The sequence below is a fragment of the Streptosporangium amethystogenes genome, from assembly GCF_000721075.1.
GTDB lineage: Bacteria > Actinomycetota > Actinomycetes > Streptosporangiales > Streptosporangiaceae > Streptosporangium > Streptosporangium amethystogenes.
Window position 1 is genome coordinate 57,082 of sequence record NZ_JOEQ01000025.1, and the last position, 52,914, is coordinate 109,995.

Here is a 52,914-nt window from a genome sequence, read left to right on the forward strand (position 1 = left end):
CCATCACCGGGTGGTCCGCGACGGCCTCGCGGAAGTCGCTCAGCCACTGGGCGGCCGCGGGTGTCGCGGGACGTTGCTGGGCGCGGTTCTTGGACCTGACCGTGTGCGGCCCGCCCATGGCCCGCGCGTCGTCGAGCAGGGCGGGGTCGACCACCCAGGTGAGGCCCTTGGCCGAGGAGGTGTCCTGGGCGATCTTGAGTAGGTCACCGAGGCGCTTGCCCGGGGCCATGGCCGCGGGCAGTCCCTCGTCCGCGAAGACGCCGTCACCGCTCCGGCGCGGCTGGTCGACGATGGGCAGCACCATGGCGAGCCGGGTACGGACCACCCTGGTCTCCCTGGGCATGTAGGTCACCAGGGTCCGCAGGGTGGCCACCTGCTGGTTGAAGGTGTCGAGCACCTCGATCATGATCGGATAGACGCCGAAGCGGGAGATGCCCAGCAGTTGCGGGGTGAAGGTGAACTCCCACGGCGTCTTCCCCGAGGGCGCGATCGAGGTCTGGATGTAGCGCTGGTCGCGCCAGGCGACCGGCTGGAGGCTCTGCCCCGACTGGTACGCCTCGATGTCGCCGCGCTGGGCGAACGGCTGGGGCGAGTAGCGCATCTGGATGCGCAGCCCGCTCATGGTCTCGGTGCCCGAGTTGACCAGTGATCCGGAGACCTTGACCTCGGTGGTCGGTTCACGGGGGACGTCGGGGCCGATGGCCTCCATCATGATCTGGAGACTCAGCCGGCTCGCCGCGGTCGTCTGCGCGCTCGCCGTACCGGAAACGACCACGGCCGCGGGTAGGAGCAGCGTGGTGGCGAGCAGGGCGAGCAGCGTGACCTTGCGGATCACGTGCCGGCCAGGGGTCGAGTACGGCGCACGCCCGTAATGGTATGGCCTAACCGGCGAGGGGAAAGGTCGCCGCCTCCCGCCGGGAACCCTGGCGAGTCAGATCGACGGCCCTGCCGGAAACCAGGCTGAACAGGTGGTCCGCACGGATCAGGAGTGCCGTGTGACGCTCCCCGGTGGGCACGTAGACGGGTGTGGCGATGTCGGTGAGCCGCTCGTCCACCAGCACGGTCAAGGTGGCGGGCAGCAGCAGCGGGCAGACCAGACCCGAGGCGTAGTCGGTGGCGGAGTTGACGGTGAAGGCCGAGGCCGGCCGGACCCGCCGCGCCCCCAGGATGCCGCCGATCAGGCCGGGGCGCGGAGGAGAGCCGACGGAGGTGACGATCGCCACGGGCTCGCGGGCGATTCGCGTCGTGACCTCGTAGACCGTGACCGCCAGGCAGATGGCGGGGCTCGCGGAAAGCACCTCGGGCAGTTCGTCCGAGCATGTCATCGCGCGCGGAAGGCGTACGATCTCATGATGGACCTGGTGTGCGAGGAGCCAGCGGTGGATCGCGAGCGCATCCTTCATGTGTGTGCTCCTTGCCTCGACGCACGGCCCCCGAGGTTCTCCTGACTGACCGTAACCTGGTGATCGCTTCAGGTGTATCCCCACAGGGGAACATGTTCCGTAACCGAAGGACCTACCCGGCTTGTCCCTTTCAAATCTGACCCAGAGCCAGAGCCACGGCATGAGCGAGCTGTTCCGGAAGATCGCCCCTGTGGCGCACGAGCTTGGCGAGCTGTTCACCGCCAAGGGTTACCAGATAGCCCTTGTCGGCGGCTCCGTACGCGATGTCTTCCTGGGCAGGATCGGCAACGATCTCGACCTGACCACGGACGCGAGGCCCGAGACGGTCCTGGAGCTCGTCCGCGACTGGGCCGACTCCGTCTGGACGATCGGCATCGACTTCGGCACCGTCGGCGTCCGCAAGGGCGGGTGGCTGCTGGAGATCACCACCTACCGCAGCGAGTCGTACGATCCCAAGTCGCGCAAGCCCGACGTCGCCTACGGCGAGACGCTGGAGGGCGACCTGGCCCGGCGTGACTTCGCGATCAACGCGATGGCGCTGCGCCTGCCGTCCCGCGAGTTCGTCGACCCGTACGGCGGCCTCGACGACCTGCGCGCCAGGCTGCTGCGCACTCCCGGCCCCCCCGAGCGCTCCTTCGGCGACGATCCGCTGCGGATGCTGCGCGCGGCCAGGTTCGCCAGCCAGCTCGGTTTCGCCGTCGATGAGGCGGCGCTCGCCGCGATGGACGCGATGGCCGACCGGATCGACATCGTCTCCGCCGAGCGCATCCGCGACGAGCTGGACAAGCTCATCGGCGGCGATCACCCTCGGGAGGGACTGAAGATCCTCGTCGATTCGGGGCTCGCCGCCCACGTGCTGCCCGAGCTGCCCAGGCTCCGCCTGGAGATCGACGAGCACCACCGGCACAAGGACGTCTACGAGCACTCGCTGATCGTGCTTGAGCAGGCGATCGACCTGGAGGAGAACGGTCCCGACCGGATCCTGCGCTGGGCCGCGATCCTGCACGACGTGGGCAAGCCGAAGACCCGCCGGCACGAGCCCGGCGGCCGGGTCTCCTTCCACCACCACGAGGTGGTCGGCGCACAGCTCGCCAGGAAGCGGATGACGGAGCTGAAGTTCCCCAAGGACGTGGTGGCCGATGTCTCCCGCCTGGTGGAGCTGCACCTGCGCTTTCACGGGTACGGCACGGGCGAGTGGACCGACTCGGCGGTGCGCCGTTACGTCCGTGACGCCGGGCACCTGCTTGAGCGCCTGCACAAGCTGACCCGCGCCGACTGCACCACCCGCAACCGGCGCAAGGCCCAGGCCCTGTCGCGGACCTACGACCAGCTGGAGGAGCGGATCACCAGGCTGGCCGAGGAGGAGGAGCTCGGCAAGATCCGTCCCGAGCTCGACGGCAACGAGATCCAGGAGATACTCGGCGTCCCGCCGGGCCCGGTCGTGGGCCGCGCCTACAAGTTCCTGCTGGACATGCGCCTGGACCAGGGGGTTCTCGGCAAGGAGGCCGCCGCGGACGCCCTTCGCGAGTGGGCACGGGCGAACGAGGTGGCCTCTGAGCGGCACTCCTGACCGGGCCGCGGGCCCCGAGGCCTCCGGCCAGGTCGCCGCACTCGACCGGGATCATGTGTGGCACCCGTACGCGGCCGTGCCCCAGCCGGTGGCGCCGCACGTGGTCTCCCGCGCGGCGGGGGTGCGGCTGACGCTCGCCGACGGACGTGAGCTCGTCGACGGCATGTCGTCGTGGTGGGCGGCCATCCACGGCTACAACCACCCCGAGCTCAACCGGGCGCTGAGGGAGCAACTGGAGGACATGGCGCACGTCATGTTCGGCGGGCTCACCCACGAGCCCGCCGTGCGCCTGGCCCGCAGACTCGCCGAGATGACCGGCCTGCCGAAGGTGTTCCTCGCCGACTCGGGGTCGGTCGCCGTCGAGGTGGCGATCAAAATGGCGTTCCAGCTCACCGGCAGGGGCCGGCTGCTCACGGTCAGAGGCGGCTATCACGGCGACACCTTCGGGGCGATGTCGGTCTGCGACCCGGTCAACGGCATGCACCATTTGTTCTCCGGCGTGCTGCCCGAACACGTGTTCGCCGACCGGCCGCCACGCGAGTACGACGAGGCCTACGCGGCCCGGCTGGCGGATCTCCTCGCCAGGCACGCCCACGAACTGGCCGCGATCATCGTGGAACCGGTGGTCCAGGGTGCGGGCGGCATGCACTTCTACCACCCGGCCTACCTGCGCCTGCTCCGCGAGCTGGCCGACGAGCACGGCGTCCTGCTGATCGCCGACGAGATCGCCACCGGATTCGGCAGGACCGGAGAGCTGTTCGGCTGTGACCACGCCGGGATCAGGCCAGACATCATGTGCCTGGGCAAGGCGCTGACCGGCGGTTATCTGTCGCTGGCCGCGACGCTGTGCACCGAGCGGGTGGCCCGGGGTGTCGGGGTGCTGATGCACGGGCCGACCTTCATGGGAAATCCGCTGGCCGCGGCGGTCGCGAACGCCTCCCTGGATCTCCTGGAGGAGCGCCCGTGGCGCGAGGAGGTCCGCCGGATCGAGACCGGCCTCCTCGCGGGCCTGGCGGGGGCGGCGGAGGCGCCGGGCGTGCGCCAGGTACGGGTCCTCGGCGCGATCGGGGTGATCGAGACCCGCGAGCCCGTCGACGTCCCCGCCGTCCAGGACGTCGTCATGCGGCACGGCGTCTGGCTCCGCCCGTTCGGCCGCCTGCTCTACGCGATGCCGCCCTACTCGATCGGCGACGACGACCTGGAGAGGGTCACGACGGCGATGACGGCAGCGGCTCGATCACTCGGGCAGGCGTGACGGCGCGGTAGGCCACCGCGCCCGCGAGATATCCGGCGGCGATGACCGCCAGCACGAGCGTCGATCTGCCGTCCGCTGGGAGCAGCGCCGCGGCCAGGGCGGCGGCCAGCACGTAGCTGCCGTTGAAGAGCATGTCGTAGATGGAGAAGGCGCGGCCCAGATAAGCGTCCTCGACGTCCCGCTGGACCGCGGTGTCGGCGCAGATCTTGATGCTCTGCCCGGTGATGCCGAGCACGAAACCCGCGGCCGCGAACCCCCATTGCTGGAACGGCGCGCAGAGCGCGAACGTCAGCACCCCGGCGGTGACCAGCATGGCAGGGACCCACCGCTCGATGTCGAAGCGCTCGGTGGCCCACGGCGTGACCAGGATGGCCAGGGCGTAGCCGACCCCGGAGGTGGCGACCACCAGGGAGACCGCGTCCAGCGCGTCCCCGGCGTTCTCGGCGAAGTAGTAGCGCGACAGCAGTACGAGCATCGCCGTGCACATGCCGTACATGAACCGGTGGGTGGCCATCCCGCCCATCGCGGCCGCGGCGGCCCGGTGGCGCACCAGGTGCCGCGCGCCGTCGGCCAGGCCGCGCAGCACGTGTCGTACCGCCTCGCGGGTCTGCGGCCGGTCGGGGTCGTAGGCGGGGCCGAGCAGCTCTCGGCCCATGGTCCTGGCGATGAGCGCGCTGAGCCCGAAGATGAGACCGGAGGCGACCAGCAGCACCGCCGTCCCCCGGTGGTCGGAGCCGAAGATCGCTCGGAGGAGGTAGCCGGCGCCGATGCCCACGAAGGTGAGCACGGTTCCCGAGGTGGGGGTGACCGCGTTGGCGACCATCAACCGGTCGGTCGGCACGACGTGCGGGAGCGAGGCTCCCAGCGCGGCCAGGAAGAACCGGTTCACCCCGAGCACACCGAGCGCGGCGGCGTAGAAGATCGCGTCAGGGGCGTCCGCGGCGACCAGCGCCGCGGCCGCGAGCAGCAGTATCCCGCGGACCAGCGGCGCGACGACCAGGATCTGCCGCCGTGACCAGCGGTCGATGAACACCCCGACGAAGGGGCCCAGGATCGAGTACGGCAGCAGCAACACGGCCAGGCCGGCGGCGATCTCCACCGCGCTCGTGCTCTTCTCCGGGCTGAAGAACGCGAATCCGGCCACGGCGAACTGGAAGATCCCGTCGGAGAACTGAGAGACGAGGCGGGTCCCGTACAGCCTCCGGAAGTCCCGACCTTCCAGGACCACACGTAGGTCGGATATGAATGACACGTGCTCAGCCTATGGGGGACCGAGCCCGATGGGCATCGGGAACATCCCTGAATCTACGGGTGAGCATTACCGACCTTTACCTACGTATCGTCAAGTGGGGCGCGGTAAACCAACATGATCACGTACCCTCGGTCGAGTGACACCTGATGAACACGTTGTGCTCGTCGACAGTGAGGGGAACGCGATCGGCACGGCGGCCAAGGCCACGGTGCACGGTCCCGACACTCCTCTCCATCTGGCCTTCTCCAGTTACGTGTTCGACGAGCAGGGGCAGATTCTGCTGTCCCGACGCGCCCTGCACAAGATCACTTGGCCGGGGGTGTGGACCAACAGCTGTTGTGGACACCCCCTGCCGGGCGAGCCGCTCTCCGCGGCGGTGACCCGCAGGCTCTCCCACGAGCTGGGCCTCGCGGCCGGCCAGGTCGACCTGCTTCTGCCGCGCTTCTCCTATCGCGCGGTCATGGACAGCGGCATCGTCGAGCGGGAGTTGTGCCCGGTCTACCGGGTGATCGCCGCCTCCGAGGCGGTGCCCAACCCCGACGAGGTCGAGGACGTGCGCTGGATGCCGTGGAAGGAGTTCACCGACGGGGTGCTCGGCGACCGCCTGGCGATCTCCCCGTGGTGCCGCGAGCAGGTCCCCCAGCTGATCGAGCTTGGCGCGGACCCGCTCGCCTGGCGGGCCGCAGACCCCGCCGACCTTCCACCCGCCGCCCGCTGACGCTGGAGCCCACCGGCGATTCTCATACGGGGAGAGCCCCCGACCCGTCCACCCGGGTCGGGGGCTCTCCCCGTATGAGGGCACCGATCGGTCAGCGCTCGACCTCGCCGCTGATGAACTTCTCCACATAGTCGCGTGCCTCGTCGTCGGAGTACTGCTCCGGCGGGGACTTCATGAAGTACGAGGAGGCCGACAGGATCGGCCCCGAGATGCCCCGGTCAAGGGCGATCTTGGCGGCGCGGACCGCGTCGATGATGATGCCGGCCGAGTTGGGGGAGTCCCAGACCTCCAGCTTGTACTCCAGGTTGAGGGGAGTGTCACCGAAGGACCTGCCCTCCAGGCGCACGTACGCCCACTTACGGTCGTCGAGCCACGGCACGTGGTCGGAAGGACCGATGTGCACGTCGGCCTTCCGCATCTCGTGCGGGATCTGCGAGGTGACCGACTGGGTCTTGGAGATCTTCTTGGACTGCAGGCGCTTGCGCTCCAGCATGTTCATGAAGTCCATGTTGCCGCCGAAGTTCAGCTGGTACGTGCGGAGCAACTCGACGCCGCGGTCCTCGAACAGCTTGGCCATCACACGGTGCGTGATCGTCGCCCCGACCTGCGACTTGATGTCGTCACCGATGATCGGGACCCCGGCGTCGACGAACTTCTGGGCCCATGTGGGGTCGGAGGCGATGAACACCGGCAGCGCGTTGACGAACGCGACCTTCGCGTCGAGGGCGCACTGGGCGTAGAAGCGGTCGGCCTCCTCCGAGCCCACCGGCAGGTAGGAGACGAGCACGTCGACCTTGCTGTCCTTGAGGATCTGGACGACGTCGACCGGAGCCTCGTCCGACTCCTCGACCATCTCCCGGTAGTACTCGCCCAGACCGTCGAAGGTGTGGCCGCGCTGCACCGTGACGCCCAGCGGCGGTACGTCGCAGATCTTGATCGTGTTGTTCTCCGAGGCCACGATCGCCTCGGACAGGTCGCGGCCGACCTTCTTGGCATCGACGTCGAACGCCGCGACGAACTCGACGTCGCCGACGTGGTAGTCGCCGAACTTGACGTGCATCAGGCCCGGCACCCGGGCACCGGGGTCGGCGTCCCGGTAATAGTGCACGCCCTGTACGAGCGACGTGGCGCAGTTGCCTACACCGACAATGGCTACGCGCACCGAACCCATGGCACTCGCTCCCCTTTGTTTTTTAGTGGTCAGTTGTCTTCCGGGGTGGCAGGCCGCCCCGTCGTGCCCGCTCCGGGCTCGGGCGCCCGGGACGTTCCCTCCTGCGCGGATCGCCGCTCCTCGTCCGGCGGCGACGCTCGCCGTTCGGTGGCGATCAGCTCATTCAACCAGCGCACTTCGCGTTCGACCGACTCCAGGCCGTGACGCTGGAGCTCAAGGGTGTAGCTGTCCAGTCGCTCGCGGGTGCGGGCCAGTGCCGTGCGCACGCCGTCCAGGCGTTCCTCAAGCCGGCTGCGCCGACCTTCGAGGATGCGCAGGCGCACCTCCGCCTCGGTGTGCCTGAAGAAGGCGAAGTGCACGCCGAAGCTTTCGTCCTCCCAGGCCGAAGGGCCGGCCTGGGTGAGCAGCTCGTGCAGGCGCTCCTTGCCCTCTGCGGTCAGCCTGTAGACGATCTTCGAGCGGCGGCCGGGGAGCGCGATGGGGCTGTCGGCGTTGGCCGCGGCGGCGTCGCCGTCTTCGATGATCAGTCCGTCGGTGAGCAACTGGCGGAGGCACGGATAGAGCGAGCCATAGGAGAAGGCCCGGAACATGCCGAGCAGGGCGTTGAGCCGTTTGCGCAGCTCATAGCCGTGGAGTGGGGTCTCGTGCAACGACCCGAGCACGGCCAGCTCCAGCACCCCGCCACGTCCGCCGGCCACCGGAAACCACCACCTCTCGCGCCGATGTATCGAACCGATACATCTGCAGGATACGTCCATTCAACATAACCCTGCAATCAGCGACTTTCCCAAGAGGTTGGGAGCAAACAACAAAAAGCCGTAGTCTGGCGCCTATGTGGTCACAAAAGGCGGCGGTGGGGCACGGCCCCCGCACGGCGTGGGCCGCTTTTCAATACGGGGAATCCCGCGTCAACGTGGGAGAGGTCTGCCAAGGTTGTTGTCGAAACCAGCTGACGATCTCGTTCGTCCTCGGGAACGGAGATCCACCCGAATGGGCCGGCTACCAGTGAGCCAAGGCGGCGAGATCTCCGGTGATCAGGAGGTAGTCTCGCCCGCCTGCACGCCGTCGTAGACCCCGATGACCGAACGAGGACGCGTGAGTTACAGCCACAGCAATGACCCCGAGCCGAACGGGCGCCAGGAGGGCGCCGACGAGTCGGCTCGTCAGGGGCGGCGCCGTCGCTCAGGCCCAGGAGCCGCTCCCCGTGCAGTTCCCCCTTCACAAAACTCTCAAACCGGCGGCGCGAGCTGGGAACAGCAGCAAGGTCGGCCGCCACAGGGCGCGGGGGCCGACAACCGGACCATGATGATGCCTCAGCCCGGCGGGATGCCCTACGCGGGCGGCGCGCCCCAGCACCCGGGGGCCCAGCCCCGGCGCGACGCGGACGCTCCGGGCGGGATGCCCGCGCGCGAGCCCGAACATCGGGGTGGTGAGCTCCGTCGCCGTGACACCGACCCGACAGGCCGCCGGGCCTCGGCCGCGTTCGAGGACACCCAGGCGATGCTCGCCGCCCAGGCGGGAGCCGGTTCGAGGTCCGGCGAGGGCGGCGCGCGCAGACGCCGCGCCGGGCGTGGCGCGGGCGGTCCCGGAGGCCCGGGGGAGCCAGCGAGACCGGGCGGCCCGGGGGGCCCCGGGGGGTACGGTCCCGGTGACGGCGACGGTGAGGACGAGCCCAAGACCAGGCGGTGGACGCGCTTCCTGCCCAACTGGAAGATCGTGATGGCCAGCTTCGTGGTCCTCAGCGCCGGCGTCTTCGGCATGATCGCGGTGGCCTACGCCAACACGCCGATCCCCGAGACCGCGCAGGCCAGCGTGGACGACCAGGGCAGCGTGGTCTACTACCGCGACAAGAAGACCCCGATCGCGCGCCTCGGCGTCAAGCGCACCCCGGTGAAGATCAGCCAGATTCCCAAGCACGTCCAGGACGCGGTGATCGCCCTGGAGAACAAGAGCTTCCGCACCGACAGCGGCATCGACTTCAGCGGCATGGCCCGCTCGGTGTGGAGCACGGTCAGCGGCGCCCAGCTCCAGGGCGCCTCGACCATCACCCAGCAGATGGCCCGCAACTACTACGACGGCCTCAGCCAGGAGGTCTCGGTACAGCGCAAGATCAAGGAAATCTTCGTCGCCGTCAAGATCAGCAAGACGCTGGAGAAGGACGAGATCCTTGAGCGCTACCTCAACATCATCTACTTCGGCCGCGGCGCGTACGGCATCCAGGCCGCCTCCAAGGCGTTCTTCAACAAGAACGACGTCGGCAAGCTGACCCCGCAGGAGGGCGCCTACCTGGCCGGCCGGATCCAGAACCCCGACGCCTTCGACATCCAGGAGAAGGCCGGCAACTACGCCGCGACCAAGGAGCGCTTCGGCGCCGCACTCAGGAACATGGCCGAGATCGACCCTGCCGCGTACGGCAAGTACGCGGGAAGCTCCTTCGAGGACCTGAAGTTCGCCAAGGTCAAGGTCTCGCAGACCTTCAAGGGGATCAAGGGCTACATGCTCAACATCGTCTTCCGGGAGCTCAAGGGGCGGGGCATCACCCAGGAGGATCTGGAGACCAAGGGGTACAAGGTCTACACCACCTTCGACAAGAAGATGATGGAGGAGGCGCAGAAGGCGGTGAAGGCCCGCACCGCCGGTCTGGAGTCGACCATCCACGCCAGTATCGCCTCGGTGGATCCGAAGAACGGCCGGGTGCTCGCCTTCTACAGCGGCGACGACTTCGTCAACGACTTCAACAACCGCGCCTTCGACTCCACCAAGCAGGCAGCCTCGGCGTTCAAGCCCTATGTGCTCGCGGCCTGGCTGGAGAGCGGCAGGTCGCTGGACAGCTACGTCGACGGCATGGCCACGATCAAGATGCCGGGCACCACCCCGATCAGCAACGCGGGGAACCAGGCGTTCGGGGCAATCGACATGATCAAGGCGATGGCCAGCTCGGTCAACACGGTCTTCGTGCAGATGGGCGAGGCCGTCACGCTTCCCGAGGTGGCGAGGATCGCCAAGGAGGCGGGGGTCGGCGAGACCGCCAAGTACAACCCCTCCTACGGCGGCAAGAACGCGGTCGACTACGCGGTCGACGAGCAGAAGTTCCAGGTCACCATCGGCAGCGCCTCGGTCACCGCGGTCGAGCAGGCCGCCGGCTACTCGATCTTCGCCAACGAGGGCAAGCACGCCGACTGGCACACCGTCGTCAAGGTGACCAAGATCGACGGCTCTCCGGTGCTCGCGGAGCAGGCCACCGTGCGGCAGGTCATCAGCCCCGAGTCCGCGGCCGACGCGACGGTCGCGCTTCAGGCCGTGGTCAAGGGCGGCACCGGCGCCACCGCGAACATCGGCTCGCGGCCGGTGGCCGGCAAGACCGGCACGAACAACGGCTACAAGGACGCCTGGTTCGTCGGCTTCACCCCGCAGATCGTCACCGCGGTCGGCATGTCCAAGGACGTGCCCTACAACAAGGCGGGGACGCGCAAGCTCAAGGTCGACAAGTACGGCCTGCCGAGCCGTAAGATCGATGATTCGAAGATCCTCTGGAAGGAGGAGCCCATGCCCTCCTTCATCGGCGGCGGTGGCACCCCGACCCAGATCTGGCACGACTACATGCAGGCCGTGACCGCCAAGGACGAGGTCCAGCAGTTCCCGCCGAGGGCCAACACCGGCTCGCAGAGCAACCTGGCCACGCCCAAGCCGACGCCCAGCGCGACGCCGACGATGGACGACAATCCGTTCCCCGACAGCGGTGACGGTGGCGGCGACTGGCCCAGCGACGGCGGCGACGGTGAGCCGGACAACCCCGACGGCCGCGAGTGCCCCTGGGACGGCTCCTGCGACGTCGGCGACGACGGCTCGGGCGATGGTCCGCCGAACGGCGAGATCACCGAGAACGGCGCCCCCGGCGCGATCGGGGCGCCCGGCGCGGCGATCATGCCGACACCCGCCGCGAGCGGACGACGCCCCTGATGAAGGATCTCCTGACGTCGCGGCGTCCACTATCGGAGTTCGGCACCCGGGCCATCCCGTACGTGCCCCTGGCCCTGTTCACGGGGCTGGGGGCGATCCTGGCCTGGTTCTGGAAGTGGCCGTGCCGCGTCGGCGGGGCGTGGAACGACGGGACCCTGCAGTTCACGAACTTCTGTTACACCGACATCTATCCCCTGTGGTGGAACGAGAAGCTCAACGAGGGCAAGATCCCTTATTTCGACTACCCGGTCGAGTACCCCGTCGGCATCGGCGGGATCATGGAGTTCTTCCGCCGGATCGTGGCCCCCCTGACCGACCCGGGGACGGCGTTCTACGACCTCACGGTCATCCTCATGGCGATCTGCCTGGTCGTCGGCGTGCTGCTGATGGCCGCGCTGGCCGGTCCGGCCAGGCGCTGGGACGCGCTCTGGTACGCCCTGGCCCCCGGGCTGATCCTCACCGCGTACATCAACTGGGACCTGGCGGCAGGAGCCCTCGCGCTGGGCGCGCTGCTGGCCTGGTCGAAGCGGAAGCAGTGGCTCGCGGGCATCCTGCTCGGCCTGGCGATCGCCACCAAGTTCTATCCGCTGATGTTCCTCGGCCCGCTGTTCCTGCTGACGCTGCGCACCGGTAGATGGGTGCCGTTCCTCAAGACGCTCGGCGGCGTCGTGGGAGCCTGGCTCGTCGTCAATGTGCCGATCATGGTGTTCGCCTTCGACGGCTGGAAGAGGTTCTACGTCTTCAGCCAGGAGCGGGGGGCCGACTGGGGTTCGCTCTGGTACTTCTTCAACCAGAAGCAGTGGCCGATCCTCGGTGACGCCGAACTCGTCGACAAGCTGGGCATCGTCTCCCTCGCCGTGTTCTGCCTGGCGATCGCCGTGCTCACCGTGACGGCCAGGACCCGCCCGCGCCTGATGCAGCTCTGCTTCCTCACCCTGGCCGCGTTCATGCTGACCAACAAGGTGTGGTCGCCGCAGTACGTGCTCTGGCTGATCCCCTTCGCGGTGCTGGCCAGGCCGAACTGGAAGCCGATCGCGCTCTGGCAGCTCGCCGAGTGCTGGTACTTCTTCGCGATCTGGCTCTATCTGGTCGGCATCCAGCCGGGCAACGAGGCGCTGGGCATCGCCGGCGACACCTACTTCACCGCGGTGTGGGCCCGTGCCATCACCATTCTGATCATGATGGCGTTCGTGGTGAGGGACATTCTGCTCCCCGACAAGGACGTGATCCGCCAGGACGGGACCGACGACCAGGCGGGCGGCGTCTTCGACGGCGCCCCCGACCGTTTCCGGCTCGCACTCTTCTAGCGCGGGGGACGGGATGACTCTGGCGGCCGGTCGGGATGATCCGCAAAAATCTCACTTTGTGATTGATCCTGTCGAGCCCCCGCGCGACCCCGCGAAGGAAGGGCTGCTGCTCTGGCTGGCCTCCCGGCTGGGAATCGTCGCCCTGGTCGTCGTCGGCGCCCAGGCGATGATGGAGGGGGACGCGGTCCCGCCGCCGTTCCTGGAGCGCTGGAAGCACTGGGATGCCAGCCTCCTCGCCACCATCGCCGAGCACGGCTACGACGGCGCCCCCGGCAGCGAACCCGACGCCGGGCTGCCCGCCTTCTTCCCCGGGATGCCCCTGGTGCTCCGCGCGGTGCACCTCGTGGTCGGCGACTGGACGGTCGCCGGGCTGCTGATCTCCTTCGTGGCCGGCGCCGTCGCGATGATGGCGCTCGCCAGGCTGGCCGAGTTCGAGGGGCCGCCGGGGACCGGCCGGCACGCGGTGCTGGCGCTGCTGCTCTGGCCGATGGCGGTGTTCCTGTTCGCCGGTTACAGCGAGTCGCTCTTCCTGGCCTTCGCCGTTCCCGCCTGGCTCGCGGCGCGCAGGGGGCGCTGGCCGCTCGCCGCGGCCCTGGCGGCGGGCGCCTCCTGCGTGCGCATCACCGGCCTGTTCCTGGCCCTGGCGTTGATCGTGGAGTTCTTCGCCCGGCGGCGGCCGGTGCGTCAACTCGTACGACAGGCCGGCTGGCTGGTGCTCCCGTTCGTGCCGCTGGTGCTCTACTCCGCCTACCAGCACTCCCGCACCGGCGACTGGCTGGCCTGGAAGAGCGCCCAGGAGGCCGGCTGGGGTCGGCACATGGTGTGGCCCTGGGAGTCACTGGTCACGACCTGGAACTCGGCGATGGGCGAGGGCCGGTTCGCCTGGGCGTTCCGGTTCGAGATCGCGGGGGCGGTCGTCGGGGTCGTGCTCGTACTGGTCCTGCTCTACCTGCGGAGGTGGAGCGAGTTCGTCTATGTGGGGCTCCAGGTGGGTGCCCTGCTCTGCTCCGCCTACTACCTGTCGGTTCCGCGCTCGGCGCTGCTGTGGTGGCCGCTCTTCATCCTGATCGCGAAGGCGAGCGGCGGGCAGGCGCCGTGGCGGCGGTGGATCATCGTCGTCTACGCCCTGGTGGCGGGCCCGCTGATGGCGCTCAACGTGCTGATCTTCGCCGACGGCGCCTGGGTGGGCTGATCTCCCTACCCGTTTCCGGGGAAAAGTAATCCCACCAAGTTATCCACAGGCTGTGGACGGACTCTTCCGCCCGAGGCCCTAGAGCTTCGATCTGAGAAAGGCGATGTCGGCGGCCTGGCCGTCGAAGGGCGTCTCCACCACGATCGGCGCGTTCGCGCTCCGGCATACGCTCAGGATGAGCTCGGGGTCGATCTGGCCCGCTCCGAGGCTCGCGTGCCGGTCGGCGCCGGAGTCGAAGGCGTCCCGAGAATCGTTGCAGTGGATCAGGTCGATCCTGCCGGTGATCGCCATGACCCGCTCGACCACGTCCACCAGGTCCTCGCCGCCCGCGTGGGCGTGGCAGGTGTCGAGGCAGAAGCCCACGTCGAAGCCGTCGAGCGCGTCCCAGAGCCGGGCGATGCGCTCAAGCTTGCGCGCCATCGCGTTGCCGCCGCCCGCGGTGTTCTCGATGAGCACGGGAATCCGGTGCTCCTCCAGGCGCTCGAACACCTTGCGCCAGTTGTCGAAGCCCTTCTGCGGATCCTCTCCGGCCCCCACGTGCCCGCCGTGGACGATCAGTCCCCTGGCGCCGAGCTCGGCCGCCGCGACGAGGTGCGAGCCGAGCAGCTTGCGGCTGGGGATGCGGACCCGGTTGTTCGCGGTCGCCACATTGATCACATAGGGGGCGTGGACGTAGACCTCCACGTCCGAGTCCTTGATCTCCAGGGTCTTCTCGCCGACGACCGGGCCCTTCCAGCCCTGCGGGTCACCGAGGAAGAACTGCACGACCTCGGCGCCGCGCGCCCTGGCGTGTGCCAGCGGGTCGTCCTGGTCGACATGAGCTCCGATAAGCGGCATGTGTCCGAGCCTAGCTGTTTCAACGGCGAGGCCCTGGGCAGTCGCAGGGCGCGCCCTACCACTCACCCCCACGGGCCGAACACAAGGAGTCCACGTGGCTTACTATCGCAGAGGGATCAGTCTTATCGGCCTCATCTACATCCTGGTCGGCCTCTACGTCGCCTGGGTGTACGACTACATCACTCCCGCGCTCCTGAAGGACGTCGCCGAGGCTCTGCTGGCGGTCTTCCTGTGGTTCCTCGTCCTGCTCGGCGTGGACCTGCGCCTGAATGGTTAGCCGTCCCCGCGCCGGTGTGGCCCTCGTCTGATCGGGGGCCTCACGGGAGGAAACCCCCGTGATAGATGCCGAAGGCCACACCGACGAACGAGGCCACGATGCCCACGATGTTCAGCGCGCGCTCCGGCGTCGTCGCGGAGACGTACTGCGAGTAGAGGCCCCCGACGAATCCCAGCACCCCCGCCCAGGACGCGACGACATGCGCGGCGGGGATCAGTCCGGTGGCGAAGGCGAGTAGTCCGCAGCCGATCGTGACGACGCTCAGCACGTTCTCGATCCTGTGACGACGCCCGTCGGTGTTCAACGTGAACCGCACAGGTCTCTTCCGGGCATGTCCATACGCACGAGGCATCTTCACCGCCTCCTCTTTCTCCTGCGACAGGACGTGCCCGGCGAGGCGACGGCCCAACCCTTGACGGACTGGTAGGCTGGCACGGCTACGTCGAATGGGTGTGTTATCGCCCACCCTCCACCCCGAGCGCCGAAATGGGCGCCCGAGGTGAAGTACGTCAGCGTCCTCCTGTCACGGCACGGTGTCGTGACCGCAAGAGTCCAGAGGAGGTTGAAGTCAGCATGCGCCGTTACGAAGTGATGGTCATTCTTGACCCCTCGCTCGATGAGCGTACGGTCGCCCCTTCCCTCGACCAGTTCCTCACGGTCGTCCGCAACGACGGCGGCACTGTGGAGAAGGTCGACGTGTGGGGTCGCCGCAGGCTGTCCTACGACATCGCGAAGAAGCCCGAGGGCATCTACGCCGTCATCGACCTGAGCGCCGAGCCCGCCACGGTCAAGGAGCTCGACCGGCAGATGAACCTCAACGAGGGAATCCTGCGCACCAAGGTTCTCCGCCCGGACGTGCACTAAACCCCCGGCATTTTGTCGGACGGCAGCCGTACTCTGAGCCGATAACCAGCGAAGGCCGCAGGAAGGGCAGCGCTAGCCATGGCAGCAGGCGACACCACGATCACCATCGTCGGCAACCTCGTCGACGACCCGGAGCTGCGCTTCACCCCCACGGGGCAAGCGGTGGCCCGGTTCCGCATCGCATCCACTCCGAGGTTCCTCGACAAGACGACCAACGAGTGGAAGGACGGCGAAGGCCTGTTCCTGACCTGCAACGTGTGGCGGCAGGCGGCGGAGAACGCCGCCGAGAGCCTCCAGCGCGGCATGCGGGTCATCGTTCAGGGGCGGCTACGCCAGAGGTCTTACGAGACCAAGGAAGGCGAGAAGCGCACGGTCTACGAGGTTGAGGTCGACGAGGTCGGCCCCTCCCTGAGAAACGCGACCGCCAAGGTCAACAAGACCGCCCGTCAGGGCGGTGGCGGTGGCTTCGGCGGCGGCGGCCCGGCCAACGACCCGTGGGCCTCCGCGGCGCCCGCCGCACCGCAAGGTGGCGGCTTCGGCGGCGGCGGCAACAACTACGGGGGCGGCGGCCAGCAGCAGGGTGGCGGCGGCTTCGGCGGCGGCGACTTCAGCGACGAACCGCCTTTCTAGGGACGGCGGTCCTTCCGCAATCCCAGTCCATATCCGCAGCGACCATTCCCGCCTGACGGCGGGGCTCTGAAAGGAGCACCACGATGGCCAAGCCGGCACTGCGCAAGCCCAAGAAGAAGGTTTGCCTGTTCTGCCACGACAAGATCTCCTACGTCGACTACAAGGACACGGCGCTGCTTCGGAAGTTCATCTCCGACCGCGGCAAGATCCGTGCCCGCCGGGTGACGGGCAACTGCACCCAGCACCAGCGTGACGTGGCGACCGCTATCAAGAACGCTCGTGAGATGGCGCTCCTGCCGTACATGAGCACCGCGCGCTAAGGAGGTCCGGACAGATGAAGCTCATTCTCACCAGTGAGGTCACCGGCCTCGGCGCTCCCGGCGACATCGTCGAGGTCAAGAGCGGCTACGGCCGCAACTACCTGCTTCCCCGCGGCTTCGCGATCCTCTGGACGCGCGGCGGCGAGAAGCAGATCTCCTCGATCAAGAAGGCCCGTGACGCCCGCGAGATCCGCGACCTCGGCACCGCCAAGGAAGTCGCCGGCCAGCTGCAGGCCCTGAAGGTGGTCCTGAAGACGAAGGCCGGCGAGTCCGGTCGCCTCTTCGGTTCCATCACCACGGGTGACGTCGCCGAGGCCGTCAAGGCCGCCGGTGGCCCCGTGCTCGACCGCCGTCGCATCGAGATCGCCTCCGCGATCAAGAGCCTCGGCTCTCACCGGGTCAGCGTCAAGCTGCACCCGGAGGTCTCCGCGTCCCTCGATGTCGAGGTCGTCGCGGCCTGAGAGGCCCAGTGTGACAAGGGCTCCTCCCCGTTCGCGGGGAGGAGCCCTTGTTCTTTCGCGATTTCACGGCCTGACCGCTCATCGGGGTAGCAGCGGGGCGTGCGGAAGGCTCTTCGTCCGCGAGTAGCGGCTCACATGCCGAGACCGTGTTACTCCAGGTCATCGCTGATACATACAATTCGGGAATTGTTGTTTCCCCCTGGAGGTCTTGTCATGGTCCGTCCCTCGATGCTGCTCGCGCTCGGTGCCCTCGCGGCGACCGCGGTGGCCTGTGCGCCGGCCTCGGAAACGACGACCCAGACGAACTCAGCGGCCCCGAGCACCTCCGGAGCCGCCTCCAGCGCCTGTGCCAAGGAGAGCCTCGCGCTGAAGACCCCCGGCAAGCTCACCATCGGCACCGACAAGCCCGCCTACGAGCCGTGGTTCAACGACGACGACCCGGCCAACGGCAAGGGTTTCGAGAGCGCCGTCGCCTACGCCGTCGCGGGCCAGATGGGCTTCGCCGAAGGTGACGTCACCTGGGCCACCGTGAAGTTCGACTCCGCGTTCGCGCCGGGTGCCAAGCAGTTCGACTTCGACGTCAACCAGGTCTCGGTGACCCCCGACCGGGCCAAGGTCGTCGACTTCAGCAAGGGCTACTACACGGTCAAGCAGGCGGTGGTCGCGCTGGACGGCTCGAAGGTCGCCGCCGCCACGGACCTGGCGAGTCTGAAGGACGCCAAGATCGGCGTGCAGGTCGGCACCACCTCGCTGCAGGCGGTCAAGGACGTCATCCAGCCCTCGGCCGAGCTCAACGTCTACAACGAGCAGATCGACGCCGTCAACGCGTTGAAGAACAAGCAGGTCGACGCGGTGGTGGTGGACCTGCCCACCGCGTTCTACGTGACCGCCGCCCAGGTCGAGAACTCCAAGATCGTTGGTCAGTTCGGCGCCGCCTCCGGTGTTCCCGAGGTCTTCGGCGCGGTGTTCGAAAAGGGCAGCCCGCTGGTGAGCTGCGTCAACGAGGCGATCGACAAGCTGACCGCCTCCGGTGAGCTGGCGAAGATCGAAACCGAGTGGCTCGGTTCCGCCGCGGGTGCGCCGGAGCTGAAGTGATCCCGGAGTTCATGTCACCGCCGTGGGCGCGGAGCGGGTACGGTCCGCGCCGCGGCGCTCGATGAGGAACGACGAGAGCCTACGGCTCTCCGACGACTGGACGAAGAGCGATCGGCAGCTTGAGCGGGAGCGGCTCCGCAGGAGGTCGTCTCTCCGCTCGGGCTCCGTCGCGACGGTCTCGACGATCATCGTGATCGTCCTGCTGTTCTGGCTCTTCACCGCCTCTCCGGGCTGGCCCCGGGTGCGGGAGACGTTCTTCGATCCCGAGCAGTTCGCCAAGGCGCTGCCGGACGTGCTGAGCGGGTTCCTGCTCAACATCAAGATCTTCCTGATCGCCGAGCCGCTGATCCTTCTCGTGGGCCTGCTGGTCGCGCTGGCCCGCAATCTCACGGCGCCGGTCTTCTTCCCGCTGCGCGCCCTGGCGGTGGTCTACACCGACGTCTTCCGCGGCGTGCCCACGATCCTCATCATCTATCTCGTCGGCTTCGGGCTGCCCGCGCTCGGCCTGCAGGGCACCCCGACGGACCTCGCGACGCTGGGCATCATCGCGCTCACGCTCTCGTACGGAGCGTACGTGGCGGAGGTCTTCCGGGCGGGTATCGAGTCGGTGCATCCCAGCCAGCGGGCCGCCGCCCGGTCCCTCGGCCTGAGCCACGGCCAGACCATGCGCCACGTGGTGGTGCCGCAGGCCGTGCGCCGGGTGGTGCCGCCGCTGCTCAACGACTTCGTCTCGCTGCAGAAGGACACCGCGCTCGTCGCCACGATCGGCCCGCTGGAGGCGCTGAGGCAGGCGCAGATCCACGTGGCCGGCAACTTCAACTACACCCCCTACCTGGTGGCGGCGCTGCTGTTCATCCTGCTCACCATTCCGATGGCCCGCTTCACCGACTATCTGGCGGCCCGCTCGCAGCGGCGGCGGAGCCAGTGAGCGGGCAGCGGGCAACCGGCGGAAAGGAGGGGACATGAGCCTGCTGAGCATCGAGGGCCTGTGGAAGAACTACCGGGGCCACAGCGTGCTGCGCGGTATCGACCTGGAGGTCGACCCGCACGAGGTGGTCTGCCTGATCGGTGCCTCCGGGTCGGGAAAGTCCACGCTACTGCGCTGCGTGAACCTGCTGGAGACCGCCGACGACGGCACGATCCGCCTGGACGGAGAGGAGATCACCGACGTCCGCATCGATCTCAACGACGTGCGCAAGCGCATGGGCATCGTGTTCCAGGCCTTCAACCTGTTCCCGCACATGACCGTGCTGGACAACATCACGCTGGCCCCGAGGAAGGCGCACGGCGTGGGCAGGAGGCAGGCCGAGCAACAGGCCCGTGACCTGCTGGACAGGTTCGGCCTGGCGGACCGGGCGGGCGCCTATCCCGATCAGCTCTCCGGCGGCCAGCAACAGCGCGTCGCCATCATCAGGGCCCTGGCCACCCAGCCCCGCCTGATGCTGCTGGACGAGGTCACCTCGGCGCTGGACCCGGCGCTGGTCAAGGAGGTGCTCGGGATCATCCGGGAGCTCAAGGAGGGCGGTATGACCATGGTCCTGACCACACATGAGATGGGTTTCTGCCGCGAGATCGCCGACACCGTCTGTTTCCTCGACGGCGGCGTGCTCCTGGAGCGCGGCACCCCCGAGCAGATCTTCACCGACCCCCGTGAGGCCCGTACCAGGGAGTTCGTGCAGAGCGTGATCGACGCCCGGCGCCTCTGACGTCCTCAGGGCCGGGGAGGCCGGATTTCGCACTCCAGGCGCTCGCGGAGAGCTCAGCGCCGGTGCCTGCCGCGGGATCCGGTGCCGGGACCGCCGGGACCTTCCGGAGGGCCGGGAGGTCCCGCGGAGGAGGTGGGAGCCTCGGGGGTGGACTGCGCCATCCCGGCGAGCACGCTGTTGCGCCTGCCGTACACCAGGTAGACCAGCACGCCGAAGGCCATCCAGATGATGAAGTACAGCCAGGTGATGAGCTGGAGGTTCACCATGAGCCACAGGCAAGCGGCGATCGAGGCGATCGGCACGCCGGGAGAGAGCGGGGTGCGAAAGCCCCTCGGCAGGTCCGGCATCGTCTGCCGCATCCTGATCACTCCGCCGGCCACGGAGATGAACACGAACAGGGCACCGATCACGACCAGCGGTTCGAGGGTGAACACGTCCACGAACTCGGCCAGCAGGATCGCCAGGAATCCGATGACCAGCGTGGCCCTGGTCGGGCTGTGGTAGCTACGGTTGATCTTGGAGAGCGAGCGGGGGATCAACCCGTCGCGTGCCATGGAGAACAGCACGCGGGTCAGGCCGACGAGCAGCACCAGGACGACAGTGGTGAGGCCGAGCACCGCCCCGACGTTGATGACGTGCACCATGAAACCCTCGCCGGCGTTGCGGAAGGCGTCGGCGAGCGGCGCGTCGGCGTCGATCTTGTCGTACGGGGTCATCCCGACCATCACCAGTGCGACCGCGATGTAGATGACCGTGGTGATCACCAGCGCGCGGATGATGCCCTGCGGGATCGAACGCGGGGCGTCCTCGGACTCCTCGGCTGCGGTGGCCACGACGTCGAAGCCGATGTACGCGAAGGTGATGACCGCAGAGGCCGCGAAGATGCCGAACCAGCCGAAGGCGCCCGTCTGGCCGAAGACGATGCCGAGCAGCGGGGAGTGCAGGGTCTCCTCGGCCTTCTCCGCGGGCACCGCGGGCACCGGGATGGCCGCCAGGTTGCGCCGGTCGAAGTGGAGGGCGCCGACCACGATGACCGCGCCGACGGCGAGCAGTTTGGCGATCACGATGATCCACAGGGCACGCAGTCCGACGCGGGCGCCCAGGGCCACCACGGCCGTCAGGATCACCAGGATGAACAGCGTGAAAAGATCGAAACCCGTGTGCCGGCCGACCATCCCCGCGACCACGTCGGGAAGGCGTACCCCGAAGTCGGTGAGCATCTGGGCGGCGTAGAGCGACCACGCGCGGGCCACCGTCGCCGCGGCCAGCAGGAGTTCCATGACCAGAGCCCAGCCCACCACCCAGGCCCAGACCTCGCCGAAGATGACGTAGCTGAAGGTGTAGGCGCTTCCCGAGGCAGGCATGGCGGATGACAGTTCGGCGACGCAGAAGGCCACCAGCAGGCTGGTGATTCCCGCGATCATGAAGGAGAGGATCACGCCGGGCCCGGCCATGGTGGCCGCCTGGCGGCCGGCGAGGCTGAAGATGCCCGAACCGATCATGACGCCGATACCGAGAATGACGAGGTCGGCTCTGCGATAGGCCATGGGCAGGCCGTGGCGCGCACCGGTCCACCGGTCTGTGGCATGGTTCGGAGGCATACGGCGCACGATCGACGGGGGAGGACCTTCGGGCACGACCTGGCCAATCGTGGTGGGCTAAATACCCTTATTGTCGGACTTGCTTCACAGTGCCGCAGGGAAGTTACCTGGGACAAGTGCTATCCGGTCACGTCGTGGACACCACAGTGTCACGCCTGGATCACTCGCCCGGTCAGCTGCCGACCACCAGCCACGCCGTGCCGTACGCGCGCGTCGAAAGGGTGATCAGCCGGGCGGTCATCCACAGCCCGAACGCCAGCCAGAGCGTCACCAGGCCACCGCCCCAGAGGTCCACCAGTAACGCGGCGGGCAGGTAGGCGATCGTCGTCCACACCCCCGCCCAGGCGAGGTAGCGCTGGTCCCCGGCACCGATCAACACGCCGTCCAGTACGAACACCACCCCGGCGATCGGCTGCAGGGCGGCCACCACCCAGAGCAGGCCGAGCAGCTCCGCGGCGACGACCGGGCTCGCGTCGAACAGACCGGGGACGAACGGCCTGGCCACCAGTACGGCGAGGCCGAGCAGCACGCCGGAGCCGACTCCCCAGATCACCATCCTCCAGGTCGCCGCGCGAGTTCCCGCCACGTCGCCGGCACCCAGGGCGCGACCGGTGATCGCCTGTCCGGCGATCGCGATCGCGTCCAGGGCGAACGCCATCAGGATCCAGATCCTGATGGCGATGGTGTATGCCTCGATCTGGTCCGTTCCCATCCGGGTGGCCACCGCGGCGGAGACGGCCAGCACCGTCTGCAGGCACGCCGTACGGATGATCAGGGCGACCCCGGCCGAGCCCGCCGCCCGCACGCCCGCCGGGTCCGGGCGGAACGGCGCACGGTAACGGATGAAGATCAGGACGAGGTAGACGGCGGCGGCGAGCGACTGGGCCAGCACCGTGCCCCAGGCCGAGCCGGCGATCCCCCAGCCCAGTCCCAGGACGAACACGACGTTGAGCACCGCGTTCAACGCGAAGGACCCCACCGACACCAGCAGCGGAGTCGAGGCGTCCTGCATACCGCGCAGCACGCCCGTGCCGGCGAGTACCACCAGCATGGCGGGAACGCCGAGCAGGCTGATCCGCAGGTAGGTCACCGCCTGCCGGGCGAGCTCTCCCTCGGCGCCGATCAGGTGGACCAGCCAGGGGGCCAGGGGCCAGACGATCACGATGATCGCCGATCCCACCCCGGCGGCCAGCCAGAGGCCGTCCACCGCCTGCCGCAGTGCCCGCCCGGTCTCGCCCGCCCCGATCTGCCTGGCCACCGCCGCCGTCGTGCCGTAGGCCAGGAACACGCACATCCCCACCAGGAAACTCAACACCGTGCTCGCCACTCCCAGGGCGCCGAGCGCGGGGGCGGGCAGGCGGCTGACGATGACGGTGTCCGTCAGCAGGAAGAGCGGCTCGGCCACCAGGGCGCCGAATGAGGGCAGTGCCAGCCGTAGGATCTGCCTGTCATGGTCGCGACCGGAGCGGCTGGGGCGACCGGATCGAGGCGTAAGAGTCACAGCTCCATTGTGCCTCTTACCTATCAATGGATCTTCAGCGGGATGAACCGGTCGGCCCATGCCATCTACGGCGACTCCCGGCGTGTCGCCCCAACTTTCTTTTCTCCACAGGCGGTGGATTACGTTTCCCCTGGCCATAGAGGTATCCACAGCTGTGGACAACAGTTATCCACAGGACTGTCCCCAGGCTGCCCACACCTCTGGGGAAGAAGTGCACAGCTTATCCACACCTCTGTCGACAGCCCGCGTTGCCAGTCGGGGCGCCGAGCCGCGAAACTGTCACACCGGTCGGCTAAAAATAGAGATAACGTAACTGTGTTCGAAAGAGGGGGTGTTCGGTGAGCATTGCGGAGCCACCGGTCTTCGAGCCAGGTTTCGAGCGCACCCCGCCGAACAACATCGAGGCCGAGCAGTCCGTCCTGGGTGGCATGCTGCTCTCCAAGGACGCCATCGCCGACGTGGTCGAGATCCTGCGATCCGATGACTTCTACCGGCCCGCCCACCAGATCATCTACGACATCATCACCGACCTCTACGGCCGGGGTGACCCCGCCGACGCCGTCACCATCTTCGATGAGCTGCAGAAGCGCGGCGAGGTCGCCCGGGTCGGTGGCGGAGCCTACCTGCACACGCTGACCGCCGTCGTGCCGACCGCGGCCAACGCCGGTTACTACGCGAGGATCGTCCGGGAGCAGGCCATCCTCCGGCGCCTGATCGAGGCGGGCACCCGCATTGTCTCCTACGGCTACGGTGGCCAGGACGAGGAGGTCGACGACCTCGTCGACCGCGCCCAGGCGGAGATCTACAAGGTCACCGAGCGCCGCACCTCTGAGGACTACATCCCCCTGGCCGACATCATGCCGGGTGCCCTCGACGAACTGGAGGCCATCGGAGGCCGGGGTGGCCAGATGGTCGGTGTCCCCACCGGGTTCCAGGATCTCGACTCGCTCACCAACGGTCTGCACCCCGGCCAGATGATCGTCGTGGCCGCCCGTCCGGCCATCGGTAAGTCGACTTTGGGACTAGATTTCGCCAGATCTGCTGCTATTAAGCACGGCATGACGACTGTGGTGTTCTCGTTGGAAATGTCGCGTAACGAGATCACAATGCGTCTGCTGTCGGCCGAGGCGCGAGTGGCGTTGCACGCCATGCGCTCGGGCACGATGACCGACGACGACTGGGCCAAGCTGGCCCGGCGGATGGGCGAGGTGGCCGAGGCCCCGCTGTTCATCGACGACTCGCCCAACATGTCGATGATGGAGATCAGGGCCAAGTGCCGCCGTCTCAAGCAGCGCAACGACCTGCGGTTCGTCATCATCGACTACCTGCAGCTGATGTCCTCGCCGAAGAAGACCGAGAGCCGCCAGAACGAGGTCTCGGAGATCTCCCGGGCCATCAAGCTGCTCGCCAAGGAACTGGAGGTCCCGGTGATCGCGATCTCCCAGCTCAACCGTGGCCCCGAGCAGCGAACCGACAAAAGGCCCATGGTCAGCGACCTTCGCGAATCCGGAAGCATCGAGCAGGACGCCGACATGGTCATCCTGCTCCATCGGGAGGACGCCTACGAGCGAGAGTCACCCAGGGCGGGTGAGGCCGACCTGATCGTGGCCAAGCACCGTAACGGCCCCACCGCCACGGTCACCGTGGCCTTCCAGGGCCACTACAGCCGCTTCGTCGACATGGCCCCCCACTAGGCGAGACCGGGTCCCAAGCCGAGTGTCACTTTCGCACTGGAGACGACACCTGGGTCGCACGCGTCAGAACCGGTATCCCATTGAGTCGTGGGGCACATCGACACCTCACCCGGCACAGGAGGACATGGTCAAGGCCGAGAGCCGTGACCGTATGGCATTCGGGATCCTGCTGCCCCGACAGCGGAATTTCTACTCGACCGGGTGATGTGGCATGGTCCTGGGATCGCCAAGGATGGGGACCACGCGGCCTACGGGCTTTGAGCGGGAGGGAACCATCACATGAACCAGCAGCGGTTGGAACTCGTGCGTGAGGAGTGGCGTGAGTTCTTCGACACCATGACGCGCAACTACGAGGGCGCCGAGGTGACGATAGAAGTGATGAGCAAGGACTTCGGGGACCTGCTGGGGGCCGAGAGGCTACCGCTGGCCTACCTGGAGTACGACCCCAAGGACGATCAGTTCTCGGCCGGAGTGGGAGGCCGTGACGGGCGCTATCCGGTGGTGCTGCGCCATGTCATCGACCATCCGCAGCGGATCCTGACCGACACCCTGCAGCAGGGCACAATGCGGGCGTTCGACGTCTTCGACGCCGAGGGGGGTCAGACGATCGTGACCCTCTACCTGAACTCGGTCTCCTCGGCATAGCCACGCACTCCTCTTTCGGAGAACCAGTCGGGGCGCCGTCAGGAGACCTGTCATCGGCCACAGACGGGAGAGGACGCAGGTCGGCGGCTTGCACCAAGGAACCGCGACGGGCACGTCCGAATCCGGCACGGTGCGGAGGAGATCGCCCCCCGTCGGCCCGGCTCCGGGTCGCCGCTCTACTCCAGCGCGGCGTCGAAGCGGTCGGCCAGTACGAGAAACGCGTCGTCCCAGCCGCTGGAGCTCGCGACCTCCTGAATCTGCCCGGTCGGTGCGAACAGCGTCACAAGCCCGGGCGGGACCCGGCCGCCCGCGCCGATCCGGGCGATCGCGGCATCGATCTCCGCCAGAGCCTCGTTCGCGTTCTCCCAGGAGGACCAGGCGAAGTCGTTGTCGGGCCGGGCGAGGAGCACGCGCACCTCGCCGAGCACCCGCAGGAGATCCGGATGTGGCGTCATGGGCACAGTCTGCCCGAGTGCTCTGGTTCCCAACGACCCCCACGAATCTGCCGGTACAGGGGAAAGGACAGCGAACGCATCGTTGGGCATCCCTTTCGGGAAGAGGCTGACATGTCGTCCTGTCGACCCCGGCCCGGTGCCCATGACCGGACCGGCCGTCACGAAGAAACGCTGGATTGAGTCAGAGGACCGGGCGGACGTGGGTGACGAGGCGGCCACCGTCGAAGACGTGGATGGCGATCTGCGGCGGCAGGTCGTAGTCGACCGGGATCGGAACGTCGAGTTCCTGGTTGAGCAGCAGCGTCGAGACGACGCCGGGGGCGACCGAGAGCGGCAGGCCGGCGAAGGTGGTGCTCGCCGCGGTGTGGGCGTGGCCGACGATGACGGCCGCCACCTGCGGGTACCGCCGCACGATCTCCTCCAGCCGTTCCGGGTTCCGTAGCCGGATCGCGTCCACGTACGGGATGCCCAGCGACACCGGCGGGTGGTGCATACCGATGATGGCCGGGGTGTCCGGGCTCTCGGCGAGCACGTCCCGCAGCCAGGCGGTCGTCTCGTCCTCCAGGAAACCCTCCGGCCGGCCGGGGACGCTGGAGTCACACAGCGCGACGGTGAGCCCGTCGAGCCGGAGAACCTGGTTGACAGGCCCGTCGCCGTCATCGTCGAGCATGACCTTGCGGAACGCCGAACGGGCATCGTGGTTGCCGGGACAGATGATCGTCGGATGGCGCGTGGTCAGCAGCTCACGCGCGATCTCGTACTCCTGGACCAGGCCGTTGTCGGCGATGTCGCCGGTCACCACGACCGCGTCCAGAGGGCCGGAAAGGTTCTCCAGGTGCCGCATGACGGATCGGGTCCTGTTGATGCTGCGGGGAGAACCGTCGATGTGGACGTCGCTTACATGCGCCAGGATCAACATCACTCAAGAGTGGCATATCCGTTTTCCGCCGCCCAGTACGCGGAACCCTTCCCGGGAGAGAAGGCGGAAACAAGCCGTGGCCCGCCCCTGCCCCACGCGAGGGGCGGGCCACAGCGGATCATGATCTCCCCCTGCCCGCTACTCCCACCGGAACAGTCGTGTGGCCAGTCCACCCGTGACCAGCAGGGTCACCGCCACCACCACCAGGTGCAGCGGCTGTGGCGCGTGTCCCACCCACGTGTCGCGGAGCGCCGTGGCGAACGGCGCCATCGGCAGGAAGTCGCCGATCTGCCGCACCAGATCCGGCATGAACTCCCTGGGAACCCACATCCCGGACATGAACAGCAGCGGGAACATCAGCAGCGAGCCGATGCCCGGCGCGGACTTCGCGCTGGGTGCCAAGGCGGAGATCAGCAACCCCAGGCCGAACATCGAGGCCGTGCCGAGCACGAACACTCCGGCGAAGGCCGGCAGGTTCCTGGGCGGGGTCAGGCCGAGGACGAGGCCGCCGAGGCCGATCAGGAGGGCGGTGGCGATGATCGCCACCGCGAGGTTGTTCACGACCTGGGCGACCAGCAACCGGACCGGGCTGACCGGGGTGGTGGACATCCGGCGCAGCACGCCGCTCTCCCGGTAGCTCACCACCGTCGCCGGCAGGGTGGTCAGTGCCATCGTGACCACGGCCAGGATCACCATCATGGTGGGAAAGTGGGTGTCGATGATCCGCTCCCCGCCCATCTCGGCAGGGGCCTCCTGAAGTCCGGGGGTGCTGCCCAGCCCGAGCAGGAGCACGAGGGGGAGCAGTATCGCGAAGATCGGGCCGACGGGGTCCCGCAGGAAGAGTTTGAGCTCGGTAAAGATCATCTTGTTCATCGGGAAAGCTTCTTTCCGGTGAGGCCCAGGAAGGCGTCGTCGAGATCGGCCTGCTCCACGCGCAGGTCGGCGGGTACGACATGAACGGCGGACAGGGCGGTCGTGATCGCGAGCAGCAGGTCACCGGTACCTGTGACCGTGATCTGCCCGCCGCTCCGCCTCATCCCGGTGACCTCGGGCAGTGCCCTGAGCACCGAGTCGTCGAACGGCTGGGAGGGCCGGAACCTGACGGTCTGCTGCCCGCCGACCTTGGCGATCAGACCCGCCGGGCTGTCCAGCGCGACCAGCCGACCGGAGTCGATCAGCGCGAGCCGGTCGCAGAGCCGCTCGGCCTCCTCCATGAAGTGGGTGACCAGCAGGATCGTCACACCGTCCTCGCGCATCTGCTCGATGAGCTCCCAGGTGTCCCGGCGGGCCTGAGGGTCCAGGCCCGTGGTCAGCTCGTCCAGGATCGCCACCCGGGGATAGCCGATCAGGGCCAGCGCGATCGAGAGCCGCTGCTGCTGCCCGCCGGAGAGCTTCCCGTAGCGGGTGTCGCGCTTGTCGGCGAGGCCGACTCGCTCCAGCAGCGAGTCCCGGTTCATGGGAGCCCGGTAGAAGGACGCGTAGAGGTCGAGCGCCTCCCACACCTTGAGCTTCTCCGGCAGCGTGGAGCTCTGCAGTTGGACACCCAGCTGCTCTCTGAGTTCGATGCCGCTCAGACCGCCGAGCACGCTGACGGTCCCGGAGTCGGGGACGCGCAGGCCGGCGACGCACTCCACGGTGGTCGTCTTGCCGGCCCCGTTGGGGCCGAGAACGCCGAAGATCTCGCCCTCTTCGACGGTAAACGAGATGTCGTCCACCACGAGTTGGTCTCGGTACTGCTTGCGGAGGTTGCTGACCTCGATGACCTTCATGCCAACCGACGCTAGGAGCCGCGCCGCGCGGGGAGAATCCGCCTGGACCCCCGGTGAGGGCGGGCCAGGCACCTGGCAGGGGTGTGGCTACCTCCACCCCCGGACGGCGTCCGCCACCACTGGGCACATCCGGAGACATCACCGAGACTTGACACATGAAGACGTACGCGGTGGCGGTCGGCAAGGCACTGGCCCTGGGGGCGATGGCCCTGGTGGACATCGCCCTGGTGGCACTGACCCTGTTCGCGTTCCTGCTGACGTTCGGGTTGGGGATGATCTTTGTGTTCCCTCCGACGGCCCGGCTGATCAGGTACCGTACGGCGTTCGCCAGGAGGTTGACCGGCAGCTGGCTCGGGACCGCGGTGCCGGTGCCCTACCTGCCGCAGCCGCTGCCGGCACGGCCTCAGCCCGACGGGTGGTACCGCCACGAGCGCCAGCTCTACAAGACGCCACGCTGGCCCGACTGGAACAACCGCTGGAAGTGGATGTTCGGCGACCCGGCCACCTGGCGGGACGGGCTCTGGCTGTTTCTCAACCCGGCGGTCGCGGCCGCCCTGTTGCTGCTCCCGCTCACCCTGGCCGCGGGTGCCGTCCTGGCGTCGAGGTCCGCGGTGCCGGCAGCCGTGTCCCCGCTCCTGGGGGGCGCCGCCGTGGTCGCGCTGATCGCGGTGCCGCACCTGCTGCGGGGATACGCCTGGTGGAACCGCCTGTTGCTCTCCCCCACGGCCAAGTCCGTGCTCGCGGGGCGGGTCCAGCGGCTCGACCAGGTGCGCCTGGCGACGGTCGACTCCCAGGCGTCCGAGCTGCGGCGGATCGAGCGCGACCTGCATGACGGTGCGCAGGCGAGGCTTGTCGCGATGGGCATGACGCTGGGCGCGGTCGAGGAGCTGATGGACAAGGACCCGGCGGCCGCCAAGACTCTGCTCGGCAAGGTCAGGGAGGCCTCCTCCACGGCGCTCGTCGAGCTGCGTGACCTGGTCAGGGGCATCCACCCACCGGTCCTGGCCGAGCGCGGCCTCGGTGACGCGGTGCGCGCCCTGGCGCTGGACAGTCCGCTGAAGGTCACGGTCACCGTGGACCTGGACGCCCGCCCGGACTCGCCCGTCGAATCGGCCGCCTACTTCTCGATCAGCGAGCTCCTCACCAACGCGGCCCGCCACGGTGGCGCCGAGCGGGTGTCGATCGACATCAGCAGCCATGGTCACGCGCTGCGCGTCGTGGTCACCGACGACGGTGCGGGAGGCGCCGACCCGTCGCTGGGAAGCGGCCTGCGAGGCATCGAACGCAGGCTGGCGGCCTTCGACGGGGTGCTCGCGGTCAGCAGCCCGCGTGGTGGCCCGACGACCGCCACGTTCGACCTGCCCAACGCGCTCGCCGAGAAGCGCCGGGACAGCAGGCCCCTACCTCGGGGGAAGGCCATCATCGTCGGGATCTGCTGGGGGCTCGGCTGGCTGCCGCTCTTCCCGCAGGGGCTGGTGACGATGGTCATGAAGATCATCGACACCGAGCATCTCAGCTGGTTCCTCGTGCTCTACCTACCCGAGCCCCTGCAGTGGCCGCTGATCGTCTTCAACATCTCCCTGGGCCTCTCCATGTATGTCGCAGGCATAATCATCCCCGCCATGCACTCCAGCCGGCGCCGGATGGCGGAGGTCGTGCCGGCCCGCCTATGGTTGGGCCGATGAGCCTTAGAGTCGTCATCGCCGAGGATCTCTACCTGCTGCGGGACGGTCTGGTCCACCTGCTCCAGGCGCACGACTTCGAGGTCGTGGCGGCGGTGGAATCCGGGCCCGAACTGCTGAAGGCGCTGATCGAGCTCCGGCCCGACGTGGCGGTGGTCGACGTGCGCCTCCCGCCCACGTTCACCGACGAGGGGCTTCAGGCGGCGCTGGCGGCGCGCAGGGCCATCCCCGGCCTGCCGGTTCTCGTCCTGTCCCAGCACGTCGAGCAGTTGTACGCGCGCGAACTGCTGGCCGACGGCTCGGGGGCGATCGGCTACCTCCTCAAGGACCGGGTCTTCAACGCCGAACAGTTCGTCGACGCGGTCCGCCGGGTGGCCGCCGGAGGCACCGCGATGGACCCGGAGGTCATCGCCAAGTTGCTGGCCAGCACCGTCCGTCACCAGCCGCTCGGCGCGCTGACCCCGCGCGAGCGCGAGGTGCTGGAGCTGATGGCCGAGGGGCGCTCCAACGCGGCCATCTCCCAGCGCCTGTTCCTCAGCGAGAGCGCGGTGGGCAAGCACACGGCCAGTATCTTCGCCAAGCTCGACCTGGTCCCCTCCGATGACGACAACCGCCGCGTGCTCGCCGTCCTGACCTATCTCAACGCGGCCCGGGGCTGACTTTCGCAGGCTCGGACCCTGTTTGTCGGTCCTAACGGATAACGTGCTGAAGGACGGTTTCCGCACGTGGCGGTGCTGTTCAGGACGAAGGGATGATCAGGTGAAGTTCCGGGTTAACCGTGATGTCCTGGCCGACGCGGTGGCCTGGGTGGCCCGGGTGCTGCCGAACCGACCGGCCATTCCCGTGCTCTCCGGGCTGCTTCTGGAGGCCGACGGGGACGATCTCGTGCTGTCGGTCTTCGACTACGACGTCTCCGCCCGTGTCTCGATCGAGGCTGTCGTGGCGGAGCCCGGCAGGGCACTGATTCCGGGCCGAATCCTCGCGGAGATCACCCGCAGCCTGCCCGGCGACGTGGTGGAGGTCGCCACCAGCGGTTCCGAGGCGGTTCTGACCTGCGGCAGCGCGGAGTTCGGCCTGTTGACCATGCCGGTTGAGGATTTCCCCTCCCTCCCCGAGATGCCCCCCAAGATCGGCGCCGTCGGCGGTGGGATCTTCGCGACCGCGGTCGGTCAGGTGGCTTCGGCGGCCAGCCGCGACGAGACCCTCCCCATGCTGACCGGCATCCGGTTCGACATCTCAGGCGACGACGTGACCCTGGCCGCCACCGATCGCTACCGCATCGCGGCCAGGGAGTTCGGCTGGCGCCCCGAGCGGCCGGGCACCGCGGCCGCCGCCATGGTGCCCGCGCGGGTGCTCGTCGAGGTGGCCAGATCATTGCGCGGCGGCGAGGTCTCCGTGGCACTGGGTGAGGGCATCGCCGGTTTCGAGAGCGTGGGCAGGGCCACCACCGTCCGCCTGCTTGACGAGCAGTTCATCGACTACCGCGCGCGGCTGACCGACGACTGGTCGATCCGGGCCGACCTGCGGGTGGCCCCGTTCGTCGACGCGATCAAGCGGGTCGCGCTGGTCGCCGAGCGCAACACTCCGATCCGGCTCTCCTTCGGTCAGGGGCAGGTTCTCATCCAGGCGGGTGGCGGCGACATCGGCCGTGGCACCGAGGTCGTCGACGCCGAGTTGTCCGGTGACGATATCCAGATCGCCTTCCAGTCCCACTTCCTGCTCGACGGCCTGAACGGTGTCGAGACCGAGTTCGTCCGGCTCAACATGGAGTCGCCGAGCCGCCCGGCCCTCATCACCGAGGTTCCCGGCGATGCCGACCCCGCCTTCCGCTACCTGGTGATGTCCCTGCGCCTGACCTGAACGCCTCGGTGTCCGGCGCACCGGGTGCCCTGGGCGCCTGAGCCGGGCCGCGGCTCAGGCCGGCCCGGGATGTTTCCCACGCCGGCCGTCTGGCCGCCCAGAGGGCCTCTAACAGTGCGGCCCGCCCACCGGCCGGTGGGCGGGCCGCACTGTTAGAGGCCATGGGAAGGAGGGGTCAGGCGGAGAGTTCCTGTTCCTCGGTCAGGGCGATCAGGATGTGCTCCATACACGCGTGTCCCGCGTGTTCGGCGGCGGCGGCGTCCCCGGCCGCGATGGCGCGGGCGATGGCGTCGTGCGGGATGTAGGTGGTGTTCAGGGTGCTGCTCAGCGAGGTGCCCGCGGCGGTGATGCTGGCGCGCAGCGCCGCTGAGAAGTCCTCGTAAAGCTCGATCAGCACCAGGTTGTGGGTGGCGCGGACCACCGCGATGTGGAAGGCCAGGTCGGACTCGACGAACGCGTTGGGTTCGCCCAGCTGCCAGGCGTTGTCCCGCTCGGTCAGCGCCGCCTCGATCGCGGCGATGTCGGCGTCGGTACGTCTGGTCGCGGCGAGCCTGGCGGCCTCCACCTCCAGCGCACGCCGCACCTCCAGGATCTCAAGCTGCTCGGCGGAGCGTAGCCGCCGCAGCATGGCCCCGGAGAGCTCGCTCGTGGCGCGGACGTACGTCCCGTCACCCTGGCGACATTCCAGCAGGCCGGCGTGTGTGAGCGCCCGCACCGCCTCGCGCACGGTGTTGCGACCGACCCCGAGTTGTTCGGCGAGCACGGTCTCGGTAGGAATCTTCGCGTGCATCTGCCAGGAGTTAGAAGTGATCTGCTCCTTGAGTTGATCGATCACTTGGTCGACGAGGGATGCTCGCTGCGCCGTACGCAGACTCACCGTCCGCCTCCTCCGGAGAAACCAATCATCCTATGAATCAATGACTGGTAGACCCTAGTTATTCCAGAGGTGCGAAAACAAATCTGGCCCTCTTTTTGGCGAAACCGGTCTTAACGGACCAAAGCCGAGTCGACGGTCACGCCCACCAGCGCGTCGCGCACCCCAGCGGTTTCGAGAGCCCTACGATACGCGCCGGCCTGGTCGTCACGCGCACCGACCTGGCCGTATAGGTCTCCGAGGTCACGCCAGACTCGCGCGGTCCCCCGGTCGGGGCCGGAGAGCTCGTACCGGACGCCGTTCAGCAGCCGCTTGGCAGTGTCCAGGGCGGTCATGACGTCGCTCCGGTCGTGGGCCAGCGCGGTCCGGGCGAGAACCAGCTGCGCGGTCGCCCCGATGGCGCCCGCCTGGCCGCCCGGCATGTCGAGGGCGGTTCTGGCCAGATCCGTCGCGCCCTGAGCGTCGCCGCTCGCCAGCCGGACCTGGGCGAGCACGACGATGCTCCTGATGTACTCGTGGATGCGCTCGGGGAACGCCGCGAAGACCTTGCCGGCGCTGGTCGCGAGCTTGTGGGCCTCGTCGAGTGACTCGTCGCCAGTGGAGGCGGCGAGACGTGCCCAATCCATCGCGATGAGGGCGAGCTGTGACGCCATCCGTGCCGGGCGCCCGGTCGCGATCGCATCGTCGGCGAGGCGGACGGCCAGTGCCGAGTCCTCTCTGTCAGAGGCTGTGACACTCGCTCGCCAGAGGGCATGGATCTCCGCGGTGCGGTTGACCGCGATGGGGACGCCGTTGGCCGACAGGACGTGCCGGACGTAGGAGATGCCCTGCGAGCCGGGCCCGCCGGGGGTTTCGGTCTCCATCAGCGAGGCGGCCAGTTCGACGGCGATCTCGCCCTGCGACAGGGGGAGCCGGTTGACTTCGCTGAGCGCCTGGACGGCCAGGTCGCGCGAGCGAGGGGTGTCTCCGGCACGCTGGTAGCAGCGGCTCAGCGCCACCGTCAGTGGCAGGTCGGCCAGACGCTCGGGGTGGGCGGCAGCCTCACGGCGGAGTCGCTCGAACGCCTCCAACGCCGGACCGATCCTGCCCTGGGCCTCCAACGCGCGTGCGCGGCCGAGTCGCGCGTGCGCGGCGAGCATCGCGTTCTCCTCGCCGGCGACCTTGACGATCTCACCGAAACGGTCCGCCGCGACGGACGGGTCGCCGTGGAGAAGCTCCAACTCCGCGTGGCGCAGGCCAAGCTCGGTGTCGATGCGCTGGCGCAGCTCGATCCCGTGCAGCAGGAACTCGGTGGTGCACCCCAGTCGCTCGGCCAGCAGACGGGCGACCACGGGGGTCGGCGTCCGCTTGCCGGACTCGATGAGGGAGACGTAGCTGTCGGAAAGGTCGGGCCCTGCCAGCTGGGCCTGGGACATGCGCCTACTCAGTCGCAGTCCGCGGACGCGGTCACCGATGGTTCCCTGACTCGGCATCTGATCTCTCAGGGCGGGGGATGGTCAATGTTCCCGCCATGATTGCATGAAGCAGTCGAATCGGGTAACCCCGCGTGAAAAATCCTCACCGGGGAGTGTAGGCAGCCACTATGCCATTGATGTCAATATGGACATAAGGCGCTAATCATCCGAATCATTGCCCCCCGGGAAGAGCATCTGGCAGACCTCCAGATAGAGGGTCTCCGGGTACGGAATGTAATTGACCCTCGACAGAGCCTGGTCCTGACCGGCCGACTCCAGAACGAACTCGCCGTAGCCCAGCATGCGGCCGAGGATCGAGCGCTGGAAGCTCATGTCGGTCACTTTGCCGAGCGGCATCATGTCGACCTTGCGGGTGATCAAGCCGGTGGTGAGCAGCATGCGCTTGGAGGTGACGACGAAGTAGTCGACCGACCACTCCGCGACCTTCCAGACGAAGCGGATCAACAACAGCAGCCAGGCCCACCAGACGATGACGAGCACGCCACCGCCGCCCTGGTCGCCGAACCACTTGCTCAGCAGTCCGGCGAGGATCAGGCCGCCGAAAACCTCGGCGACCGCGCGAAGCAGCACGGCCGGGTGGCGCCGCACCATGATGACCTGGTGTTCGTGGGGGAGCAGGTAGCGGTTGACCGACGAGGGAGCGGAGTCCCCGTGGGTCACGAGCCTCATGACAGGTGTGAGACGAATTGGGCCAGAGAATCGGCCGCCGTGTAAACCGTGTCCATGGCACCCCTTACGGCGTTGGCTGCGTCACCTGGTCGGGTGAACAGGAAAAACGCCACAAAACCGACAGCGCTATACGATAGGACTTTCTTGACCTGCACGTTGGCCTCCCACTACCACTCACCCACTGCACCCGCCATATACATTACCCAGGGCCATGCCGCGGTAAAGCGCATCGGCTCATTCGGTCTCGTACGCGTCGCGAGGATCCTGCACGAGGGCCCCGTGGGGCACTCCCGGACGTCCGCGCCCCTCGTGACCCGTCACCCGCGTTCGCTCGCGACCAGTGCGAGGACCTCGAGGTGTTTACGGGCGATCCGCTCGACCAGCGTCGGATGGGCGTGGCCGACGACCTCCAGCGCTCCATAGTGAGCCGCCTCTATGCAGCGGGTCACCGTGGTCGCCGGATGGACCTCGGAGAACTCGTCCCTGAGCGCGGCGCTGAAGTCCGCGTAAGGGTCGGGTTCGGTGTCCGGGATGATTCGCTCGCTCATGGTTCTCCCTGGTGTGCGCCCGCGGCCTCGGCGGACCGGGGACACAGAAGAGATGTCTTCGCGACTCTTCGTACCCACTCGACCTCGTCGAGTAACGGTCGACGAGTAGAGGAACCATCCTTCAAGGGAAAAGGATGGCTCTGAAATCCCGGAACCTTCGGGTCGGCGGCGATGCCGGGGAGTGCTCAGACGACGCCGTAGAGGCGGTCTCCGGCGTCGCCCAGCCCGGGAACGATGTAGCCGTGCTCGTTCAGGCGCTCGTCCAGGGCCGCGGTCACCAGGCGGATCGGCTTGCCGCTGCCGTTGAAGGCCTGGTCCATGTAGGCGATGCCCTCGGGGGCGGCCAGCAGGCAGAGCGCGGTCACGTCGTCGGCGCCCCGGTCGAAGAGGAACTGGATCGCGGCGGTGAGGGTGCCGCCGGTGGCCAGCATCGGGTCCACCACGTAGACCTGACGGCCGGAGAGGTCGTCGGGCAGCCGGGTGGCGTAGGTCTCCGCCTGGAGCGTGGACTCGTTGCGGATCATTCCCAGGAAACCGACCTCGGCCGTGGGCAGTAGCCGGGTCATGCCCTCCAGCATCCCCAGTCCCGCGCGCAGGATCGGAACCACCAGCGGGCAGGGCTGTGCCAGCCGCACGCCCTTGGCCAGAGCCACGGGCGTCTGCACCGACCACTCGGTGACGCGGACGTGCCTGGTCGCCTCGTAGGCCAGCAGGGTCACCAACTCGTCGGCGAGACGCCGGAAAGTGGGGGAGTCCGTGCCGACGTCCCGCAGCACGGTCAGCTTGTGGGCCACCAGGGGATGGTCGACGACCAGGGTTTCCATGGTGGCCAAAGATATCCTGGGCACCCGGCGGGCGATGAGCCGGGGGAGGGCGGGCGGCACCTGTTCGACATCACCCGCTCACTCGGATTTGATCACAATTTGGTCGGAGAGGCCCACGTCCGTGTCCCACTTCTGAAAGCATTGACCTCCGTAGAGAAAGCATTCGGTGGGGATGGCCATGTCAGACGAAGACTCGCTGGACTTTGCCATCGTGATCTACCGTGAGGACGACGGCTGGGAGGCGGAGATGCTCCCCGTGGCCCTCACGTCCGACCTCGACGGCCTCATCCACGCCCTGCGCCAGCAGCCGAGCATGAACGGCACGATTGGCCTGGTCGCCGTTGGGGATGAGTTCTTCGTGGCGCTACGGGTGTTCGGCGAGAGGGTCGAGGTCTTCCTGTCCGACATCGCCGCGTCCTGGGACTTCCCGCTCGCCCGGCAGGCGCTGGAATACCTGGACGTGCCGGTTCCCGACGAGGACGAACTCGACGCGATTCTTCAGGACGAGGAGACGGCGCTCCCCGCGGGGGACCTGTCGATCTTCGCGGACCTGGGGCTCGACGAGATGGAGCTCGGCATCCTCTCCGGCGACATCGACCTCCTGCCGGAGGACGTCCTGTCCAGCATCGCCGCACGGCTGGGGTTCTCCGAGCCGTTCGAACGCGCCATCGACTCTGTGTTCGGCTGACCTCGGGAGATCGGCCATGCCCTCCAGACCACCCCGCAACAGTGTTTTCTCCGCGGCCTTCGTCCGTACGCCGGACGGTTGGAAGGGTGCGGAGGTCGACCTCAGTGAGGCCGAGATCGTCGACGATCTCGGCGACGCCGTTCAGGAGCATCTGGGGCTCAACGGCGACGAGCTTGCTCTTCTGTGTGTGGAGGTGGAGGACGAATGGTTCGCGATCGTCCGATACCAGGGCGACCTGGAGCCGCGCACCTTCCTGTCCGACGCCCACGCGGGGCTCTCCGACGGCCTCGGTGAGCTCTTCACCGAGCTGGCCGGGGTGGCGGTCGACAAGGACACCCCCGACCTGGGCGTGCGGCCGGCGGGCGACTTCGAGTTGCTGGACGACCTCGGGCTGAGTTCCGACGAGCTCGTCGAGCTCAGCATGGAGGAGGGCGCGCTCCCCGGGGACACGCTCTCGGTGATCGCCGAGCGGCTGGTCTTCGCCGACGAGCTCGACCGGTTGCGTTGACGGACTACGTCGGGGAGATGAGGCTCGCCCTGGCGCAGGCCGCCGAAGCCGGAGCCCGCGGCGAGGTGCCCGTCGGTGCGGTGGTCATCGGCCCGGACGGCTCCGTGCTGGGGCGCGCGGGAAACGACAGGGAGGCCTCGGCCGACCCCACCGCGCACGCCGAGGTGCTCGCCCTGAGGCAGGCCGCGAAGGTGTGTGGGCGGTGGCGGCTGACCGGCTGCACGTTGGTGGTCACCCTGGAGCCCTGCACCATGTGCGCGGGCGCCGCCGTGCTCGCCCGGGTCGATCGCGTCGTCTACGGCGCCGTCGACCCCAAAGGCGGAGCGGCGGGGTCGCTCTGGGACGTGCTCAGGGACCGCCGCCTCAATCACCGGCCCGAGGTTCTGCGGGGGGTCCTGGCCGATGACTGCGCGGCGGTTCTCACCGAGTTCTTCACCGCTCGCCGGATGCGCGAGCAATAGCGGTTATCCGGTAGGCTGCTCCGCGGTGGAGTCGCCTAGTGGCCGAGGGCGCACGCCTCGAAAGCGTGTGATGGGGCAACCTATCCGTGGGTTCAAATCCCACCTCCACCGCCACACAGAAAGGGCTCCCGCGGTCGCGGGAGCCCTTTCTCGCGTTTTGCCGTTCGCAGCCCCTTGGTGAGCCAGGCAATCCCGCCCGGAGCCTCAGTTCTCCGTGGGCAGTTCCAGGACCCGGGCGTGCAGCACCGAGCGCTGGTGCAGGGCCGAGCGCAGGGCCCGGTGCAGGCCGTCCTCCAGATAGAGGTCGCCGCGCCACTGGACCACGTGCGGGAACAGGTCGCCGTAGAACGTGGAGTCCTTGGCGAGCAGGGAGTGCAGGTCCAGCACCGCTTTCGTGGTGATCAGCGTGTCGAGCCGGACCTGTCGCGGCGGTATCTGCGCCCACTCGCGATGCGAGAGACCGTGCTCGGGGTAGGGCCGTCCATCGCCGACCAGCTTGAAGATCACAGTACGTAGTTTAGGAGAGAATCCGGCCTCTCGCCTGTCCGATCTTCATCGCCGCAGTTCGGAGGCCGTCTTTCGGATGCGTCCCGGACAGGCGCCGCCGGGGTTCTCAGATGTCACCGGAGAAGGTGTCGCACCTGCCGGGATCGCCGCTCTGGTAGCCGGTGGTGAACCACTTGACGCGCTGCGCGGAGGTGCCGTGGGTGAAGCCCTCGGGGGTGACCCGGCCCTGGGTCCGCTCCTGGATGCTGTCGTCGCCCACGGCGGACGCGGCGCTCAGCGCCTCCTCGATGTCCGTCTTGCTGAACGGTTCCTCGAACAGGCCGGTCTCGTAGGCGTTCTTGGCCCAGGCGCCCGAGTAGCAGTCGGCCTGCAGTTCCAGCCTTACCGAGCCGCTCTTGGGGCCTTGCTGGTCACCCTGGACCTTGGCGTTGGTGCCGTCCAGGTTCTGGATGTGGTGGCCGTACTCGTGTCCGATGACGTACGCCTGGGCGAAGGGGCCACCCTTGGCGCCGAACCTGCTCTCCAGTTCCTTGAAAAAGCTGAGGTCCAGGTAGACCTGGTGGTCGGCCGGGCAGTAGAACGGGCCGACAGAGGCGTCGGCGGCACCGCAGGCGGTGCTGACCTGGCCGGAGAACATGACGGTCTTGGCGGGCTCGTATTCTTTGACCGCCTTCGGCCAGTACTCCTGGATGCTGTTGACCACGCCGACCACCCGGCACTCCTCGTTCTGGTCGGCGTCCTGCCCGGTCTTGCACTGCGCCGAGAGGTCGGCGCCCGGGCCGACCGGAGCCGGGTCGGATCCGCCGGTGATGTCTCCGGGGTTGATCCCGAACACCAGCGCGAGGATGAGCGCGATGATTCCGGCCGCGCCGCCGCCGACCGCGAGGCCTCCACCAGGGACCCTCCCCCGGCCGCGACTTTCGACCTGCGAGCTGTCCAGCTGGACATCGTCCTTGAAATCCATCGCCCGACGTCCCTTCGATCCGCTTGGGGGCGTTTCCCCTGCCCCGAGAAGAGCTTGACATGCCCGCTCGCGGACAAAGGCATGAGACGCGAGGTTCACCCCCTATATGGCCAAGGCCCCGTTCTCCGTACTCGTTACCCGAAGGGATTCTCATTCTGCGAAGGACGCGGTGTGGGCCAGAAAGTGGGGCCGGTGATACCGGTGCGGATCAGGTCGGTGACCAGATCGATGGCGGCGTCGGGGGTGAGGCGGGTCTCGGGGGGCTGGCTCATCCAGATCGTGGCGTACTCGGTGATGAGGGCCATGATGGCGCGGGCGACGTCCTGCGGGGGGCCGGGAAGGGACGGCCGTCCTGCGCGTGGACGGCATCGAGCGGGAGGTCCGGGCGAAGTACCTGGTCGGCGCCGATGGCGGATCCAGCACCGTCCGGCGCGGCCTGGGCGTCGCCTTCATCGGCGAGACGCACGAGGAGGAGCGGTCGCTGCTCGCGGACGTCCGTGCCGAGGGCCTGGACCGGGAGTTCTGGCACGTGTGGCCGCAGGGCGGCGGCGCGAACGCCTTCCCGGTCGGCCTGTGCCCGCTCGCCGGCACCGACACCTTCCAGATCATGCTCCCCGTCGCGCCGGGCACGGCGCCCGAGCCGACGCTGGAGGTCTTCCAGGCGGCCGTGGACGCCGCCGCGGGCCCCGGCCGGATCAAGCTCACCGAGCTGGTGTGGTCCTCGGTGTTCCGCCCGAACATCCGGATGGCCGAGCGTTTCCGCGTCCACCGGGTGTTCCTGGCCGGCGACGCCGCGCACGTCCACTCGCCCGCGGGCGGTCAGGGCCTGAACACCGGTGTCCAGGACGCCTACAACCTCGGCTGGAAGCTCGCCGCCGTGCTGCGGGGGGCCGACGCGGAGCTGCTGGACTCCTACGAGGCCGAGCGGCTGCCTGTCGCGGCCGACGTCCTGGGCATCAGCACCGCCCTGCACCAGAAGATGCGCGACAATGCCGCCGACGCGCACCGTCGCGAGGACCCGGAGCTGCGCCAGCTCGTCCTGGGCTACCGGGGCGGCCCGCTCAGCGTGGAACGGCGCGCCACTCCCGCCGAGCCGTACGCCGGGGACCGCGCGCCCGACGCCGTCGAGGAGGCGGACGGCGCCCGGGTGCGCCTGTTCCCGCTGATCCACACAGGCGTCCCGGTGCTCGTGGCGTTCGGCCAGGGGGCCCAGAGGGTGGCGCGGACCGTCGCACCCGAGCTGACCGTCGCGATCGGCTCCCCCGCCTTCGCGGACGAGGACGCGACGGCGCACTCGGCCTACGGCGTCACCCCTGGCGAAGACGTCCTCTTCGTCGTACGGCCCGACGGCTACCTCGGCCTCGTCACGGACTCCCCCGAAGAGGCCGAGACAGCCGCCTACCTGGAGCGCCTCGGCGCGCGGTGAGCGCGGGGCGCCGTCACCGGTTCTTGGGGAAGGTAAGCGCGCACCGACAGCGGCACGAACATCACCGGCAGGACGACCGCCCGTCCGGGGATCGAGACGATCGGATGGGCGCCGTGGGACTGAAGCCTGTGACCGTTCAGAGCAACGGCCTGGGATGACGAAGGGCCGGACGGCATGTGCCGTCCGGCCCTTCGAGGTGGCGGAGGATAGGAGATTCGAACTCCTGAGGGGTTGCCCCCAACACGCTTTCCAAGCGTGCGCCCTAGGCCAACTAGGCGAATCCTCCGTGGAGAAGCTTACCCAACTTTCGGGGTGCGCGGACCATGGATTTCCGACCCCGAGCACTCGGATCTGAGGCTAGACTGAGGGTCGACCCCTCGCGCGGCGTCATCCTGTGAACCTCCCCAGGGCCGGAAGGCAGCAAGGATAAGCGGGCTCTGGCGGGTGTGCGAGGGGTCTTTCGTTTCAGGACCCCTCGCAGGTGGGATCGTCGCATGAGTCTTGCGCTGTACCGCAAGTACCGGCCCGGAACCTTCGCCGAGGTCAAGGGTCAGGAGCACGTCACCGATCCGCTCCGCCAGGCGCTGCGCAGCGGGCGCATCAACCACGCCTATCTGTTCAGCGGGCCCAGGGGATGTGGCAAGACGTCCAGCGCGCGCATCCTCGCCCGCTCCCTGAACTGCGAGAAGGGCCCGACCCCCGAGCCGTGCGGGGAGTGCGAGTCCTGCGTGGCGCTGGCGCCCACCGGCCCCGGCCACCTCGATGTCATCGAGATCGACGCCGCCTCGCACGGTGGCGTGGACGACGCCCGCGACCTGCGCGAGCGCGCCTTCTTCGCGCCGGTGTCGTCGCGCTTCAAGATCTACATCATCGACGAGGCGCACATGGTGACCCGCGAGGGTTTCAACGCGCTGCTCAAGCTCGTCGAGGAGCCTCCCCCCCATCTGAAGTTCGTCTTCGCGACCACCGAGCCAGAGAAGGTCATCGGGACGATCAAGTCCAGGACCCACCACTACCCGTTCCGGCTGATCCCGCCGGCCGCGCTGCGCGCGCTCATGGAGGAGATCCTCACTGCCGAGAACGTCCCGTTCGAGCCCGCCGCGCTCCCGCTGGTGGTCCGGGCGGGAGCGGGTTCGGCCCGGGACTCGCTCTCCATTCTCGACCAGCTGTTCGCCGGGTCGGACGAGGAGGGCATCACGTACGCACGCGCTGTCTCCCTGCTCGGCTATACCGACGGTGATCTGCTCGACGATGTGGTCGCGGCCTTCGCCGGCCGCGACGGTGCGCTGGTGTTCCAGGTGGTGAACCGAGTGATCGAGGGCGGCCACGACCCCCGGCGGTTCGCGATGGACCTGCTGGAGCGCTTCCGTGACCTGGTGATCCTGGCCAACGTGCCGGAGGCGGCCACCAGCGGGCTGCTCGACCGGCCAGGCGACGAGCTGGAGCGGCTCCAGGTCCAGGCGGCCTCGATGGGCCCGGCCGAGCTGACCCGTGCCGCGGAGATCCTCAACGCGGGCCTGATCGAGATGCGCGGTGCGGCCTCGCCGCGGCTGCTCCTTGAGCTGATGTGCGCCAGGATCCTGCTTCCCGGCGCGGCGCAGGGCGAGGCGGCGCTGCTGGCCCGGCTGGAGCGGCTGGAGCAGGGCGGGGTCGTCGTGCACGCCGCTCCGCAGGCTGTGGTTCCGCAGGCCGTGGCTCCGGCACCGGTGGTCCACGCGGCGCCCCCGCCGCAGGCGGAACGGCCCGCACCGCCCGTCGTCAAGGCACCCGCCGAGCAGTCCGGTGCCCAGGGCGACGACTGGCCGGTGGCGGTCAGGCCCGGCGCACCGGCTACGGGGCAGCAGGCCCAGGCGCCCGTTCAACAGGCTCCCGGTGCGCCCGCGCCGGTCGACATGGCGGCCTCGCCCGGTTCCGGGGGCGGGGCAGTGCAGCAGGCGTGGCCCCAGGTGCTCGCCGCGCTCAAGCGGCGCAGCATCGTCGTGTGGGCCAACGTCAACACCAACGCCCAGGTCGTCGGGGTCGAGGGCAAGATCGTAACCTTGGGGTTCGCGCAGGTCGGCGCGATGAAGAACTTCACCGGGGGCGGCAAGGACGCGGTCGTCGCGGCGGTGCTGCAGGAGGTTCTGGGCGGGACCTGGAAGGTCGAGGCCGTCGTCGGCAACGGGCCCGCTCCGTCGGGTGGGGGACGTGCGCCGGCACCGAGACAGCCTCCGGCCCCCCAGCAGCCCACCCCCCAGCCATCGCAGCCGCAGGCCCAGGCGCCTGTCCGGCAGGCACAGGCCCCCGCCGCTCCGCCCGCGCCGCAGGCGGAGCGGGAAGTCCCGGCGCGTCAAACCCCGCCCGCGACGGACGAGTCCTGGCCGGACGCCCCCATGCCGGAGGACCCGGGCTCGCCTCCCCCACCGATCTCCGGTCCCGGCCCCGGTCTGGCCGCCGCCCGCTCGGCCGCCAAGGCCGCGGCCCAGGCCGGTCCACGGGCCGTGGCCAAGACCGGTGCCAAGCCGGCCTGGCCCGACGCGGTCCCCGCCCGGGGTAACCGCGGCGCCGCCCCCGACGCCGACGAGGTCGACCCGCTGAACGACGCGGACGCCGACGTCGACGCGCTCACCGGGATGGCCCTCATCCAGCGCGAGCTGGGTGGCCAGATCATCGGTGAGATCGACCACACCTGACGGGCTTCACGCCGGGCTCCGACCCGCGTCCCGGAGGTCTCAGACCGGTCGACGGCGCGCGGCCGCCTGGAAGTGATCGCCGGGAAACCCGCCGCACACGGGGCAGCACGGGAGTCCCCGCCTTCGGCGGTGGCGAGGGTCTCAGGACAGGTCGACGCCGCTGAGGCGGATCCGGGCCGCCACCGCGCGGTGGTCGTGGCCAGGCAGCGTGGCGGCGAGGCGTTCGAGGATCTGGGCGTCGTTCCTGCCGTGCTCGGTCTCGGTGTAGGCCCAGAGGTCTTCGGGGTCGCCCCGCCGCAGGAGGCGGGCCCGTACCTGGCCCTCCAGTTCCTCCCGCTCGCGGCGCAGGGCGGGAGCCTCGGAGCGGGGCAGCAGGGGACCCCGGTAGGCGCGGGCGACCGGCGCGGTCTCGCCGGCCGCGAGCAGCCGCTTGAGTTCCAGGAAGTCGGCCTCGACCGGGCAGGTGAGGCGGTACGGCTTGGCGGCGATGGTGTGGCCGAGGTGGGTGCGGAGCCGGTGGATCTCGGCACGGATGGTCACCGGATTTCCCGCATCGCCGTACAGATGGAAGGAGAGTTGGGCGGCCGTCATTCCCCGGGGGTTGAGGACGAGCATCGCGAGGATCTCGGCGTGGCGCAGGGAGAGCGGCAGGCGAACCCCCTCCAGGTACGCCGAGGGGTGCTCGGTGCCGAGGAGGGACAGGGTCAGCACGGGGCCCCGCGCCGGACCTGCGAGGCGGAGCAGGAAGCCCTCCTCGCCGAGCGGTTCAAGGAAGGCGCTCCGACCGTCGGGCAGGACCACCCGGTGGCCCACCTCGGGCAGGCGGAGGCGGTGACCCCACTGCCGTGCGTCGTCACCGGCGATGATCCGCCCGGTCGCGGTGACCAGGGCGCCAGGCTCGCCGCGCAGCGCGCTCAGCCGCCTCTCGTGGCGGCGTCTGAGCCGCTCGTCACGTTCGAGCATGCGCAGCGTGAGGTGGCTCTCGGCCAGCCGCGCGGCGGCCTCGACGAGAGCGACGCTCGCCGGGTGCATGGCGCGCGTCGTGCCGCTGACGTCGACACAGCCCAGCAGGCCGCCGCTGTCGGGATCGATGACCGGCGCGGCGGAACAGGACCAGATGTGGAGTGCTCTGACCAGGTGTTCGGAGGAGAAGACGTGGAGGGGCCGCCGGGTCGCGAGCGCGGTGCCCAGGCCATTGGTCCCGATCGCCTGCTCGCTCCAGTCGAAGCCGGCGGCCAGTCCCACCTCGTCGGCGCGTTCCATCGTCCGGCGGTCGCCGTCCCGCCAGAGCACCCTGCCCTCGGCGTCGGCGATGAGCAGGATCTGGTCGCCCTCGGCGGCGGCTCCCAGCAGGGTGCCGGTGATGATCGGCAGCAGCCCGCTCATCGGGTGGGCCGAACGGACCTCCCGGACATCCTGGCCCTCGAAGGCCGGCGGGGCAGACCTGGTCTCGAGGTCGAATCCGGCGTCCAGCGACCGCCGCCACGACGAGGAGATCACGCTTCTGAGTCCCTCGGCGAGTGGCCGCTCACCGTTGCTCAGGGCCTCGTGCAGGCGCCGCAGCCGTGACGCGTAGGAGTCGAGATCGGCTGTCTGGACGGCTCTCATCTGGTTGTCGGACACATATCCCCCCGGAACAGAGCCGATGGCGGAAGCATCGGGGCTCGGAACCCCGTACGCAACCCGTTCGATCAAAAAGGGCACGCGAAGGGTGAGCGGACGATCGCAACGTGTGTGCAACCTTCGGACGGTTACCTTTCGATCACACGTCGCCGTGTGCGGCCGCTCCGGGGCGTGTCATGTCGGGTCTCGGACGTCTGGAGGGGGCCCGGGGCCCGACGGAGGTTTAATCCCGGTCAGCAGGGAACCCGTGCTCACTTCAGTACAACACCCGGCTCGGAACCCGTAGGCTCGTGACGACCGATGTCACGAATGAGGAGCACAACGACGGTGAACCCAGGGGATGTCAACCTGCAGCAGCTGCTGGAGCAGGCTCAGCTCATGCAGCAGCAGCTTGTGAGCGCCCAGCAGGAGCTGAACGACGCGGAGGTTCAGGGCTCCGCGGGCGGCGGCCTTGTCGTGGCCACGGTCAACGGCGGGGGCGAGCTGCTCGAACTCGAGATCAGTGCCGAGGCCATCGACCCCGGTGATCCCCAGGAGACGGCGGACACCATCGCCGACCTGGTCATCGCGGCCATCCGCGACGCCGTGCGTGCCGCGGCCGACCTGCAGCAGGAGAAGCTCGGTCCTCTCGCGCAGGGGCTGGGGGGCGGGGGCGGGCTCGGCCAGCTTCCCGGGTTCTAGGTCATGTACGAAGGGGTCGTCCAGAACCTGATCGACGAGTTGGGGATGCTCCCCGGCGTCGGTCCCAAGAGCGCGCAACGCATCGCGTTTCATCTGCTGGCCGCGGAGCCGGCCGATGTGAAACGGCTCGCGCACGCTCTGCTGGAGGTCAAGGAGAAGGTCCGCTTCTGCCGGGTCTGTGGCAACGTCGCCGCGGAGGAGGAATGCCGGATCTGCCGTGACGCCAGGCGCGATCCCCACGTGATCTGCGTCGTCGAGGAGTCGAAGGACGTCGTGGCCATCGAGAAGACCCGCGAGTTCCGAGGCCGCTACCACGTGCTGGGCGGGGCGATCAGCCCGATCGACGGTGTCGGCCCCGACGACCTGCGCATCAGAGAGCTCATGACCCGCCTGGCGGACGGCCAGGTCACCGAGCTGATCCTCGCCACCGACCCCAACCTTGAGGGGGAGGCGACGGCGACCTATCTCGCCCGTCTGGTCAAGCCGATGGGACTGAAAGTGACACGACTGGCCAGCGGTCTGCCGGTAGGCGGTGACCTCGAGTACGCGGACGAGGTCACCTTGGGCCGCGCGTTCGAGGGAAGGAGGCTCCTTGATGTCTGATGACGCGTGGAGTGCTCTCGCGGAGCGGATCGCGGAGCACGCGAAGAACTACATCGACGGCCTGACCCGCCTGGCGGGCGGCGAGGGCGGCGACGCCATCCTGCCCCTGCTGCTGGTGGAGGTCGCGCAGGTCAGTTCGGCCGGCGCGCAGCTCGGCGCGAGTCAGGACGTGATCCTGTCCGGCAACTGGGAACCGCATCTGGGTGAGGACCCGGACGTCGACGCCGTCCGAACGGCTCTGGCCGAGCGGCTGGGGCCGGTCGACGACTACGCCGAGGTCTTCGACCCCTACAAGGACACCGTGGTCACCCCGTACCGGCTCTCCGACGATCTGACGGCGGTGGCCGCCGACCTTCTGCACGGTCTGCGGCACCACAGTGCGGGGCGCCCGCTGGAGGCTCTCTGGTGGTGGCAGTACTCCTATTTCAACACCTGGGGAAACCACGCCGGAGCGGCGATGCGGGCACTTCAGGCCCTTGTCGCCCATACCCGGCTTGATGTCGCCGAGGAGCGCACAACCGTGTGATCGTCCACATACTGAGCCACATCAGAAGGTCCCAGCTAGGGCGCCAGTAGACTGTGAACTCCACAGCCCTAGATTGCTTCGGAGACATCTCGTGGCGCTCGTTGTTCAGAAGTATGGTGGTTCGTCCGTCGCCGACGCGTCCTGTATCAAGCGGGTCGCTCAGCGGATCGTCGCGACGAAAAAAGCCGGCAACGACGTCGTGGTGATCGTTTCCGCCATGGGCGACACGACGGACGAACTACTCGACCTCGCCCAGCAGGTCTCGCCGCTCCCGCCTGGCCGGGAGCTTGACATGCTGCTCACCTCGGGTGAGCGCATCTCGATGGCGCTGCTGGCGATGGCGATCGCCAACCTCGGTCAGGAGGCGCGTTCGTTCACCGGCTCCCAGGCCGGCGTGATCACTGACTCCTCGCACGGTCGCGCGCGCATCATCGACGTGACGCCCGGCCGGATACGCGGGGCGCTCGACAGCGGCCAGGTCGCGATCGTGGCCGGGTTCCAGGGCGTCTCCCAGGACACCAAGGACATCACCACGCTCGGCAGGGGCGGCTCGGACACCACGGCGGTCGCGCTCGCCGCCGCCTTGAACGCCGACGTGTGTGAGATCTACACCGACGTGGACGGCGTCTTCACCGCCGACCCCCGCATCGTCCCGACCGCCCGTAAGATTCCCAAGATCTCGTACGACGAGATGATGGAGATGGCGGCCTGCGGCGCGAAGATCCTGCACCTGCGCTGCGTTGAGTACGCTCGCCGTTTCGGCCTGCCGATCCACGTCAGAAGCTCGTTCAGCACCAAGGAAGGCACGTGGGTCGTATCCGACCCCGACAGCGAAGGAACAGAGATGGAGCAGCCGATCATCTCCGGCGTCGCGCACGACCGGAGCGAGGCCAAGATCACCGTTGTCGGGGTGCCCGACAAGGTCGGCGAGGCTGCGACGATCTTCAAAACACTCGCCGACGCCGAGGTCAACATCGACATGATCGTGCAGAACGTGTCGGCGGCGACGACCGGCCGGACCGACATCTCCTTCACGCTGCCCACGAGTGACGCCTCCGTGGCGCTCACCGCGCTGAAGAAGATCCAGGAGCGCATCGGCTTCGAGTCGCTGCTCTTCGACGACCAGATCGGCAAGGTCTCGCTGATCGGAGCGGGCATGCGCTCGCACCCCGGCGTCACCGCGACGTTCTTCGCCGCTCTCGCCGACGCGGGGGTGAACATCGAGATGATCTCCACCTCGGAGATCCGCATCTCGGTGATCGTCGGACAGGACGAGGTGGACACGGCGGTCAGCGCCGCGCACCGCGCGTTCGACCTCGACGCCGACCAGGTTGAAGCCGTGATCTATGGAGGTACCGGGCGATGAGCCGCAAGCCCACCCTTGCCCTGATCGGCGCGACCGGCGCCGTCGGCACCGTGATGCGCGACATCATCTCCGGCCGCGAGAACGTCTACGGGGACATCAAGCTCGTCGCGTCCGCCCGTTCGGCGGGCAAGGTGCTGAGGGTCCGCGGTGAGGACCTCGTCGTCCAGGAGCTGACCCCCGAGGTCTTCGACGGCGTCGACATCGCGATCTTCGACGTGCCGGACGAGGTCTCCGCGACATGGGTGCCGATCGCCGCCGAGCGCGGTGCCGTCGTCATCGACAAGTCGGGCACCTTCCGGATGAACCCCGAGGTTCCGCTGGTCGTGCCGGAGGTCAACCCCGAGGCCGCGCGCGAGCGGCCGCTGGGCATCATCTCCACCCCCAACTGCACGACCCTGTCGATGATGGCCGCGATGGGTGCCCTCCACGAGGAGTACGGCCTGCGCGCGCTGGTGGTCGCCTCCTACCAGGCGGTCTCCGGCGCGGGTGTGGCGGGCTCGGCCCGCCTCTACGACGAGGTCGAGGCCCTGGCGGGCGACCGTACGGTCGGGCAGACCGCCGGTGACGTGCGCAAGGTCCTGCAGAACAAGCTCGGGGACGCCGAGTCGCCCTTCCCTGCACCGGTGGCGTTCAATGTGGTGCCGTGGGCGGGCTCGCTCAAGGACGGCGGCTGGGCCTCCGAGGAGATCAAGCTCCGCAACGAGTCGCGGAAGATCCTTGGGATCCACGACCTGAAGGTCTCGGCGACCTGCGTCCGCGTCCCAGTGATCACCACCCACTCGCTGGCCGTGCACGCGACCTTCGAGCGTGAGATCACCGTCGCCGACGCCCATCGGATCCTGGAGGCCGCTCCGACCGTGGTCGTCATGGACGACCCGGCCAACGGCGTCTTCCCGACCCCGGCGGACGTCGTCGGAACCGACCCCACCTACGTGGGCCGAATCCGCCAGGCGCTCGACTTCCCCAACACCCTTGACCTGTTCGTCTGCGGCGACAATCTCCGCAAGGGCGCCGCGCTGAACGCGGCGGAGATCGCCGAGCTGGTCGCGGCCGAATTCGGGTGACCTCCCCGGTCGTGCGGCGGCATCGGATGCCGCCGCACGACCCTCGCGGCTCCGCGGCACTCGCGTGAGCGGCGAACACCGGTCCGGCTCTCGGGAAGGTGGGATCTCGTGAGTCAGCGGAAGAGGATGTCCCAGTGGTCCGCCTCGCGGGCGAAGAGGGTGCCCGAGGTCGCCGATTCGCCGTACAGGGGGGCTCCGTCGCCTCGTATTCCCTGTGGCGGGTAGTTCTTCGTGATGTAGCGGTTGATACATGCGTTGGGCTTGATGTCCAGCTTGTAGCCCATGTAGTGGCTGTAGGGGCCCGGGGCATGGCCCACCTCGGTGCCGCCGGTGACGACCAGGGGACAACCGCTGCGGCGCTTCAGCTCGATCACGTCGGTGACGGTGGCGGCCCGGACCGCCTGCAGCGAGGTGCAGTGCCGGCCGTGGCGGTTGGCGCATTTACCCGAGGAGCTCCAGGTCAGGCCCGCCGCCCGCAGGCGCTGCTTGGCGTCCGCCTGCGCCAGCCGCACCGGCTGGCGCTGCTTGGCCTGCTGCGCCTGAGGGGGGTGGACCTCGGTCGCGTTCTCGGGGGCGGAGGGTGCCTGCTCCGCGAAGGTCTCGGGAAGGGACCGCGGCTGGAAGGCCCGGGTCTCCCGGGGGCTCTGGGGGATCAGGAGGGCCGCCTGCTTCGACGGCGCGTCCGCGGTGGCGGTCTCCCATGTTCGCGCCGCGGCTTCGAGCGGTGTGCCTGCCAGGGCGGCGGCCCGCGTCCACGCCGTGGTCTCGGGGGTCAGGGGGGCCGCCTGTTCGGGCGGTTTGCCCGCCGTGGCGATGTCCCTCCTCTGGAGGGAGGGCTCCTGGTGGACGGTCCGGCGGTAGAGCCCGGCGGTTTCCAGGGTGCCGGTGTCGTACGTCCCGATGATCGTGGACCGGAGTGCCTCAGCCGGGCCGGCCGTGATCGGCCGGTTCACGATCGTGACGGTGGCCGACGCGCGTCCGCTCTCCGCGGTCGCACTGTCGTCCCGGGCCGATGCGATGAAAGATATCTGCAGAGCGAGCAGTGCTCCGGCGGTGAACCGGGCAGCCCGCTGTCTACAGGGACATGTCCCCATTGTGTATCCCTTGTCGCGGGAGCCCTTCCGCCAAATGGATCAATCCCACCCCCGAACCCGGATGATCCCTCCCGAAGAGTGAATTTTGCCCGGTAATGGGGATCATCGTGCGGCTCGATGACCTGCTGAGACAGGGGTCGCACGGTGATCGGCATGATCGGGTCACCACCGCCAAGGCGCGCGGAGACGAGAGCCGTGTGCCAATGGTTGATATGAGTAGCGGGGGCAATGTGGCGCGCCTAGGGTCGTCTACTGGGGCTTCTCCCTGGTGACACGGGACGGATGATCTATGGTTCGTCCAGTGGAGAGAGACCAGACGAGCCCGTTCTCCCAGCTCCAAGCGATAGGTGACAGGTGCTCTATGGCCGAGCCGCCCCCGAGAAGCCGTGGATCGGACAGGACCCGTGAGGTCATCGTGGAGACGGCCCTGCGGCTTTTTCGCGAGCGAGGGTACGAGGCGACCACGATGCGGGCCATCGCCGCCGAGGCCGGGGTGTCGGTGGGCAACGCCTACTACTACTTCGCCTCGAAGGAGATCCTGGTCCAGGCCTATTACGACCGGGCCCAGGCCGAGCATGAGGCCGCGTGCGAGAAGCTGCTGGCCACCGAGCGCCGATTCGCCACGCGGTTGGAGGGCGTGCTGCGGGAATGGGTGCGGGTCTCCGAGCCGTACCACGAGTTCGCGGTGAAGTTCTTCAAGCACGCGGCCGAGCCGAGCAACCCGCTCAACCCGTTCAGCGCCGAGTCCTCGCCCTCCAGGGACGCGTCGATCGAGATCTACCGGCGGGTCGTGGAGGGATCCTCCGACCGCATGGACGCCGAGTTGCGGGCCGAGCTGCCCGAGCTGCTCTGGCTGATGTCGATGGGTGTCGTCCTGTTCTGGGTGCACGACGACTCGGAGGGATGTAGACGGACATATCGGTTCATCGAGCTCACCGTGCCGCTGGTGGACCGGTTGGTGGGGCTCTCACACCTGCCTGGCCTGCGCGGGGTCGCCCGTGACTTCATCGCGGGAGTCCACGAACTTCGCGAGTGAATACCGGCGGAACCCCAGGAATCATCGTGTCGATCTGATTACCCTGAGTGGTCGATTCGATGGCGGATTCAAGGGAGTCCCATGGGTTGGGTAGCCGTGCTGGTGGTGCTGTCCGTCGCGATCCCGCTGATCGCTTTTCGTGTGCTGAGGAGGAGGGGGCGGGATGACGACGGGCACGGCTCGTCGTCCATCGACTTCTCCGCCAATCTCGCCCTCGCCGTCTATCTGCTGGTGCTGGCCTATGCCGCGGTCCTGTGCCGGGACGGGCTCTGGGCGACGGAGACGGACGTCCAGGCCGAGGCCGAGAGCCTCACCGAGATGTACTGGTCGGTGGCGCCCATCCCCGAGGCGGCGCCTGTCAGGACCCAGATCCGCCAATACACCGCGCAGAGCATCGACCTCGACTGGCCGCTCATGGCCGACAGTGAGATGTCCCCGCTCCCCGGGCAGACCCTCGCCGACATGCGGGCCTCGGTGCTCCGGCTCCGGCCGATCGGTGACGCGAGCAAGAACCTCCAGCAGGACGCGCTCGACAGGGTCTCCGAGATCTCCCACGCCCGAACCGTAAGGGGTGACGACGCGGGTACCGGTCTGGAGGGCATCTTCGTGGTCTCGATGATCATTTCTGGGCTGCTGGTGATCGCGCTGCCCTGGACGCTCAGGGTGCGGCCCACCTTCCCGTCGATCGTCGCCGATCTGGTCCGGGTGGGCGTGGTCGTCATCGGGGTGTGTTTCATCATCCTGATCAGCCACCCGTTCAGCGGGCCGGGCGCCGTCGGGCCTGACGCGTTCAAGGCCGCGCAGCGACAGTACGACCAGATCGACGGCCAGTTTCCCGCCCAGCCGTAGTTCGGCGCGTCCGGAACGAAAAGCCCGCCGGTGGTTCCCGGCGGGCTTCGCTGTCCGATCGGGTGCCGTCCGCGCTATCCGCGGCCCCGGTGGTTGAGGGCGGCGACCGCGGTGACCGAGATCACGCCGGTGAACATCACCAGGAGGACGAGCCTGCGGTCGGTGCCCTTGCGCCGCTCGGCGTAGCGGTCCAGCACCAGGCGCTGTCGCAGGAGGGGGGGAGCGCTGGAGCGTGCGGGCCGCGGTGGGCGGGACCTGTCTCTTATACACATCTGACGCTGCCGACGACTCCTTACGTGTAGATCTCGGGGG

General features: G+C 68.5%; 55 protein-coding genes, 2 tRNA genes and 1 other RNA gene (1 of these 58 only partly in view). 33 read left to right on the forward strand and 25 right to left on the reverse strand.

All coding sequences use genetic code 11. The features are described from left to right. Positions 1 to 835, reverse strand: the start of a protein-coding gene (locus IG98_RS0130020; RefSeq protein WP_030919680.1) for a DUF6049 family protein. Its footprint begins 1,289 nt before the window's first position; the window shows 835 of its 2,124 coding nt (coding positions 1–835); its start codon is at positions 833 to 835; its stop codon lies off the left edge, out of view. Positions 836 to 881: 46 nt separating this feature from the next. Then, positions 882 to 1,403 (reverse strand): aminoacyl-tRNA deacylase, encoded by a 522-nt coding sequence (locus tag IG98_RS0130025; RefSeq protein ID WP_030919683.1) that lies wholly within the window; start codon positions 1,401 to 1,403, stop codon positions 882 to 884. 160 nt (positions 1,404 to 1,563) lie between these two features. Between IG98_RS0130025 and IG98_RS0130030 the strand changes: the two genes are divergently transcribed. Beyond that, entirely contained in the window at positions 1,564 to 2,973 is a 1,410-nt protein-coding gene (locus IG98_RS0130030; protein ID WP_051753173.1) for a CCA tRNA nucleotidyltransferase, read from the forward strand. A 55-nt stretch (positions 2,974 to 3,028) separates the two neighbouring features. After that, positions 3,029 to 4,228 carry an adenosylmethionine--8-amino-7-oxononanoate transaminase gene (locus IG98_RS0130035; RefSeq protein WP_245651772.1) on the forward strand — a complete coding sequence of 400 codons (1,200 nt, stop codon included), beginning with the start codon at positions 3,029 to 3,031 and terminating at the stop codon, positions 4,226 to 4,228. On the opposite strand, the gene IG98_RS0130040 is transcribed toward IG98_RS0130035, so the two are convergent. Then, entirely contained in the window at positions 4,182 to 5,480 is a 1,299-nt protein-coding gene (locus tag IG98_RS0130040; RefSeq protein ID WP_030919693.1) for an MFS transporter, read from the reverse strand. The two genes, IG98_RS0130035 and IG98_RS0130040, sit on opposite strands and share 47 nt — an antisense overlap. A 136-nt stretch (positions 5,481 to 5,616) precedes the next feature. Here IG98_RS0130040 and idi point away from each other — a divergent pair, with 136 nt between their 5' ends. Next, positions 5,617 to 6,198, forward strand: a complete 582-nt coding sequence (gene idi, locus IG98_RS0130045; protein WP_030919696.1) for an isopentenyl-diphosphate Delta-isomerase — start codon at positions 5,617 to 5,619, stop codon at positions 6,196 to 6,198. Positions 6,199 to 6,289: 91 nt separating this feature from the next. Here the strand turns inward: idi and IG98_RS0130050 are convergent, their stop codons facing one another. After that, the gene (locus IG98_RS0130050; RefSeq protein WP_030919699.1) at positions 6,290 to 7,369 is read right to left on the reverse strand and encodes an inositol-3-phosphate synthase; all 1,080 of its coding nucleotides are present in this window, start codon (positions 7,367 to 7,369) and stop codon (positions 6,290 to 6,292) included. A 29-nt stretch (positions 7,370 to 7,398) separates the two neighbouring features. Continuing rightward, positions 7,399 to 8,067, reverse strand: coding sequence for a PadR family transcriptional regulator (locus IG98_RS0130055; RefSeq protein ID WP_030919703.1), 669 nt, complete (start codon positions 8,065 to 8,067; stop codon positions 7,399 to 7,401). A 604-nt stretch (positions 8,068 to 8,671) separates the two neighbouring features. On the opposite strand from IG98_RS0130055, the gene IG98_RS45485 reads away from it, so the two are divergent. Genes IG98_RS45485 through IG98_RS0130070 form a run of 3 tightly spaced genes read left to right on the forward strand, consistent with a single transcriptional unit; the run spans position 8,672 to position 13,828 of the window. After that, complete coding sequence (locus IG98_RS45485; protein WP_157594599.1) at positions 8,672 to 11,329, forward strand: transglycosylase domain-containing protein; 2,658 nt, start codon at positions 8,672 to 8,674, stop codon at positions 11,327 to 11,329. Further along, positions 11,329 to 12,636, forward strand: a complete 1,308-nt coding sequence (locus tag IG98_RS0130065; RefSeq protein ID WP_030919707.1) for a glycosyltransferase family 87 protein — start codon at positions 11,329 to 11,331, stop codon at positions 12,634 to 12,636. Before IG98_RS45485 ends, IG98_RS0130065 begins: the two co-directional genes overlap by 1 nt. Before the next feature lie 58 nt (positions 12,637 to 12,694). Next, on the forward strand, positions 12,695 to 13,828 hold the full coding sequence (locus tag IG98_RS0130070; protein WP_030919710.1) for a glycosyltransferase family protein: 1,134 nt from the start codon (positions 12,695 to 12,697) through the stop codon (positions 13,826 to 13,828). 78 nt (positions 13,829 to 13,906) lie between these two features. On the opposite strand, the gene IG98_RS0130075 is transcribed toward IG98_RS0130070, so the two are convergent. Further along, the gene (locus IG98_RS0130075) at positions 13,907 to 14,665 is read right to left on the reverse strand and encodes a deoxyribonuclease IV (protein WP_030919713.1); all 759 of its coding nucleotides are present in this window, start codon (positions 14,663 to 14,665) and stop codon (positions 13,907 to 13,909) included. A gap of 94 nt (positions 14,666 to 14,759) precedes the next feature. Here IG98_RS0130075 and IG98_RS0130080 point away from each other — a divergent pair, with 94 nt between their 5' ends. Then, entirely contained in the window at positions 14,760 to 14,942 is a 183-nt protein-coding gene (locus IG98_RS0130080) for a hypothetical protein (protein WP_030919717.1), read from the forward strand. A 40-nt stretch (positions 14,943 to 14,982) separates the two neighbouring features. Here the strand turns inward: IG98_RS0130080 and IG98_RS0130085 are convergent, their stop codons facing one another. Continuing rightward, positions 14,983 to 15,258 (reverse strand): hypothetical protein, encoded by a 276-nt coding sequence (locus tag IG98_RS0130085; RefSeq protein WP_245651773.1) that lies wholly within the window; start codon positions 15,256 to 15,258, stop codon positions 14,983 to 14,985. A 257-nt stretch (positions 15,259 to 15,515) separates the two neighbouring features. Here IG98_RS0130085 and rpsF point away from each other — a divergent pair, with 257 nt between their 5' ends. From rpsF to IG98_RS0130120, 7 genes are all read left to right on the forward strand, one after another. Continuing rightward, entirely contained in the window at positions 15,516 to 15,806 is a 291-nt protein-coding gene (gene rpsF / locus IG98_RS0130090; protein ID WP_030919721.1) for a 30S ribosomal protein S6, read from the forward strand. A 78-nt stretch (positions 15,807 to 15,884) separates the two neighbouring features. After that, positions 15,885 to 16,436, forward strand: coding sequence for a single-stranded DNA-binding protein (locus tag IG98_RS0130095; protein ID WP_030919724.1), 552 nt, complete (start codon positions 15,885 to 15,887; stop codon positions 16,434 to 16,436). A gap of 83 nt (positions 16,437 to 16,519) precedes the next feature. After that, complete coding sequence (rpsR, locus tag IG98_RS0130100; RefSeq protein ID WP_012895699.1) at positions 16,520 to 16,756, forward strand: 30S ribosomal protein S18; 237 nt, start codon at positions 16,520 to 16,522, stop codon at positions 16,754 to 16,756. A gap of 14 nt (positions 16,757 to 16,770) precedes the next feature. Continuing rightward, complete coding sequence (gene rplI, locus IG98_RS0130105; RefSeq protein WP_030919725.1) at positions 16,771 to 17,217, forward strand: 50S ribosomal protein L9; 447 nt, start codon at positions 16,771 to 16,773, stop codon at positions 17,215 to 17,217. 213 nt (positions 17,218 to 17,430) lie between these two features. Continuing rightward, positions 17,431 to 18,312, forward strand: a complete 882-nt coding sequence (locus IG98_RS0130110) for an ABC transporter substrate-binding protein (RefSeq protein WP_030919727.1) — start codon at positions 17,431 to 17,433, stop codon at positions 18,310 to 18,312. A gap of 61 nt (positions 18,313 to 18,373) precedes the next feature. Further along, entirely contained in the window at positions 18,374 to 19,240 is an 867-nt protein-coding gene (locus IG98_RS0130115) for an amino acid ABC transporter permease (protein WP_030919730.1), read from the forward strand. 34 nt (positions 19,241 to 19,274) lie between these two features. Beyond that, positions 19,275 to 20,018 carry an amino acid ABC transporter ATP-binding protein gene (locus IG98_RS0130120; RefSeq protein WP_030919733.1) on the forward strand — a complete coding sequence of 248 codons (744 nt, stop codon included), beginning with the start codon at positions 19,275 to 19,277 and terminating at the stop codon, positions 20,016 to 20,018. Positions 20,019 to 20,071: 53 nt separating this feature from the next. Here IG98_RS0130120 and IG98_RS0130125 read toward each other — a convergent pair whose 3' ends face one another. Continuing rightward, positions 20,072 to 21,619 (reverse strand): APC family permease, encoded by a 1,548-nt coding sequence (locus IG98_RS0130125; protein ID WP_245651774.1) that lies wholly within the window; start codon positions 21,617 to 21,619, stop codon positions 20,072 to 20,074. A gap of 172 nt (positions 21,620 to 21,791) precedes the next feature. Further along, entirely contained in the window at positions 21,792 to 23,120 is a 1,329-nt protein-coding gene (locus IG98_RS0130130) for an MATE family efflux transporter (protein ID WP_030919739.1), read from the reverse strand. A gap of 338 nt (positions 23,121 to 23,458) precedes the next feature. Between IG98_RS0130130 and dnaB the strand changes: the two genes are divergently transcribed. Beyond that, positions 23,459 to 24,814, forward strand: coding sequence for a replicative DNA helicase (dnaB, locus tag IG98_RS0130135; RefSeq protein ID WP_030919742.1), 1,356 nt, complete (start codon positions 23,459 to 23,461; stop codon positions 24,812 to 24,814). 279 nt (positions 24,815 to 25,093) lie between these two features. Further along, positions 25,094 to 25,459, forward strand: a complete 366-nt coding sequence (locus IG98_RS45490) for a DUF5335 family protein (RefSeq protein ID WP_037971637.1) — start codon at positions 25,094 to 25,096, stop codon at positions 25,457 to 25,459. Between the two features lie 176 nt (positions 25,460 to 25,635). Here IG98_RS45490 and IG98_RS0130150 read toward each other — a convergent pair whose 3' ends face one another. From IG98_RS0130150 to IG98_RS0130165, 4 genes are all read right to left on the reverse strand, one after another. Further along, complete coding sequence (locus tag IG98_RS0130150) at positions 25,636 to 25,914, reverse strand: hypothetical protein (RefSeq protein WP_051753176.1); 279 nt, start codon at positions 25,912 to 25,914, stop codon at positions 25,636 to 25,638. A gap of 181 nt (positions 25,915 to 26,095) precedes the next feature. Further along, positions 26,096 to 26,833, reverse strand: a complete 738-nt coding sequence (locus IG98_RS0130155; RefSeq protein WP_030919751.1) for a phosphodiesterase — start codon at positions 26,831 to 26,833, stop codon at positions 26,096 to 26,098. Between the two features lie 138 nt (positions 26,834 to 26,971). Then, positions 26,972 to 27,706, reverse strand: a complete 735-nt coding sequence (locus IG98_RS0130160) for an ABC transporter permease (RefSeq protein ID WP_030919754.1) — start codon at positions 27,704 to 27,706, stop codon at positions 26,972 to 26,974. After that, positions 27,703 to 28,602, reverse strand: a complete 900-nt coding sequence (locus IG98_RS0130165) for an ABC transporter ATP-binding protein (RefSeq protein WP_030919757.1) — start codon at positions 28,600 to 28,602, stop codon at positions 27,703 to 27,705. Before IG98_RS0130165 ends, IG98_RS0130160 begins: the two co-directional genes overlap by 4 nt. Positions 28,603 to 28,757: 155 nt before the next feature. Here IG98_RS0130165 and IG98_RS0130170 point away from each other — a divergent pair, with 155 nt between their 5' ends. The 3 genes from IG98_RS0130170 to dnaN all read left to right on the forward strand — a co-directional run bounded on the left by IG98_RS0130170 (position 28,758) and on the right by dnaN (position 32,144). Next, entirely contained in the window at positions 28,758 to 30,287 is a 1,530-nt protein-coding gene (locus IG98_RS0130170; protein ID WP_030919760.1) for a sensor histidine kinase, read from the forward strand. After that, on the forward strand, positions 30,284 to 30,943 hold the full coding sequence (locus IG98_RS0130175; RefSeq protein ID WP_030919763.1) for a response regulator: 660 nt from the start codon (positions 30,284 to 30,286) through the stop codon (positions 30,941 to 30,943). The genes IG98_RS0130170 and IG98_RS0130175 overlap by 4 nt, the downstream gene beginning before the upstream one ends. Positions 30,944 to 31,043: 100 nt before the next feature. Continuing rightward, complete coding sequence (gene dnaN, locus IG98_RS0130180; protein WP_030919765.1) at positions 31,044 to 32,144, forward strand: DNA polymerase III subunit beta; 1,101 nt, start codon at positions 31,044 to 31,046, stop codon at positions 32,142 to 32,144. Between the two features lie 175 nt (positions 32,145 to 32,319). Here the strand turns inward: dnaN and IG98_RS0130185 are convergent, their stop codons facing one another. The 5 genes from IG98_RS0130185 to upp form a co-directional block, all read right to left on the reverse strand. Then, positions 32,320 to 33,021 carry a FadR/GntR family transcriptional regulator gene (locus tag IG98_RS0130185; protein ID WP_030919768.1) on the reverse strand — a complete coding sequence of 234 codons (702 nt, stop codon included), beginning with the start codon at positions 33,019 to 33,021 and terminating at the stop codon, positions 32,320 to 32,322. 110 nt (positions 33,022 to 33,131) lie between these two features. Further along, complete coding sequence (locus IG98_RS0130190; protein ID WP_030919771.1) at positions 33,132 to 34,490, reverse strand: helix-turn-helix domain-containing protein; 1,359 nt, start codon at positions 34,488 to 34,490, stop codon at positions 33,132 to 33,134. Positions 34,491 to 34,631: 141 nt separating this feature from the next. Then, complete coding sequence (locus tag IG98_RS0130195) at positions 34,632 to 35,162, reverse strand: PH domain-containing protein (RefSeq protein WP_030919774.1); 531 nt, start codon at positions 35,160 to 35,162, stop codon at positions 34,632 to 34,634. Between the two features lie 317 nt (positions 35,163 to 35,479). Further along, complete coding sequence (locus IG98_RS0130200) at positions 35,480 to 35,710, reverse strand: hypothetical protein (protein ID WP_030919778.1); 231 nt, start codon at positions 35,708 to 35,710, stop codon at positions 35,480 to 35,482. 185 nt (positions 35,711 to 35,895) lie between these two features. Continuing rightward, positions 35,896 to 36,534, reverse strand: coding sequence for a uracil phosphoribosyltransferase (gene upp, locus IG98_RS0130205; RefSeq protein WP_030919779.1), 639 nt, complete (start codon positions 36,532 to 36,534; stop codon positions 35,896 to 35,898). Between the two features lie 178 nt (positions 36,535 to 36,712). Here upp and IG98_RS0130210 point away from each other — a divergent pair, with 178 nt between their 5' ends. The 4 genes from IG98_RS0130210 (at position 36,713) to IG98_RS0130225 (ending at position 38,305) form a co-directional block, all read left to right on the forward strand. Then, a complete protein-coding gene (locus tag IG98_RS0130210; RefSeq protein WP_245651776.1) occupies positions 36,713 to 37,222 on the forward strand; it encodes a tRNA adenosine deaminase-associated protein in 510 nt (169 codons plus the stop codon). A gap of 16 nt (positions 37,223 to 37,238) precedes the next feature. After that, a complete protein-coding gene (locus IG98_RS0130215) occupies positions 37,239 to 37,730 on the forward strand; it encodes a tRNA adenosine deaminase-associated protein (RefSeq protein ID WP_030919784.1) in 492 nt (163 codons plus the stop codon). A 17-nt stretch (positions 37,731 to 37,747) separates the two neighbouring features. Further along, positions 37,748 to 38,191 (forward strand): tRNA adenosine(34) deaminase TadA, encoded by a 444-nt coding sequence (gene tadA / locus IG98_RS0130220; RefSeq protein WP_030919786.1) that lies wholly within the window; start codon positions 37,748 to 37,750, stop codon positions 38,189 to 38,191. A 24-nt stretch (positions 38,192 to 38,215) separates the two neighbouring features. Beyond that, positions 38,216 to 38,305 (forward strand) — tRNA-Ser (locus IG98_RS0130225). 90 nt (positions 38,306 to 38,395) lie between these two features. Here the strand turns inward: IG98_RS0130225 and IG98_RS0130230 are convergent. The 3 genes from IG98_RS0130230 to IG98_RS50975 form a co-directional block, all read right to left on the reverse strand. Next, a complete protein-coding gene (locus tag IG98_RS0130230) occupies positions 38,396 to 38,698 on the reverse strand; it encodes a type II toxin-antitoxin system VapB family antitoxin (RefSeq protein ID WP_030919787.1) in 303 nt (100 codons plus the stop codon). Positions 38,699 to 38,804: 106 nt separating this feature from the next. Continuing rightward, positions 38,805 to 39,662 carry a KPN_02809 family neutral zinc metallopeptidase gene (gene ypfJ, locus IG98_RS0130235; protein WP_030919789.1) on the reverse strand — a complete coding sequence of 286 codons (858 nt, stop codon included), beginning with the start codon at positions 39,660 to 39,662 and terminating at the stop codon, positions 38,805 to 38,807. Between the two features lie 134 nt (positions 39,663 to 39,796). Continuing rightward, complete coding sequence (locus IG98_RS50975) at positions 39,797 to 39,967, reverse strand: hypothetical protein (protein ID WP_157594600.1); 171 nt, start codon at positions 39,965 to 39,967, stop codon at positions 39,797 to 39,799. A gap of 47 nt (positions 39,968 to 40,014) precedes the next feature. Here IG98_RS50975 and IG98_RS0130245 point away from each other — a divergent pair, with 47 nt between their 5' ends. Continuing rightward, complete coding sequence (locus IG98_RS0130245) at positions 40,015 to 41,088, forward strand: FAD-dependent monooxygenase (protein ID WP_084195762.1); 1,074 nt, start codon at positions 40,015 to 40,017, stop codon at positions 41,086 to 41,088. A gap of 197 nt (positions 41,089 to 41,285) precedes the next feature. On the opposite strand, the gene IG98_RS0130250 is transcribed toward IG98_RS0130245, so the two are convergent. Then, positions 41,286 to 41,374: transfer RNA gene (locus IG98_RS0130250), tRNA-Ser, on the reverse strand. Positions 41,375 to 41,456: 82 nt separating this feature from the next. Between IG98_RS0130250 and ffs the strand changes: the two genes are divergently transcribed. Further along, positions 41,457 to 41,552, forward strand: an RNA gene (gene ffs, locus IG98_RS48150) — signal recognition particle sRNA small type. A gap of 30 nt (positions 41,553 to 41,582) precedes the next feature. Further along, on the forward strand, positions 41,583 to 43,760 hold the full coding sequence (locus IG98_RS0130255; RefSeq protein ID WP_030919795.1) for a DNA polymerase III subunit gamma and tau: 2,178 nt from the start codon (positions 41,583 to 41,585) through the stop codon (positions 43,758 to 43,760). Between the two features lie 141 nt (positions 43,761 to 43,901). Here IG98_RS0130255 and IG98_RS0130260 read toward each other — a convergent pair whose 3' ends face one another. Next, on the reverse strand, positions 43,902 to 45,368 hold the full coding sequence (locus IG98_RS0130260; protein WP_037971657.1) for a helix-turn-helix domain-containing protein: 1,467 nt from the start codon (positions 45,366 to 45,368) through the stop codon (positions 43,902 to 43,904). 342 nt (positions 45,369 to 45,710) lie between these two features. On the opposite strand from IG98_RS0130260, the gene IG98_RS0130265 reads away from it, so the two are divergent. From IG98_RS0130265 to IG98_RS0130285, 5 genes are all read left to right on the forward strand, one after another. Next, complete coding sequence (locus IG98_RS0130265; protein WP_030919800.1) at positions 45,711 to 46,064, forward strand: YbaB/EbfC family nucleoid-associated protein; 354 nt, start codon at positions 45,711 to 45,713, stop codon at positions 46,062 to 46,064. Positions 46,065 to 46,067: 3 nt separating this feature from the next. Beyond that, positions 46,068 to 46,667, forward strand: a complete 600-nt coding sequence (gene recR / locus IG98_RS0130270; protein WP_030919803.1) for a recombination mediator RecR — start codon at positions 46,068 to 46,070, stop codon at positions 46,665 to 46,667. Next, positions 46,660 to 47,193, forward strand: a complete 534-nt coding sequence (locus tag IG98_RS0130275) for a DUF5063 domain-containing protein (protein ID WP_030919805.1) — start codon at positions 46,660 to 46,662, stop codon at positions 47,191 to 47,193. Before recR ends, IG98_RS0130275 begins: the two co-directional genes overlap by 8 nt. A 91-nt stretch (positions 47,194 to 47,284) precedes the next feature. Next, the gene (locus IG98_RS0130280; RefSeq protein ID WP_030919807.1) at positions 47,285 to 48,559 is read left to right on the forward strand and encodes an aspartate kinase; all 1,275 of its coding nucleotides are present in this window, start codon (positions 47,285 to 47,287) and stop codon (positions 48,557 to 48,559) included. Then, on the forward strand, positions 48,556 to 49,623 hold the full coding sequence (locus tag IG98_RS0130285; protein WP_030919810.1) for an aspartate-semialdehyde dehydrogenase: 1,068 nt from the start codon (positions 48,556 to 48,558) through the stop codon (positions 49,621 to 49,623). The genes IG98_RS0130280 and IG98_RS0130285 overlap by 4 nt, the downstream gene beginning before the upstream one ends. Positions 49,624 to 49,736: 113 nt before the next feature. On the opposite strand, the gene IG98_RS49205 is transcribed toward IG98_RS0130285, so the two are convergent. Continuing rightward, a complete protein-coding gene (locus tag IG98_RS49205) occupies positions 49,737 to 50,576 on the reverse strand; it encodes a hypothetical protein (RefSeq protein WP_051753179.1) in 840 nt (279 codons plus the stop codon). A 502-nt stretch (positions 50,577 to 51,078) separates the two neighbouring features. Between IG98_RS49205 and IG98_RS0130295 the strand changes: the two genes are divergently transcribed. Then, complete coding sequence (locus tag IG98_RS0130295; RefSeq protein WP_030919816.1) at positions 51,079 to 51,753, forward strand: TetR family transcriptional regulator; 675 nt, start codon at positions 51,079 to 51,081, stop codon at positions 51,751 to 51,753. Between the two features lie 81 nt (positions 51,754 to 51,834). Next, positions 51,835 to 52,602: a bestrophin-like domain gene (locus tag IG98_RS0130300; protein WP_084195763.1), complete on the forward strand. Its 768-nt coding sequence runs from the start codon at positions 51,835 to 51,837 to the stop codon at positions 52,600 to 52,602. Positions 52,603 to 52,676: 74 nt separating this feature from the next. On the opposite strand, the gene IG98_RS52700 is transcribed toward IG98_RS0130300, so the two are convergent. Then, positions 52,677 to 52,914: hypothetical protein (locus tag IG98_RS52700; protein WP_211264169.1), on the reverse strand; the 238-nt coding region annotated here is incomplete at its 5' end.

What these genes read in the sequence shown, in the direction of transcription:
- IG98_RS0130025 (WP_030919683.1), bottom strand. Translation starts at nt 1,403, where the DNA reads ATGAAGGATGCGCTCGCGATCCACCGCTGGCTCCTCGCACACCAGGTC.
- IG98_RS0130030 (WP_051753173.1), top strand. Translation starts at nt 1,564, where the DNA reads ATGAGCGAGCTGTTCCGGAAGATCGCCCCTGTGGCGCACGAGCTTGGC.
- IG98_RS0130050 (WP_030919699.1), bottom strand. Translation starts at nt 7,369, where the DNA reads ATGGGTTCGGTGCGCGTAGCCATTGTCGGTGTAGGCAACTGCGCCACG.
- IG98_RS45485 (WP_157594599.1), top strand. Translation starts at nt 8,672, where the DNA reads ATGATGATGCCTCAGCCCGGCGGGATGCCCTACGCGGGCGGCGCGCCC.
- IG98_RS0130065 (WP_030919707.1), top strand. Translation starts at nt 11,329, where the DNA reads ATGAAGGATCTCCTGACGTCGCGGCGTCCACTATCGGAGTTCGGCACC.
- IG98_RS0130075 (WP_030919713.1), bottom strand. Translation starts at nt 14,665, where the DNA reads ATGCCGCTTATCGGAGCTCATGTCGACCAGGACGACCCGCTGGCACAC.
- rpsF (WP_030919721.1), top strand. Translation starts at nt 15,516, where the DNA reads ATGCGCCGTTACGAAGTGATGGTCATTCTTGACCCCTCGCTCGATGAG.
- IG98_RS0130095 (WP_030919724.1), top strand. Translation starts at nt 15,885, where the DNA reads ATGGCAGCAGGCGACACCACGATCACCATCGTCGGCAACCTCGTCGAC.
- rpsR (WP_012895699.1), top strand. Translation starts at nt 16,520, where the DNA reads ATGGCCAAGCCGGCACTGCGCAAGCCCAAGAAGAAGGTTTGCCTGTTC.
- rplI (WP_030919725.1), top strand. Translation starts at nt 16,771, where the DNA reads ATGAAGCTCATTCTCACCAGTGAGGTCACCGGCCTCGGCGCTCCCGGC.
- IG98_RS0130110 (WP_030919727.1), top strand. Translation starts at nt 17,431, where the DNA reads ATGGTCCGTCCCTCGATGCTGCTCGCGCTCGGTGCCCTCGCGGCGACC.
- IG98_RS0130115 (WP_030919730.1), top strand. Translation starts at nt 18,374, where the DNA reads ATGAGGAACGACGAGAGCCTACGGCTCTCCGACGACTGGACGAAGAGC.
- IG98_RS0130120 (WP_030919733.1), top strand. Translation starts at nt 19,275, where the DNA reads ATGAGCCTGCTGAGCATCGAGGGCCTGTGGAAGAACTACCGGGGCCAC.
- IG98_RS0130125 (WP_245651774.1), bottom strand. Translation starts at nt 21,619, where the DNA reads ATGCCTCCGAACCATGCCACAGACCGGTGGACCGGTGCGCGCCACGGC.
- IG98_RS45490 (WP_037971637.1), top strand. Translation starts at nt 25,094, where the DNA reads ATGAACCAGCAGCGGTTGGAACTCGTGCGTGAGGAGTGGCGTGAGTTC.
- IG98_RS0130150 (WP_051753176.1), bottom strand. Translation starts at nt 25,914, where the DNA reads ATGACGCCACATCCGGATCTCCTGCGGGTGCTCGGCGAGGTGCGCGTG.
- IG98_RS0130155 (WP_030919751.1), bottom strand. Translation starts at nt 26,833, where the DNA reads ATGTTGATCCTGGCGCATGTAAGCGACGTCCACATCGACGGTTCTCCC.
- IG98_RS0130160 (WP_030919754.1), bottom strand. Translation starts at nt 27,706, where the DNA reads ATGAACAAGATGATCTTTACCGAGCTCAAACTCTTCCTGCGGGACCCC.
- IG98_RS0130165 (WP_030919757.1), bottom strand. Translation starts at nt 28,602, where the DNA reads ATGAAGGTCATCGAGGTCAGCAACCTCCGCAAGCAGTACCGAGACCAA.
- IG98_RS0130170 (WP_030919760.1), top strand. Translation starts at nt 28,758, where the DNA reads ATGAAGACGTACGCGGTGGCGGTCGGCAAGGCACTGGCCCTGGGGGCG.
- IG98_RS0130175 (WP_030919763.1), top strand. Translation starts at nt 30,284, where the DNA reads ATGAGCCTTAGAGTCGTCATCGCCGAGGATCTCTACCTGCTGCGGGAC.
- IG98_RS0130190 (WP_030919771.1), bottom strand. Translation starts at nt 34,490, where the DNA reads ATGCCGAGTCAGGGAACCATCGGTGACCGCGTCCGCGGACTGCGACTG.
- IG98_RS0130195 (WP_030919774.1), bottom strand. Translation starts at nt 35,162, where the DNA reads ATGAGGCTCGTGACCCACGGGGACTCCGCTCCCTCGTCGGTCAACCGC.
- IG98_RS0130200 (WP_030919778.1), bottom strand. Translation starts at nt 35,710, where the DNA reads ATGAGCGAGCGAATCATCCCGGACACCGAACCCGACCCTTACGCGGAC.
- upp (WP_030919779.1), bottom strand. Translation starts at nt 36,534, where the DNA reads ATGGAAACCCTGGTCGTCGACCATCCCCTGGTGGCCCACAAGCTGACC.
- IG98_RS0130210 (WP_245651776.1), top strand. Translation starts at nt 36,713, where the DNA reads ATGTCAGACGAAGACTCGCTGGACTTTGCCATCGTGATCTACCGTGAG.
- IG98_RS0130215 (WP_030919784.1), top strand. Translation starts at nt 37,239, where the DNA reads ATGCCCTCCAGACCACCCCGCAACAGTGTTTTCTCCGCGGCCTTCGTC.
- tadA (WP_030919786.1), top strand. Translation starts at nt 37,748, where the DNA reads ATGAGGCTCGCCCTGGCGCAGGCCGCCGAAGCCGGAGCCCGCGGCGAG.
- ypfJ (WP_030919789.1), bottom strand. Translation starts at nt 39,662, where the DNA reads ATGGATTTCAAGGACGATGTCCAGCTGGACAGCTCGCAGGTCGAAAGT.
- IG98_RS50975 (WP_157594600.1), bottom strand. Translation starts at nt 39,967, where the DNA reads ATGGCCCTCATCACCGAGTACGCCACGATCTGGATGAGCCAGCCCCCC.
- IG98_RS0130255 (WP_030919795.1), top strand. Translation starts at nt 41,583, where the DNA reads ATGAGTCTTGCGCTGTACCGCAAGTACCGGCCCGGAACCTTCGCCGAG.
- IG98_RS0130260 (WP_037971657.1), bottom strand. Translation starts at nt 45,368, where the DNA reads ATGAGAGCCGTCCAGACAGCCGATCTCGACTCCTACGCGTCACGGCTG.
- recR (WP_030919803.1), top strand. Translation starts at nt 46,068, where the DNA reads ATGTACGAAGGGGTCGTCCAGAACCTGATCGACGAGTTGGGGATGCTC.
- IG98_RS0130275 (WP_030919805.1), top strand. Translation starts at nt 46,660, where the DNA reads ATGTCTGATGACGCGTGGAGTGCTCTCGCGGAGCGGATCGCGGAGCAC.
- IG98_RS0130285 (WP_030919810.1), top strand. Translation starts at nt 48,556, where the DNA reads ATGAGCCGCAAGCCCACCCTTGCCCTGATCGGCGCGACCGGCGCCGTC.
- IG98_RS0130295 (WP_030919816.1), top strand. Translation starts at nt 51,079, where the DNA reads ATGGCCGAGCCGCCCCCGAGAAGCCGTGGATCGGACAGGACCCGTGAG.
- IG98_RS0130300 (WP_084195763.1), top strand. Translation starts at nt 51,835, where the DNA reads ATGGGTTGGGTAGCCGTGCTGGTGGTGCTGTCCGTCGCGATCCCGCTG.